The sequence below is a fragment of the Bradyrhizobium zhengyangense genome (assembly GCF_022012555.1).
Taxonomy (GTDB): domain Bacteria; phylum Pseudomonadota; class Alphaproteobacteria; order Rhizobiales; family Xanthobacteraceae; genus Bradyrhizobium; species Bradyrhizobium zhengyangense.
This window is the reverse complement of sequence record NZ_JAKLTZ010000017.1, coordinates 1-57,671: the sequence shown is the minus strand read 5'-3', so window position 1 is coordinate 57,671 and position 57,671 is coordinate 1. Positions and strand designations below refer to the sequence as shown.

Below are 57,671 nucleotides of genomic sequence, written 5' to 3'. Positions count from 1 at the left end.
GCCTCGCCTCCTCCCGCGTGGCTCCGATCGCTTGGTGGAGACTTGCGCTGTCTCGTACGATCCGCATGCCGCGACCGCCGCCGCCGCCCGCCGCCTTAATGATAAGAGGGTACCCAACCTCGGTCGCACACGCTTGGCAGAGCTGCGGATCATCGGGAAGCGCGCCATGACTTCCCGCAACGCAAGGCACGCCGAGCTCGCGCATTTTCGCCTTCGCGGCGATCTTATCCCCCATTAGCCGGACAACATCGGAGGTCGGACCAATGAAGATGAGCCCAGCGCCTTCGACCGCTTCCGCGAAGTCTCCGTTCTCCGACAAGAACCCGTATCCGGGGTGAATTGCGTCGGCACCAACGGCGGCTGCTGCGAGCATCACCGCCCCAATATCCAGATAGCTCGTATCTGCCGCCGCGCCGCCGATGCAGACCGCTCGATCGGCAAGAGCAAGGTAAGCCGCCCCTCGATCTGCCTCGGAGCAGACAGCGATTGTTCGCAGCCCCAGCGTCCGACACGCGCGAATGATCCGGAGCGCTATCTCGCCTCGATTAGCGATCAATATGGACCGCACCGACATTACGCCGCAAGCTCCGTTAGCGGAACGATACGTCCTCCGCCGTCTTCGACCACCGTCCTTACGGCTCTCGCGATTTCCACAGCGCCCGGAGTATCGCTATGGACCAGGACACATTTTGCGTCGACCTTGATCCGCTTTCCCGACACGGACGTGATAGTCCCGTCATCGAGGAACTGGCTCATTCTCCTCGCAACCTCGGTCAGATCGGTGATAAGTGCGCCCGGATGTCGCCGATTAACCAAGCGAGCCTCGTCGTCGTATGCCCGGTCAGCAAAGATCTTGCCTACCACCCGCAATCCGAGCGACTTCGCGAATGTGCCTGCGTGACTCTTGACCGAAGCCGCGATGATCAGATCCCTGTCGAACGCCGCGAACACTTCGAGAATCTTCTCGATATATTCCTTGTTTTCCTGTGCCATCTGGCCCAGGGCGCCATGGGTCCCCGCGTGGGTAACCTTGTAGCCATTGACCTTCGCGATAGCAGAAAGCGCACCCAGTTGATAAAGCGCATGCTTCTGCATGTCACGCGGATCGATCTTCATCGGGATACGCCCGAAACCGAGTATGTCCGGCAGCCCGACATGTGCGCCGAGAGCTACGCCGTTCTCTTTCGCTGCCTCGACCATGCGCGTCATGATGACCGCATCGCCCGCGTGAAAGCCGCAAGCGACGTTCGCTGATGAGACCAGCTTCATCAGCGCCTCGTCGTCTCCCATCCTCCAACGGCCAAGGCCTTCGCCAAGATCAGAATTGAGATCAATCTCCATGGGTGCTCCTTTCGGCAGGACCTTCGTTTCAGCCCGATGCCATTATGCGGTATAGCGTCGTTCCGTATTCGACGTCGCTCTCACTGCGGCAGACCTGCTCGATCACACGACCGGCGACGGGCGCGATCACCGGCCTGAAGATTGGTCCGATAGCGATCACCCCGAGCAAGTCACCTTCTTGAACGTGATCTCCTACGGTCGTCGCCTCTCCCAACGGGTGTCTATTCGAGAACCTACCCACAGCAGGAGCCCGAACGAACGTGGCTGCGTCGGTCCGCTCGACGCCAGCCAGCTCTAGCGCTCTCGTCCCCACCATTTTGCGGTTGTGCCGGCCCAGAGAGAGGCGGATCGAACTCTCTCCGCGTTGCGCCTCCAACTCTTTCACGCCTGCCCGTTTCATTTGGGCGATCAACTCCGCTAATTCCCAAGACTCGATGCTCATGGGAGCTTCGCTCGCGGGGAACACCTACAAAACTTTGCCAACCGTCGGATCTCCTCGATGTAGCTGCGCGTCACCCTCTCGACATCGCGAGCTTCGGCGAAGCTGCACCGAACGAAGTGAAGACACTGGCCTGGCCTTGCTTGCCCAATCCGCCAAAGATCGGGCTCGATGACGACACCAATCTTCGGGTAACCGCCCGCAGAGTTACCGTCCGCCAGTTGTATCACCGGATCACCGGAAGGCGGCACCTGAATGACGCCAGGTACGATCGGGTGCGACCTCATTTCCACGTCATGCGTCCGGCACAGTGTCGCGCCCGTAAGATGATAGCCCATCCGGCTGCTTTTCGTGGAAATCGTCCAAGGTGTGGTCCAAAAGGCGGTTTTGGAGGATTCGTCGAACAGGTCGTACTCCGATGCCGTAATGACGCGGAGGATGACTCCCCCCGGGCTGCTGCCCGCCCACGTCGCCGACGGCAGCTCAGACAAGGCTGGACTGGCGCCATATCCTCCTAAATCCCGCAGAGTGACCGGAGCGGCGTGCCCTACCTCCAATTGGTCTCCGGCCTTAAGCGAGCGCCCTTCAAAGCCGCCGAAGCCATCGCGCAGCTGCGTACTGCGAGATCCGAGTATTACGGGAACTTCGACGCCACCGGCGATCGCCAAATACGTCCGCAAACCGTCCACCGGCTCGGACACCACAAGCTTTTGGCCGCCGCGAGCCGGCGTCACCCACCAAGGAAGTACCGCCACGCCATCGAGCTTTGCACGAGCTGTCGCGCCTGTAAGCACAAAAAGAGTGTCAGAATGAAACTTCACCGCGAACGGATACAATTGCAGTTCGATGGCGGCCGCGTTCTCCTCGTTTCCCAAAAGCGCATTGGCCGCCGCCAAGGCCACGTGATCCATCGCCCCGGATCGTCCAATCCCAAATCCTCGAAAGCCGACACGGCCGTCATCCTGCACGGAGTTGAGCGGCGGAGTCTGAACAACCTCAATCATCTCTCTATGCGCTCCACGCGGAAGCGAATTCGATCACCGACATCGAGAAGATTTGGCGGATTGCGACTTAGATCAAACGGCACCGGCGCCTCCGGTACGTGCCCGATGACGTACCAGCCGGTCGGAAACGTCGGTGGCCCACCGGCGCCGCGAGGATTTCCAAGATTTGATTGCCCGCCCCCGATCGTCACATTTCCCCCAAACGGACGCACCACGGGCACCTTTCTTCGAGGTGTGAAGAGACGTGGGTCTAAACCGAAGAGATAGCCGAATCCCGGCGTCGTGGAGGGCGCGAACACGACATATTCCGGAGTGGAATGCAGCTTTACGACGGTCTCCGGATCGATACCGTGATGAGCAGCCAGTTCACCAAGGTCCATGCCGCGATCGCCTCCATAAACGACACCAACCTCAAGAAGCTTCCCTTGTGGACCGCCCGGTTCAACTTTCCTCCAGCTCTCCAGAAGTCTCGATGCAAGTGCTTCCGGATCGGCCTTCGAAGAGTCGAACAGGACGAGAAGATTATTCATACCGACTTGAGTATCGACAACCACGTCCCATTGACCGACCTGCTTGCTAAGAGTCCAGATACGCTCCTGTGTGGGTAGACACATCGGCCCCTCCGCATCGAACAAGAGCGCCGCACTTCCGCACAAGCTCACCTGCGGGTTTGCAAACTCTATCGGCCTGGAAGGCTTCATGTCGCTTCGCCATCGCTACTGGTATTGCTATTGCACTTCACCTTGAACAATGGCCGTTCGGCCTGCACTTCCACTCCGTTTTCCACCAATATTTGCTCGATTACACCGGCTGTCGGAGCGAGCAGTGGAGTGAAGAGCTTCATCGCTTCGATGATGCCGACCTGCTGACCTGTGGAGATCCGGCTTCCAACTACTACGAAAGGTTCGGCACCCGGCGCGGGCGCGCGATGGAAAATGCCCTGCATTGAAGCGCAGACGAACGACGTCGTTTCGTCGACGGCTTCGTTCGACACGGTCGCATCAACTGGCGGATCGGAAGGCGCCGCCCCATGCATTTCCTGCCTACCCTGTGCGGCCGCAAACATCGTGATCTTTACGCGCAAGTCTCCGTCGGATGCTTCCAGCTCCTCGACCCCTGATCCATGCATCAAGCCAATGAGCTTTGAGATCATCTTGAAGTCTTCGCTTTTCATGGCTCCTTTTCGTCTCCAAGACTCATCTTCTTGCGTCGCAAACGTCGAAGCCATTCAGCCATCGATCCTCGATGGAGCTGCGTGCCAGCCATATGCTGGGCAACACTAAAAACAGTTCGCCAAAACAACGCCAATAACAAAAGTACCTACTTTCATGCATATGATGCATATAGCCCCGGCTGACGGCAGCTTCTTTTTTCCGCCGTCAAGCACCTCCTGTCGGAAGAGACCGGACGCCTTCTACACAGCAGCCGTTGCTATCGCCGGCCTGGCCCTCCCTCGGCCTCAGCAAACGCCTCCAAGCCAACCAACCTCTGCACAGCGATCAGTACAAAGACGGTTGCTCCGATCAACATCGTCGAAATTGCCGATATAATCGGACTTGCGTCCTCCTGTATCGCGGCAAAAATCTTGACTGGCAGAGTTGTGGCGTCGGGTCCGATTAGGAAGAGCGTCACGGTCGACTCGTCGAACGAAATGATAAAACTGAAGATGAGTGCCGTGACAATGCCCGGCCGCATCAGTGGAAGAATAACCTTGAAGAACATCACGACGGGCGTCGCGCCCAGATTCATCGCCGCCTCCTCGACATCCTTCTCAAGGCTCCGCATGTTGTTCAGGATCGGTCGATAAGCGAAGGGTAACGCTAGGATTGTATGGGCCAGCACAATGCCGCTATACGTTCCATTCCAGCCGAGCGATCCGATCACGGTCAGCATCACGACACCCATTGCGGCGTGCGGCAATACCAGCGGCACCAAAATCATGAACTCGAATGATGCGCGGCCCCAAAAATGGCGGCGCGCGGTCACCAATGCGGTTGTCAGCGCTAGGGCAGTGCTCGCCACCGCGACAACAAAAGCAATGACGACGCTGTCGGCCGCCGTTAAAATCCACTCGTCGCTACTGAAGAATTGACTGTACCACTTCAGTGAAGGCTGGCTGAGCGGAACTTCGATGAATCCCGACTCGAAGAATGAGGACAGCACCACGACCACAATCGGTGCGAGCAAAAAGGCGAGCACTAGGACGGCGACTATGCGGCAAGCGACTTTCATCCTACCTCCCTAAGAGGCCGCACTTTTCTTCGCACGAGCCTCGAGTAGCTGCAGAGGCAGCACGACCGCCAGGGCAGCGACGCAAAGAATCATCGCTAGCGCCGCGGCCTTCGGAAAATTGAAGAGTTGAAAGACATCTTGATAAATTTGCGCACCAAGCATCTTGTCACGCATGCTGCCGAGCAACAGAGGAGTGACCACCGATCCCATTGACATCAGAAACACGATGATGCTGCCCGTCACGATCCCAGGAAAGCTCAACGGCAACAGTACCCTGCGGAACGTTTCAAACGGTCCCGCGCCGAGACTGGCTGCCGCCTCCTCCAGTGATTTGTCCAGCCGGATCAGAACTGTCACTATCGCAAGGATCATGAAGGGTGAGAATACATGAACCAGCCCGATCACGATGGCGGTCGGACTGAACAGGATTTCTAATGGACCCGCGATCAGGCCTGATGACATCAACGCCTGGCTAATGACCCCTTTCTTGCCCAGGATCACTATCCAGCCGTACGTTCGCACGACGACGCTTACCAACCAGGGCATCATCAGAATGATGAGAAAGATGTCGCGCCTTCCCGGATATCGCGCGATCCAGTAGGCAGTGGGATAGCTTATCAGGAGCGAAATCGAGGTCGTGAGACCGGCCAACCAAATCGTTCGATAAAGAGTCTCAATGTAATCTTTACGCGCCAAGACTGCCTGGTATTGCGCGAAGCTCAATTCGTTGTTCGACGTGAACGAGCCGACCACGAGTGAGATGACACCGATCGCCAGAAGCATCAACGGTACGCTAGTTGGAACGAGAAGAAGAAATTGGGAGTCGACTTTTACCGGCCGCGCCTTGAACAACATTCCGCTGCCGCTGTGCCGCCGGGTCGTCCTCTCAGTTCCGACATCCGTCATTGACCCGCCGCTTTCCAATTTATTGCTTACTTGACCTGAGAGTAGATTTGTTCGACCAAATTGACCCGCTTCTCCTGGTTCGCGGCAAGCACCGAACAGTCTGGCTGGTAAAGTTTCGAACGCAACGATTGCGGCGAACCAACCTCCTTGAGCTGTTCCTGGCTAAGCGCGGCAGTTTGATTGAGCGGTAGGAAGCCAGACGCATCAAGCATGGCCAATTCTGGTGCTGGCCTTAAAGCATAGTTTATCCAGGCTTTCACGGCGTCCAGATTCTTCGCGCCTTTCGGCACGATCAAGAAATATGACAGCAGCAATCCTCCTTCGGAGGGTATTGTGATATCGACGTTCTTTACACCGGAAGCCCGCATGGTCCAGACGCGGCTCGAATAGTAGGCTCCCGCCGTGACCTCTCCGCGCGACAGCAGGGCATTCATCTGAGCAGTGGAGTTCGTGACAGTCAGAGCATTACGCGCGATCGACGTAAGCAGAGGAATGCCGGGCTGAATGTTGTTTTCGTCGCCCCCTCCGACTTTCGCAAAGAGAACCAAATCATTGGGAGCAGCATAGATCGGCCGGGCGATAGCGACTTTATCCTTGAATTTCGGGTCGGCCAATGCCCGCCAGGACTCGAAGTCTGACGCTTTTGCCTGATCGCTGTTGAATGCGGCCCCGTAATACTGAAAGTAGATGCCGAAAGCGTAAACTTCGCCGTTCTGGTCTATCAGATAGGACGACTTCTCGAAATTAGCCAGTTCGGGGAAGTCTTCCTTCTTAAAGCTTTCCAGCAATCCATCCTTTTGGAGATTTGCGGCGTTGTAGCAGGTGCCCAGTGCGACGTTGAACTGAGGTTTTCTCGCTTGGGCTCTTAACGTCGGCTCCGGATCCGACCAGTCGCGGATCTTGACCACGATACCGGACGACGCGGAGAACGGCTTGCCGACTTTCTCTCGCCACATCTCGCTGTTGCCTCCTCCCCAGGTGCCCATGACAACTTCTCCGTCGGCGGCGCACGCAACCGTCGTCGAAAGGCTGAACAAGCTCAGGGCCATCAATAGACCGGCAGCGTGCTTCACTTCCGCACCTCCTTGTTCGCGAAAACGATGGCGTCCTCCAAATCCCATGCCAACTTGACCTGAGTTCCCGGAAGCAGGCCTTGCTGCTGCACATGCCGGGCCGTCGTATCCACCACCACGACCTTGTCGTCGACCACAACGCTTTGACGGACGGTCGCGCCCATATAGATGTTCGCCACGATCTGGCCGACCATAAGACAACTGTTACCCCACACTTCGCGTCCCACACGTACGTTCTCGGGACGAATCGATATCGCGACTTCTGCGCCGATTTTCATCTCTGGAGTTGCCACTATCAGAGCGTCGGCCGAGACCTCGCTCAGGTGCAGACTCGCACCGTTTTTCTCGAGAGACTGCACGTGGCCGACGAAGATGTTGATATCCCCGAGGAAGCCTCCGACGAATGCATTCTTCGGGTTCTCGTAGACCTCACGCGCGCTGCCCAATTGTTCGAGCTTTCCATGATTGAAAACGGCTATCCGATCCGACAGGATCATCGCCTCTTCCTGATCATGAGTCACGAATACGAATGTTGTGCCGACTTGGTGCTGGATACGCTTCAATTCGATCTGCATCTGGCGGCGCAGCTTGAAGTCCAGTGCACCGAAGGGCTCATCCAGCAGGAGAACGGACGGGCCAGTGACCAGCGCGCGCGCCAGGGCCACGCGTTGACGTTGACCGCCCGATATCTGTTGTATCCGACGTCGTCCGAGCTCGCTCAGATCCACCAACGCGAGCGCCTCGCGTACTCTTGCTACGATTTCGTCGCGTTTGACCTTTTTCACCGCCAGCCCGAAGGCGATGTTCTCCTCGACAGTAAGGTGCGGAAATAGCGCCAAACCTTGGAAGACCAAGCCGACGGGACGCCGATAAGGCGCAACGCCCGTCATCACATGGCCGCCGATCTTGATTGATCCCGCGTCCGGCTGCTCGAACCCCGCGATCATGCGCAAGGTCGTTGATTTACCGCAGCCTGACGGTCCCAAAAATGTCAAAAATTCGCCCTGCTTGACCGTCAATGACAAGTTGTCGACGATCGAGTTATCTCCAAATCGTTTCGACACTTCGATGATTTCGAGCGCGGCCACTCTATCCGCGTCGGAATCGATCGAGCATGCTGGCGGTTCGACGATCCTGACGGCGCGGTTAGGCATTGCTCAACTCGAATACCGGTGCTTCTTGTGGCCGCCGCTCCTTGAACAGGCGGCCTACCCCCGTTGAGGTGACATCGATCTTCATCCTTCGGAGTGCCGCCCAAAGAGAGGCTTGGTTCGAGGTGACAACCGGCAGGTTCAATTCCCTTTCCAATCGGTCGATTTGATCCATCACCAGCAAATTGGTGCAACTGACAAACACGGCGTCACACCTTGAAATGACCTCACGGCTTGAGAGCACCTTGGAGGCAACGTCCGCCGACGAGATGGTCAGGATCTGTCGTCCATCTGCGCAAAAGAAGGAATCGACGGCCTCCACGCCGAAGCCATAGTGCTGCAGAAAGAGGGCCTCTTCCTTGTTGATTAGATCCGGATAGGGAGTGAGCATGAATACTCTGGTCGCCCGAACGGCCTTCAAGGCTTCGATGACGGCTGTTGAAGTGGTGACAGCGGGAATTCCGGTCAACATCGTGATGCGGTCGGCTAGCTTGGCTTCGTTGCCTAGCCCCTCTAGGAAGCTGGCACTCGTACATCCGTAAACTATCACCTCCGGATTCGCCTGTGCGAGATCCGAGGCCGCTCGATCCAACGAGTTGGCCATAGCGAGCTGCGCTTCCTTCGCTATAGCGGTGCCGGGTTTGGTGAGCCTGTTGTGATTGAGCTTGACATTGGGAGGAACGTAGGACGGTAGCTCGGTTTCCATAGCCACATTTATCGGCGGCGCGAGGATACCTATCCGTCGAATGGCGGCCATTACTTCCTCCCTTGTCGATCGCTTTGAGGCTAGCCATTTGGTAGTATTATTTCAAGCTACCAAATACCTCGACTTTCGTGGAGGCGGTTTTGCAAGACCAGCTCAGCGGCCAGCTCGATGAGTTGATCTTGGCGGTTCGCCCGTTTGGCCGCGATACAGAACGCTGGTTAGAGAGCTCATGCGGCCCTGGAGCAATGATGACATCATGTCGCAGATCTCCATTTCGCATCACGGACCCGATGAACCGCAAAACGATATGAGCTGCTCGAATGTGGTCCGACATCGCTCCACACGTATTGTCAGGGCAGCGAGCTGCATCAACTCAGTCGACTGCATGCCCGGGCTATGCGGACACAGGCCTCCTTTAAGGTTTCGTCCGCAGTAGCATATGAGATTCTGAAGTGGGGCGATAAGCCATAGGCCGCTCCGTGCACCACCGCCACCCCTTCGGCATCGAGGAGATACTTGCAAAAGTCCTTGTCATCGGCAAGGACGGTTCCGTCCGGGGTCCGCTTTCCGATCAGGTCGCGGCAGGAGGGGAAGACGTAAAAGGCGCCGGACGGCTTGTCGCAAGCCAACCCGGGCACGGACGCGAGTCCTTCCAGAACCAGATTGCGCCGTCGTTGATATTTCTCTGCTCGCTCTCGAAGCCCCTCTTGCGGCCCGTTCAAAGCCTCGACGGCCGCAGCTTGGCTGATGGACGATGGATTGGCCGTGGCCTGAGATTGCAATTTCGCCATTTGGGATATCAACTTCGCCGGACCCGCGGCATAACCGATGCGCCAACCCGTCATACAATAGGCCTTCGAGACGCCATTGACGACCAGGGTTCGCTCCGCGACGGACTGATCGATCGCCGCCGGCGTACAATATTCGAGCCCGTCATAGACAAGATGCTCGTATATGTCGTCGCTAAGGAGCCAGACGTGCGGATTTCTTCGCAATACATCGATGATTGGCTCCAGCTCCCTGCGCGTGTATACGGCCCCCGTGGGATTAGAAGGCGAGTTCAAGAGGAGCCACCGAGTCCTCGACGTGATCGCACGTTCCAAATCGATCGGATCGAGCTTGAAGTTCCTCGCCGCCGGGCAAGCGACGATTTTGGGTACCCCACCGAAGAACGACACCATTTCCGGGTACGACACCCAGTACGGAGCCGGGATGATGACCTCGTCTCCGTGATCCAACGTCGCCGCCAACGCATTGAATAAGATTTGTTTGGCGCCGTTGGCGACCGAAATTTGACTGACCTTGTAGGAGAGGCCGTTCTCACGCGCGAATTTCTTCGCAATTGTCTCTTTCAGGACTGCCGTACCATCCGTGTTGGTATACTTCGTCTCGCCCCTCTTCATGGCGGCGAGCGCAGCCTGCACGACATTATCGGGTGTGTCGAAGTCGGGTTCACCCTGGGTCAGATTGAGAATTGTTCGCCCCTGAGCCTGCAATTCCCGCACTCGCTGGGCCGCAGCACCACTCTGCGACGGTTGAATTCGATTCACGCGTGCGGCAAACTCGGAGCGGTTGGACGCAGACGCGGCGTCGAAGACTGTCATTGGTAGTTCCTCTCGTCGTTGTCATCTGCCGGATGTGCAGCAGGCCATTCGCGAGCCGATTTCGATTTCAAACCTATCGGCGCAGGAGCGGCCCCCTCATCGATATCGTCCGGATGCACAGGTAATCGCGTCCGTAAAACGGTCCGCACACGCTGGATCAGATTTGCCGGTCTCTCGATCTCGTATGTGCAGAACACCGTTCGCAATCTCGAAATACGATCCATGCAACGTGAGCTGCTTGCGACCTACGCGATCGCACACCACGGAAAACTCATTAGATTGAGCAAGGACTGATCGATCGCAGCCAGCTCCAAGTCGGTGTGATCGTCGTCCAGGCCGCCGCAACACGGCCAGCTCTGTGCGCCACCGGGACCAGACGTTGCATCCATGGAGTCGTGAAGCTTTCTGGTGAGGCCGATACCTTGCCTTTGGCATAAGCGGGGACGCCCCACACCGGGCGTGACCGAGCACAACCAGAGCAGCCCCGGCGGCGTGGAATTCTCCCTCGACACCGAAGGGCGGTACGCGCTGCAACGTTTCTGATGACGAAGATTTCCTCGGGTCTCGCATTGAATATCAATTCGGGTGAAACGCGGCTGTCGCAACATCCGATCACCAGGGCTTCCGGTGACTGCCCCGCGCGCGGCCAATGAATCGAACCTTTGTCGTTCCTGAGGAAAGCGGTCCAACATGAAAGCGGCGTAGCCCTGCATCAATTGTGCGGGAAAGCTCGACACGTCACTGGACATTCCGGATCCTACCACCGATGAGCAATTGCTGTCGGCCTGGCCACAGCGGACAGGATTGACCGATCGCTTATGGGGCCAAATTATCAATCACGCCTCGCCACGACGCCAATTACTAAAGCGCCTGCAACCATGCATGACGAGAATAATCTCGAAATTCGCTGTCGCGGTTGCACTTCAAACCCAAACGCGGCGTCAACTTGGCACGGCTGACGCCATTCCGGTCGGCGCCTAGCTGCCGACGGTATTTCCGAGCGCCTTGATGTTAATCGGCTCTTACAATGCGCTCCGCAAATCAGCTCATCCCGTGCTTGCCTTTGTAGGGCGAGGGTTCAGGCGACTTCCAACCATTCAGCGCGCCCTTCGCGGGACGAAGGATTTCCACCTTCAGGGGATAGCACTTGGGGGTCTGCCCTGGGACCCGCGGCCCACAGTCGCCGCCGGGACAGGCGGATAGCGCACCAAGGAGATTGATCTCCGCGAAGAATTCGATGAAGTCGCCTGGACGAACCGGGCTTGCCTTTTTGATATACTCGTGACTTTCGACATCGAAGCCTGTGCACATAAAGACGTTCATGACGTCGTGCACGTAGCCCTCGGCTTCCTTCGCCGAAATCTTTCTGAAGGCAGATAGGGCTCGAACGAGATTGGAATGGCAACAGTGATCGTAATCTTCACCGGTTATCATTCTTCTCGTGTAAGGGTCGCAGCGTGTTCCGATCACATCGTGAATTCCACAACCATCGGAATCCCACCCATACCATCCCAGACTGTCGTAAGTGATAGTCGCCATCGGCCTCAGGTATGGCATGCTGCTCCACAGGCGATCACCAGTAGAAATGTGCGTCGCATGAATCGCCCGCGTCTTACCGCTGTAGAAGTGTTCAGAAAGATTGTCGCTATTCCAAAGATTAAAATCACCAACCTGCGATCCCTCCACGCTCACGATCCGAAAGAGGTGCCCGGCAGGCACTTCGAACGCGCCGCCATCCCGAGCAGGGATCGTCAACTCCGACACTTTCTCAGCACCGGACCCAACGTTCTGGTAGAATTCCATATCGAGCGCCGGAATTTGTCCGACGGCGTAGACCGTTTCTTTGCGCGCCGACCGGCGAGTCTGAGCATTCTCCGGCTCGGGCATCGAAATGGATCTGGAAGTCATTTGAGTGTCTCCTAAGAGGAATTCGACTGCTGAGACTAAGATCGTCAGGCGTCCAGGACCGACTTTAGAAACGCCTGGGTTCTCGCGCTTTTCGGTTGAGAAAAGAACTGGTACGGCTCTCCTTCCTCGACAATTCGGCCGTGATCGAAGAAGCAAACCCTGTCGGCGATCTCTCGCGCGAAGGACATCTGATGCGTTACCATGATAACCGTCAGTTCCTTTTGGTGAGTCAGCTCCCGAATGACCGCTAGCACCTCGCCAACGAGTTCAGGATCGAGCGCCGAGGTCACCTCGTCGAATAGGAGTATTTTCGGTCTCATCGCCATTGCTCTCGCGATCGCAACCCTTTGTTGCTGACCGCCTGACATCCTCGCAGGGTAGTAGTCGCACCGATCTTCCAGTCCCACCCTTCGAAGCAGCTCCTTTCCGAGGCTCACGGCTTTCTCCTTCGGCATCTTGAGGACGCGAATCGGTCCCTCGGTCACGTTTTCAAGCGCCGTAAGGTGAGGAAAAAGATTAAAGCTCTGAAAGACCATGCCGACATCGCTCCGAATCGTACGTGTTTGCCGGGCCGATGCTTGGCGTGCTGCGCCGGTCGAATCGCACGACCACAACTCACGGCCGCAGATAGAGACACTGCCTCTGTCGATTCCCTCCAATGTCATGAGAACCCTGAGGAGAGTTGATTTTCCCGATCCACTCGGACCGATGACCACAAGCTTTTCACCCTGTCCGACTTCGAGATTTAGGTCATTTAGGACCGTGGACGCCCCAAAACGTTTTGTAACGTTCCTTAGCTGTACTGAGAACGGTCCGGCCGACATTACCGCCATCCCTTCTGGGACAGTCGCTCGAGCCTGTTGATGAGAAACGCGCCGGCAATGCTGAGGACGAGAAACATTATCCCAACCATCGTTATGGGTTCAAAGTACTGAAACCGCCTGGCTCCTTCCGCCTGAGCAACGGCCATGAGTTCCCAAACGGATATGGATGCGAGCAGCGGCGTGTCCTTCAGCATGTAGACGAAGTAACTTCCGGCATTTGGAATGATGAATGGGATCATCTGTGGAACAATGATCCGCCGATATGTGTCGAACGTTGAGAGATTTATGGATGTTGATGCCTCCCATTGCCCGGCCGGAACACCGATCATTGCGGCACGGTAGACCTCGGCCATATACGCACTGTAGTGCAAGCCGAGAGCAATGACGCCGGTCACCAGCGGGCTGATCACGACGCCTGCCGAAGGCCCCACGAAGTACAGAAAATAGATCAGGACCAGGAGCGGCACCCCTCTTGCGAATTCGACGTAGCCGCGAACTAAGATTTTGGTCAGACGGTGCTTAGCGCTGTACAGCGCAAAGAGAAGGAGGCCGCCAAGCAGGGAGGCGATAAAACCGAGGACGGCGGCGAGCAATGTGGTTTGCGCCGCGACCACGAGTTGCGGAAGCAACTCCCAGGCATATTGGAAATCGACCTTCATGCCGACCAGCCCCTGGTTGCGCCGTGCGTTGGCTTACCCTGCCATAACCCGAGACGTCGCTCTGCGTACGCGATTGCCGCTCCTATCAATTGCGCCGCAGCCACATAGAAGATCATGACAACGAGATAGATCGGCACGGTCTGAAAGGTTCTGATATTGAGAGAGTAGGCTTCAAAAGTCAGTTCCGGAACGGTCGCCAAGGCGGCAACCGAGGTGGCTTTCAATACCAGGATGCTGAGGTTACCGAGAGGTGGTATCATCGACAGCATTGCTTGAGGAAGAATGATCCGGCGCATCATCATTGATGGCACCATATTGATCGCCAAGGCGGCGTCATACTGGCCCCGCGGGATAGCGCCGATCGCCGTCCTGACGACCTCAGCTCCATAAGCCCCGAAGCACATGCCTATGGCGAGTGTGGCCGCCCAAAAGGCGGAAATCGCAACCCCGAAGAACGGCAAAACAAAGTAGAGCCAGAACAGGACGACCACCAGAGATATGCCCCTGAAGATCTCGACATAGAGCAAACTGATGGTTCGGATCCACCAGCTCTTGGATGTCCTGGCGATACCGAAAACGAGCGCGCAAGCGAACATCAATACTGTCGAGAGCGCGTAAAGGGCCATCGTCGTTACCGCACCAGAAAGGAGCAGCCATCTACCCTCGTAGAGCGCCGACATCTGTCACCGTCCGCTTCGGGCACGAGTCCTACTGCTTACAAAGAGTATCGAGCTTGACGTCGGCCGCCGGCACTTCGTTCTGCGTCATGCCGTACTTTTTCAGGATCTCAACATATTCCGAAGAATGCACGATCTTGAGCATCTCGGCATTAAATGCGTCCCGAAGCTCCGAATCCTCCTTACGGAAGGCAAATGCGCCGTAGTCTTGCTTCGGCTTGCCATCTATGAGCAGGCCCGTGTATGGTTCGGCGACTTCCAGGGTCGGATCGTTCTTTGCGTTCCAGCGTGCAGTTACCGATATAAGCAATGCCCCGTCGATCCTGCCCGCTTTCAGGCTCGCGACATTGGAGGGGATGTCCGGAAAACGCGTGATTTGGCTATCCTTCACGCCGGCCTTGACTGCATTCTGTGTCGGCTGGCCACTTATGTTGCCACCAACCTTGATGTCCTCGTGTTTGACGATGTCGTCAAGACTATGGATTTGCTTGGGATTGCCTTTGCGAACGAGAAGACCTTCCTGAACGGTGAAGTTGGGCTCGGTGAAGAGAACCTGAAGGCAGCGCGCGGGAAGGATATAGAGTCCGGTCGCGATAAAATCGAAACGTTTGGCTTGAAGTCCCGGGATGAGCGATCCGAACGCAACCACCGTTCCTTCGATCCGCTCTACTCCAAGGCGGTTGAATGCGAGCTTTGCGAGATCGTAGTCTGACCCGGCCAATGATCCATCGGCCTGCTTGAACGCGAAGGGCGGCTCGTTGCTGAAGCCGAGGGTAAGGCCGCTCTTCTTTGCGTCGTCCAGCCTGGCACCGGCAAAACTCGATGACGAGAAAGTCAGGAAAGCGAGTGCTAGAAAAATATGCAAAGTTCGTAGCATGTGTTTCCTCATCTGTCTCGAATGCGTCGCCATTGACACACCGGCATCTCTTTTGGCTTCTGCTCAGTTTGGATTGAGCCAGACTCGCATCCTACATATCTGAAGGGTTATTCGGAACCGCAGCAATTCAATTAGCGTAATGGATGCATTACTTGCTGTAATATCGAGGACGCGCGACTTGCCGGATCCTCCCGATTCCTCAGGAAAACGTGGTCAAGTTGGCTGTGCGTACCGCCGCGACCCGCGCGTCTACAGCACTGCACGGAAGAAGTGCAATTTATCGAATTGTTTGCCCTTGCACGAATTCGAACCGCCCCATCAAATTCTCCAGAGTGCTCCTCACGATTTCGGAAAACCGGACCGCCTGCGCCGTCTTCTTCGAATGGCGCGGATAGACGAAAGCATAGTTGAGCCTTGCCGACGTCTTGCAAGGGCGAACCACGACATCTCGCTCTGCTAGCAGCGCTGCGCTGAATGGATCCGATATCGACACACCCATTCCGGCTCCCACCATTTGGCACGCGATGAACGCCGACGACACTTCAACCCAAATGTTCGCGGCAAGGCCAGCTTGTACGTACATTCCATCAACGATCTGCCGCAACAACGTCGTCCGGTCCAGCGCAATAAAACGGTCCTCGATCAGATCACTGGGGAGAATCGTCTTATTCGCCGCAAGTGGATGATCGGGATGAAGCACCGCAACGGGAACCAATTCGGCGAAGGAATGCGACGTCAACATTTCAAATTGAGTCGGGAGCATTACTATCCCAACGTCGAACCTAAGTCCCGAAGCCCAACGTTCGACTTCGCGTCTTTCCCTGACTTCCAAAGAAATCGAAACACTCGGAAACTCCTTCGAAAATTGGGCCAGTGCCGGCACGAGTAGACTTCGGGCGAGTTGTGGCATTGCCACGATCCGAAGGCGACCGCCTCGATTGGCGCGGATTTCTTTGCCGATGCGGGTAAGATCGTCGATATCCAGCAGGATACGCTCGCATTCCCGCGAGAAGGCTTCTCCTTGAGGAGTCGGAACCAGGCGCCCACCAAGCCGGTTGAAGAGCTTGAATCCCAGCTCCGCTTCAAGGGCAGACAGCGAACGGCTTACCGCTGGTTGGGTCAAATGAAGTCGAGTTGCGGCCCCGGTGACCGAACCGGTCACGATTACACTATGCAGCGCGCGCAACTTTTGAAGGTTCAAAGCCAACTCCCCCTTAAGATTGCTGCTCCTTGCAGGCGCGCGAAACACGCCGGCGAAGCGTGCCAATCGCCGCGACAGACGCGTTAGATCTTTTCTTCTTTCAGCTTGGATTTTTTCTCAACTCGACTCGCGGTAAGCCCTAGAAGGCTTTCCAGCGCCGCAACTTGCGGTGCGGGAAGATACTTCCTTCGAAGCTCGATAATAGCGGGGCCGAACGTCTTCTGGATCGGTTGCCCGAACATTTCGAATATTTCCGCGAAGTAGATCTCGTGCCGCAATAGGGAGTCAGCAAGATTAACTATCGGCTTATTTCGCGTGTAGGAGCCGCCTTGCGCACGAATCTCCGCCACCAGAGCTTCTTCGAAATCCACTGTAAGGGTTACAAGATGCGGTGCGATTCCCACGGGAATGCCGTTTCCCTCGTGGAGATAAGTTCGCGACTTCGCACCGAATTGAAACTTCTCGACTTGAGTCCCGAAAAGGATGATGAGAATCGCAACCCCGCGGTCTGCAGCACGTCGAAGCGCGTCGCGGTGCGGCAGCAGTATTTTCTCTTCTGTTTTTACCCAAATGTGTGATTTCGCTCCGTCGATCATAGCCTCCATCTTGGCGGCGATCGCGTCCTCGCCGTTAATGGTCCATACGTAGCCACCGTCGTTGGACTGTGAAACAGCCGGAATCGTTCGGATCAACTTTGCGCAGCGCTTGCTCGTCGCTGTCGCAATTCGCTCAAACAGAACCTTGGGCGCTACCGCCACATACCGCAGTGGAGTTTCGGAGATCGGTTGAGCCGCCTCCTTCTTTGCCAGACTCTCGAGGACAGAATATGCGTTCGCCTTGGGTAAGCCTGCAAGTTTGGCTACTTCGTAGGCAGTCGCCTGCGAAAGCTCATAGAGCGCGAGGTAGGCACGCGCTTCGTACTCGCTAAAACCCAGAGCGAGCAAGTCTGGCATCAACTCACTTAGATTAGCTTGCTTATCGCCGCTCACCCGATTTTTCCTGATTTGAGCCAAGCAGCGCCCCCACCCGTCGACAAGAAGTGCTTTGCCTCAGTTGATCAATTCGCCTTCGAAGCTTGATTGTCACGCCCTAGCTGACCATTCCGACGTAGCTCCTTGCCGCTCGACGCCGTCGGCGCTCAATTTTGATAGAAGCGCAAGTCTTTGATATCCAGCGGGCAAAGCGAAACTAACATGGGTAGCAGCCTTTATGACTATGGCTTTCGTGTCAAGTGCATGACTTGATCGCGATGGCGCGTTCGACCAGATCGCGACCAGCCGATCGCAAAGCCAGCCAAAGCGAGCGCTCGAGATGAGATGGCCACAATCATCGACCTAATCAGGCCCACCCGACTCGCCAGATTTTCCGGAGAGCGGACTGGGGGCACAGTCTCAGCCTCCAAGCAACAGAGGACCCTGCCCAAAATATCCTGTCGGGGCGCCCCCTCGGAGAACATATTCCCATTACGGCCGCTCAAAACGAGACCTCGCTACCATTGCATCCAACGGCCAACCACCAATAATTTGCGCGTCGGCACAAGAACCGCGATGGGATGTCCTGACTACGGACCCCTCGGACGTTGATCGGATTGCAGTGCAGCAGACATCTGGCGAACTGTCTCGCTATCTATGGTGGATCGGATAAGTTGCTCTCTGGATGTTGCTGACGCAAACTGGGTTTATCTCGCGCCGCTCGCCTTTTTTGATCCGCCGTCACGTCCAGCAAAGCCTTCCGAATGACGAGACGATCCCGCGACTCCATCATATTGATGTCATGGGGCGACACCTATGATTCGCTCAAAGGCAATCGCGGCAGGAATTTTGGTTCGTCCCCGTACTTCCACGTGCCAAAGCGTGCGCGATATCTGCAGATCCTTCATTTTTATCGCCTTGAGCCGGCCAAGCTTGATCTGATCGCCAATGGTTGATGTTGAGACGATCGAGACACCAAGACCGCATGCGACAACTTGCTTGATCGCTTCCGTGCTGCCGATTTCGAGGGTTTTGCGCGGCCGCACGCCATGGTTCAACAGCGCCTGCGCGACGATCTCCCGTGAGCCGGAGCCTGGTTCCCGAACGATCAGGATTTCATCTTCGAGGGCCGCCGCATACACGTGATTTTCCGATAATGCGAAGGCGTGAGTCGGACCTGCTATCAGGCTCATCATGTCCGTCCGCCAGGCCGTACTGACGAGATCATCGTCTTCGACCGGTCCTTCCACGAGGGCGATCTCTATTTCATGCGCGCGCATCATTCCGGCAATATCCCGCGTGTTGGCGCTTACCAGATGCACATCGATGCTCGGATACCTGCGCCGGAAGCTGCCTATGTACTCAGCGATCATGTAGGTCGCGATCGTGGTGCTTGCCCCGATGTGAAGCGATCCGCTCGCGAGGTTGCGCAGCGACGACAGTTCCTCTTCGGCGGCCCGCTCGGCAGCGAACAGATTTTCTGCGTGCCTGAGAAGTGCCCGCCCCTCGCGGGTCGTACGTACTCCTTTCGATGTACGATCCAGCAAGCGACAGCCCACTTGCAGTTCGAAATCGCGTACTCCTTTCGAGACCGCGGGCTGGCTAACGCGCAAGATGTCCGCTGCTCGCGAAAAGCTTCCAGCCTCAGCGACGGTGGTAAAGAAGCGGAGGAAATGCAAATTCATTGGCATAACGCCTGCTTATCGGCCTAGATCAAAATTCTACTGTTATGAGCCCTTGGTTCTCGGGCATAGCCTTGTCGGCTGGCGAGGGACTCATGGCTCCATGCAAAGATCTTCCCAAATCGAGCAAGGTAGACGCGCCTGCCGGTCGTTTGGTTGCATTGCTTCCCGGCATCCTCTTATGCGTGCTCCTGACGCTGCTGTCGATTGGAATCCAGGAGGCCGAGGAGCACATCTTCCAACATCCCTATGTTGAAGCCTTGGTCATCGCCATCCTGCTCGGGATGATGATCCGCAGCGTCTCAACTACTTCCGAGCGCTGGAAGGTCGGAATCGCCTTCAGCGCGAAACAACTTCTCGAAGTGGCCGTGATGCTGCTCGGGGCCTCGATCAGCTTTGGGGCAATCCTGCCTTCCGGATTATTTCTGATTGCCGCGATCGTCGGAACGGTTGCGGTCACGCTTGCCGTGAGTTTCGGCCTCAGCCGCATGCTCGGCCTACCCACTAAGCTTTCGCTCCTGATCGCCTCCGGAAATTCCATTTGCGGCAATTCCGCGATCGCCGCGGTCGCCCCCGTTATAGGGGCAGATGGCGATGATATCGCGTCATCGATTTCCTTCACCGCGGTCCTTGGCGTGCTGATGGTGCTCGGGCTTCCACTGCTCATTCCACTCTTGGAGCTCTCGGCTACTCAGTACGGGATTCTCGCCGGCCTCACCGTGTACGCCGTTCCCCAGGTGCTTGCCGCGACCGTTCCGGCAGGAATCGTCAGCACTCAAATTGGCACCGTGGTGAAGCTCGTTCGGGTCCTCATGCTAGGGCCGTTGGTGGTCGGCTTGTCGCTTGTCGCACCACGCCTGCGTGGCGAAGTCGCGCCCGGCAAGCGCATTAACCTCATCAAATTGGTACCTTGGTTCATCATCGGCTTCTTGGTACTGGCCGGCCTTCGTTCGTTGCAGATCATACCCAGCAGCGTTGCCGCCCCCGTTGCGAAGCTCGCCAGCGTGCTAACCGTAGTCTCCATGTCCGCACTCGGGCTGGGTGTCGATATCCGGGTGCTTTCGAAGGCCGGCGGGAAAGTCACGATTGCGGTGACCTTGTCTCTGATACTTCTGCTCGCGATGAGCCTCGGCCTGGTTCAACTCTTCAAGTGAGGGCACTCTCTGCTTAACTTCGGGTTGCCAGCTGCGGTGAACATCGGGTTCACCGAAAGGATGTTGCAGGATGTGGTCGTATCACTTAATACTACCCCATACAAGTCAGCTTGTTGAGGATCGATGGGGACCTCCGCGGGTACTGTACAGGCACTACTTCCGCCTTGCATCGTTAAGTCGGCGCAATGAAGGCCGTACCTAAGCAGTTCGAGCCAGAGGCTGCTGGCGCGCTTAACGGCGTCCGTGTCGTGGACCTTTCGCGTCTGGTCGCCGGGAATATGCTCACCCTGCAGCTCGCCGACTTCGGAGCCGAAGTCATCAAGATTGAGGACATCGTCTCGGGCGACCCTCTGCGCGCTTGGCGGGTCAACGATGTCAGCATCCATTGGAAGACCTACGCCCGGAACAAGAAGAGTGTCGCGCTAGACCTTCGCGACGAGAGAGGTCGGACGATCCTATCGGATCTGCTCGCGACGGCGGACGTGCTGGTCGAGAACTTCAGACCCGGAGGTCTGGAAAAGCTGGGTTTGTTGCCCGAGGTCCTTCGAGCACAGAATGCAGGACTGATCATCGTGAGAATCTCGGGATGGGGGCAGACCGGTCCCTATCGGGACAGGCCCGGCTTCGGCACTCTGGTCGAAGGCATGTCAGGCTTCGCTTCCCGCAACGGATTCCCTGATCGACCTCCGCTGCTGCCACCCGCCACGCTCGCCGATATGGTCGCGGGCATTTACGGATTTGGGGCAACCATGGTTGCGCTCAGGCATCGAGAAGTGAGCGGGGGTAACGGCCAGGTTATCGACTTGCCCTTGTTAGATCCGCTTTTTTCCCTCCTCGGTCCCGAAGCCGGAATCTATCAACTAACACAGCAGGTACGCCCGCGGACCGGCAGTCGATCGCTTACCGGAGCGCCGCGCAACACATTCCGTACCAGCGACTCTCGCTGGATCGCAATCTCCGCCTCGATGCAAGTTGTGGCCGAGAGGTTGTTCCGGACTATCGGTCGCCCTGACATGATCGTGGATCCCCGATTTTTGACGAACTCTGATCGCATCAAAAACGCCGATGCTTGCGAGGAGCCTATCGCGGAATTCATTGCCGCGCGGACGCTTGAAGATAACATGAGTATATTCGAGCGGGCAGACGTAACTGCTGCACCAATCTACGACATCGATCAATTCTTGGATGACCCCCATGTTCAAGCTCGCGAAATCGTCGTTGGGTTACCGGACTCCGAACTCGGAACGGTTTTAATGCACAACGTGGTCCCGAGGCTCGAAACTACGCCCGGAAGGATTCGGATGCCCGCTCCGGATCTCGGTCAACACACGTTTGCGATTCTGCGCTCCCTCGGCATCACGCAGGCCCGGTTGGAAGAACTGCGCGAGGCTGGCGTCATCGTGCAGGCTAAGCCATCATCCCAATGACCCGTAGGCGACCGGAAGACACCAGTGTACCGATCTCTGCTTTATGTCCCCGCCTCATCTGAGCGCTTCATTGCAAAGTCGGCGCTTTGTGGCGCCGATGCCATAATCCTGGATCTTGAAGACAGCGTCGCGCCCGCACAGAAGGAGGGGGCACGCAATAGGCTTGCGTCGTCGATAAAACGATGCGCTGCCGCAGGAGCTGACATTTGGGTGCGTATTAATCGACCTCTGTCGGCTGCCGTCCGAGATATCGAGGCTTCGGTGCTCGGTGGTGCCAAGGGCATTCTGATGACAAAAGTCGAGGGCGCCGAGCACGTGCGGTTGCTTCTAGAGGTTGCTGAGCGAACCGAACGGGATCATGACCGTCGCGAGCCACTCCAAGCGATCGCAGTCATCGAGTCCGTCAAGATTTTGGCCAAAGCGGACGACATCGCACGCGCCCACGAGCGGGTGATAGGCCTGATGGGCGGTAGTGAGGACTTAGCGCTATCGATGGGAGCTAATCCCACTCATGAGGCACTTAAGATACCCAAGATGCTGGTTCACATGGCCGCTGCCGGAGCCGGAAAATACTCGTTCGGATTGTTCGGCTCCGTTGCGGACTACAAGGATGTCCGACTAATGCGCGAGCTAGCGGAGGAGGCATTCGGTCACGGAGTTACGGGTGCGACCTGTGTCCATCCTTCAGTGGTACCGATCCTAAACAATGCCTTTGCACCGTCCGACGCTGATGTCGCAAGGGCGCAATTGATCATCGAGACCGCCCGTCAGCAAACCGAACGTGGCGTCGGCGCCTATTCGCTGGAAGGCAGGATGGTCGACGAGCCCGTCGTCGAACGTGCCCGGCAACTCTTGGAGCGGGCGCGGCGCCACCGGCGTGCCGACGCAAGCTGATCAGAGCGTTAGAGTGTCGGCCTGCGGTAATCTGGGCTATTGATTCACAGCGCTCTATGAGCGGCCAGCAAACGTCTGGCGTTCGCGCTTCATCGCCTTGTCGACTTCCGCCGACAGAAGAGCCGTAACCTCGTCTTCGTATCGCCGGACCTGCGGGTCCCTTAAGTCCCGAGGGTGGGGTAGCTTGATCGCCACGTCCGCAATTATTCGCGAGGGCCGTGAGCTCAGAATAAGCACTCGATCGGCAAGCTGAACGGCCTCTGATACACTATGAGTTATCATCACGATAGTTCGATTGGCCTCGACCCAGAGGTTTTGTAGATCCTGGATCATGTAGTTCTTTGTTTGCACGTCGAGTGCGCCGAACGGCTCATCGAGTAGCAGCACCTCCGGATCGTAACTAAGTGCCCGAGCGATGGCGACGCGCTGTTTCATGCCGCCCGACAGAGACGATGGATAGGCATTCTCGAACCCCGAAAGGCCTGTCAGACGAAGCCACTTCCTCGCCCGCTCCTCAGCTTCCTGCCGTGGCACACCTTTGATGTCCAGGCCCAGCGTCGCATTACGCAACACCGTAAGCCAGGGGAACAGCACGAACTCCTGAAAGACCACGCCACGGTCGGGTCCTGGCCCCACCACGAGTTCGTTGTTGATTAGCAGTTCCCCCTGGCTTGCCTTCTCGAATCCAGCGATCAGGTACAGAAACGTCGACTTGCCGCAACCGCTTGGACCGATGATAGCCACGAATTCCCGTTCGTTGATCGTGCAAGAAATGTCCTCCATCGCCAGCACGTTTCCGAAATACTTCTGGACATTCTTGGCGACAATCTTGGGCTTGGTACCGGCACCGTCGCGCAGCGGGAGTATTTTTGCCGTTTCAACGCTCATTGAGTACTCCCCATTTCTCGATGGTAGCAGCTTCGATCTTGCCAACCAGAACGTTCTCAAGAAGATAGCCGAGCGCCGCAATCATCATCACGCCACCATAGATGACGCCAATGTTCATGTATTCGGAGGCGTCATAGATCATGAAACCCAGGCCATAGCTGCTGGCGGCCAGCATCTCGGCGGCGATCAGAGCGCGCCAGGCGTAACCTGTACCGAGCCGTGTGCCGGTGATCAGGCAAGGAAAAATGCCGGGAATAATGACGCGCCAAAATACCTGCCGTCGGCTCGCGCCCATCGACCAAGCCACCCAAAGCATTTTGACGTTCAGCATTTCGATGCCGCTCGCGACGATGTATATCATTTCGAAAACCGCTGCGAGAAATACGACTAGGATGGTCGTGCGGTTATCGATACCCATGACCAACAGCAGGACGGGGGTCCATGCTAGCGTCGGCACAGGCATCAAGATGCTAATGATTGGCTGAAACACCAGCCGCGCCCGCTGACTCATGCCAAGTCCAACCCCGAGCAGGGTACCTATGATTACCGCAAGTGATAATCCCGAGAGCAAGCGCAGCATGCTGTCTGCCACGTGCCACAGAATTGCATATGGCGGGTTTCCGTTTGGGCCGGATTGCACCCAAAGCTTGTTGAGGATCGCGGACGGCGCCGGAAACAAGAAGCCGTTTATCAACCCTAACCGCGAGCACACCTCCCAAGCCACCAGCGGCACCAGGATCAGCGCGATACGAGCCATCGGTATCGCGAGACCGGACGAGGCTGGGGACCGAGTATATCGCTGCAGACGGATGCCGGATGTGTCCACGCTCATCGATGGCTACCCACTTTTCCGTTACCGTGCCAGCGGTGAATGGTAAGTGCTTCGAGCGAGCCAAACACGCCACGTTCGATAAGGAGACCGATCAGGGCCAGGCATACGATGCCGACGAACATCGTGGATACGTCCATATAGGAACGCGCCGCGAATATCATGAATCCGAGGCCATGGGTCAACGCAGCTAGCATTTCGGCCGCGACCAGCGTGCGCCACGAATGCGCCATTCCAAGCTTCAGCCCCGAGATCAGCGCCGGCAGCGCACCGGGTAACAGCACACGCCGAAAGATATCAAACCGGCTTGCGCCCATGCTGCGCACGACCCACAAGGAGTGTCGGCCGATTGCGCGCACGCCCTGGATAGTACTGTACAGAATCGGAAAGAAGGCACCGAGGAAACAGACAGCAATGATCGTGATATCGCCTTGACCGAAAATGACCAGGAAGATCGGAGCCCAGGCAACTGCCGGTAGCGGCAGTAACAGGCTCAGGAGTGGGGAAGCAATCAGATAGGCCGTCCTGTTGAGGCCCAGGAAGAGGCCCATTGGGATGGCCAGCACGCATGCCAGAGCGAACGAACTCAGCGCACGCCACAAACTAACGACAATATGCGTCAGCAATATGCTCTTGGCGGGATCGGCTGGATCAAGCAGCACCCACGCGCGCCGCGCGATATTTGATGGCGAAGGCAGGATCGTCGCATTGATCCAGCCGAGACGTACCGTTGTCTCCCATATTAACAGGAAGACGATGATTGGCAGCGCGAACAAGAATGCCGATGCCGCCCCGCGGTACAAGATGCTACGCAGCCTCTGCTCGTCGGCAACACCCGCGAACGGCGCCGACGGCGTCGCGTTAGACATGATGGAGCCCTTAGTTGGTAGATGACGCGAGTTTCGCCGCTTCCTCATAGAATTGATTGCGCACGAGGCTCTTGAAGTCCGGAATGTTGGGAATCTTTCCGGCCGCCTTCATAGACTCGGCAACCGGCATGAGCTCGTCGGTCATCGCGTCGGTCAGCTTTGGATCGACGTTGATCCGCGTCAAGGCAAGCTCCAGCGCCTTTGGATCGATGTCCACGCCCTGCTTGCTGATATCGGCTGCAACCTTGCTGGCGGCATCGTCCGGTTGCGTCTTCATGTACGTGCCGGCATCGATCAACGTGGCAAGATATCGCGCCACGGCCTCGGGATGCTCATCAGCAAACTTGCGGCGCACCAGCACAAGGTTCGGCGATTCACTTACGCCCTTCATCGACTGAATACGCTTTACCACGCCCATCGTCTCGCCAATCGCAACATGCGGCTCCCATGCCACTGCAGCGTCGACAACACCTTGCTGCACGGCGGCTCGCAGGTCCTCAACCTTCATATTGACGATCTGGAAGTCGCCTTCCTTCATCCCGTTCTTGTCTAAAAAGACACGGAAAGTGCTGAAAGAGCCGGATCCGGCAACCGCGCCGATCTTCCTTCCTTTGAGTTCAGCCACCGCTTTGACAGATGAATGGTTCGCGACAATTACGCCGTAGCGATCGCCCCCATACTGATCGGCGGCAATAATGTAGAACAGATTGGGCTGCATCGCAGCCATAGTGATTAGTCGACCTGAGCCTCCGTTGCCGATATCGATTTGCCCGGCGACAAACGCCTTGAGTATTTCGCTTCCAGAGCTATAGCTCCCGATGTCAACCTTAAGGTTGTACTTTGCGCCCCAATCCTTGGTGCGATAAACGTCGTCGGTTGGAACGGCTTGCAGACCTATCTTTATTGTCAGCGCATCTTTGGACGTGGCGTGCGCTGGAATCAGCATCACGCAGGATGCCACAACAAATGCTACACGACGCAACTTGTTTTGGATTGAGCGAGCCATTTTTGTGCCTCCCTGTCGGCAGTTTATGATGCAGTTTGTTCTGCAACTTATTGATCAGGCCGCTGAACGGCTCTTGCTTGCAGCGACTGCCGCAGCAGCGCTCTCACCTGCGATCTTCCCGAATACAGCGCCTGAAGTGAGCCCCGTGCCACCTGGATAGTTATGATAGAACAGCCCCCCGACCAGCTCTCCAGCTGCGAACAAGCCGGGAATCGGAAGGCCGGCTGTATCCTGCACCTGACCGCTCTGGTCAATCTTGAGTCCACCGAATGTGAAGGTGACACCGCACGTGACGGCATAAGCCTCGAATGGTCCTGTATCAATCGTGTTGGCCCAATGGGACTTGCGCGGCGAACTCTCCGCGGAGCGGCCATCTTTCGCATTCGGGTTGAAGGGAACGTCCTGCCGCACCGATGCGTTAAATTCAGCGACGGTCTTGAGAAAGGCGTTGCGATCAACGCCTTCGAGTTGGTCGGCGAGACCCTCCAGGGTATCCGACGTAATCTTGGTGATTTGCCGGATCCTGTATTCGTCGCGCAAAAGGTGATGCACCTTAGCATCGAATACCTGCCAAGCGAACTGGCCGGGTTGCGCTAGGATTTCGCGACCATACTTGGCATAGGTATAATTGCGAAAATCGGCTCCCTCATCAAGGAAGCGTTGGCCTCGGGAATTGACCATGATGCCGAATGGGTAGCTGTGCTTCTGGTAGGCATCCCCTACTGCGAGATCGCCGAACGCCGGAGCATTTTGGTCCCAGCCGACGGCATGTGCTCCGGACCAATGTCCACATGGCATTGCACCAATCGCAAGCGCCATTTGGATTCCAGCGCCGGTATTGAAGCGTGTGCCACGAACTTTCGCCAGGTCCCAGTTTGGTCCGAGATACCGCGCGCGCATTTCCGTATTAGACTCGAAGCCTCCGCACGCCAGGATGACAGCATTTGAATGCAGATCGCGCTCCTTGCCTTGATGCCGGACGCGAACTCCAACGACCCCGCTATTGTCATTGATCAAACTGACCGCGGCAGTTTCGTAAAGAAACTGGATACCCTTCCCTTCCGCGGACTCTAGCAGCATGTCCACGAGACCGGGACCACCACCCCACACTTCCACACTGAGCCCACCCCAGAATTGGAACCGTCCGTTCACTTTGTAGGCTTGCCGCCCATGACTAGTTTGAAACCTAACGCCTTGCTCTCGCATCCACCGAAGCGTCGGCAAGCTGCGCTTGACTAAAATCTCGCATAAGTCAGGATCGGTCCTGAATTGCGTCACGCGAAACATGTCATCGAAAAATTGGTCCTCGGTGTAAGTGCCGAAATCAGTATTGGCTAACGTATCGGGATTGATGTCCGGCACTACGCTTAGCACGTCCTCCACACCATTGAAGACGTATCGCATGGCGCCCGCCGTATAGGTCGAGTTCCCTCCCCGCTCGTCCCGAGGCGCCGCCTCAAGCATGAGGACAGTCGCGCCATTATTGCTGGCGGATATGGCCGCACAAGCGGCAGCATTTCCTGCCCCTACCACGATGACGTCAGCGTCGAATTCACGAGGCATAATACGAGTTCTTTCCTGGCGGGGTCTTGGGCTCGCAGATTCCGCCTTCCCTGCTTCCTGGAATATGGTAGTAGCATGAGATACTATCCTTCAACAGATGTCAACTGCTGCAATTGTTGAGGAAACCCTGATGAAGGTCTTAGTGCCGGTAAAGCGGGTGGTCGATTACAATGTCAAGGTCCGCGTCAAGGGCGATGGATCGGGCGTTGAACTCGCCAACGTCAAGATGTCGATGAACCCCTTCGACGAAATCGCGGTTGAGGAAGCGCTGCGCCTGAAGGAAGCCGGCAAGGCGGCCGAAGTCGTGGTGGTCTCCATTGGACCGGCGCAGGCGTCGGAGACGATCCGCACCGGTCTTGCCATGGGCGCCGATCGCGGCATCCTGGTGAAGGCCGAAGGCACCGTCGAGCCGCTCGCCGTCGCCAAGATCCTCAAGAAGGTTGCAGAAGAAGAGCAGCCCGGCCTGATCATTCTCGGCAAGCAGGCGATCGACGACGACAGCAATCAGACCGGCCAGATGCTGGCTGCGCTGCTGGGCTGGTCGCAGGCGACGTTTGCCTCGAAGCTCGAGGTCGAAGGCTCCGACTTCAAGGTCACCCGTGAAGTCGACGGCGGCCTGCAGACCGTCAAGCTCAAGGGACCGGCGATCGTCACCACCGATCTGCGTCTCAACGAGCCGCGCTATGCCTCGCTGCCCAACATCATGAAGGCCAAGAAGAAGCCGATCGCGGAGAAGACCGTTGCCGATTACGGTGTCGACGTCACTGCGCGCCTCGAAGTTTTGAAGACGGCTGAGCCCGCGGGCCGCAAGGCCGGCGTCAAGGTGAAGGACGTCGCCGAGCTGGTGTCGAAGCTCAAGAACGAAGCCGGGGTGCTCTGATGACTGCGTTGTTGATTGCTGAACACGAACAGGAGGTCCTCAAGGACTCCACCAACAAGGCGCTGACCGCGGCGTCCCAGCTCGGCGGCGACGTCCACGTGCTGGTCGCTGGCGGCGGGCAGGGCACCAAGGCTGCGGCCGAGGTCGCCGCGAAGCTCGCTGGTGTTGCCAAGGTGCTGGTCGCCGAAGGCGAGGCCTACGCGCACGATCTGGCCGAGCCGCTGGCCGCGCTGATCGTTTCGCTGGCCCCGTCCTACGATGCGATCGTCGCGCCCGCGACCTCGCGCTTCAAGAACGTGATGCCGCGCGTCGCGGCGCTGCTCGACGTCATGCAGGTCTCGGAGATCACCAAGGTGGTCGCGCCCGACACCTATGAGCGTCCGATCTATGCCGGCAACGCCATCCAGACGGTGAAGTCGAAGGACGCCAAGAAGGTCATCACGGTCCGCACCTCGACCTTTGCGGCGGCAGCTGCCGGTGGCAACGCGCCGGTCGAAAGCGTCGCTGCCGCGGCCGATCCCGGCCTGTCGACCTTTGTCGGTGAGGAAGTTGCCAAGAGCGACCGTCCCGAGCTGACCTCGGCCAAGATCATCGTCTCTGGTGGCCGGGCCATGCAGAGCCGCGAGAACTTCGCCAAATACATCGAGCCGCTCGCCGACAAGCTGGGCGCCGGCGTCGGTGCCTCGCGTGCGGCGGTGGACGCCGGCTATGCGCCGAACGACTGGCAGGTCGGCCAGACCGGCAAGGTCGTGGCCCCCGAGCTCTATGTCGCCGTCGGCATTTCCGGTGCGATCCAGCATCTGGCCGGCATGAAGGACTCCAAGGTGATCGTCGCGATCAACAAGGACGAGGACGCGCCGATCTTCCAGGTGGCCGATTACGGCCTGGTCGCCGACCTCTACCAGGCGGTTCCGGAGCTGACCGACGCGCTCTCATAACCCCGCTCCACAAGCTTGGTGAGGCGACCGAGAAACGCCTGCAAGTTAAAGTCTGCTGGTGTCTCAGAACAGCCAAACGCCATCCGCGACCACCTCAAAGGCCTCTCGCTCCTGCGCAGGCCACTGTTATATCGACGGCGCCTAGCACTACTTTGGCAGATTGTTGATTTTGCCGCGTTTTATAGGATTGAACGAAGCCGCTGGCGCGGCATGTAGGGAGGCATAGCAAGGATTGCCTCCTGTCTGAGAGGATTGCGGGTTTTCGAAGCCCAACCCTTCAGACAGGAGGTTTTCCGATGGCTGAGATCAGCCCACTTCGCCGCCGCATGATCGAGGACATGACGGTCCGCAATCTGTCACCGGCGACGCAGCAATCCTACCTCAACGCCGTAGCGAAGTTGAGCCGGTATTTCGGTCGCTCTCCCGACCGCCTTGACCTGGAGGATATCCGTGCCTTCCAGGTTCATCTGGTGGCGACGGGGATGTCCTGGCCGGCGCTGAACCAGATCGTGTGCGCGCTGCGGTTCTTCTACGGTGTGACGCTTGGTCATGACACCGTTCCGGAGCGCATCGCCTATGCGCGCCAACCGCGCAAACTTCCGGTCGTGCTGAGCGCCGACGAGGTCGTGCGCTTCCTGGAAGCAGTCCCGAGCCTGAAGAGCCGTACCGCGCTGACCACGGTCTATGCCGCCGGACTACGCGTATCGGAACTGGTCCTCTTGAAGGTTGTCGACATCGACAGCCAACGGATGCTGATCCGGGTCGAGCACGGGAAGGGCGGCAAGGACCGTTACGTTATGCTCTCGCCGCAGCTTTTGAGGATTCTGCGGACGTATTGGCGGCTCACTCGGCCAAAGCGATGGTTGTTTCCCGGCCGCGACGACGAGCGTCCGCTCGTCCCGAACGTGCTGCACGCCGCCTGCCGTTCAGCTTGTGCGGCGGCCGGCTTGAGCAAGTCGGTGACGGTGCACACGTTGCGGCACACATTCGCGACCCATCTCCTGGAGAGCGGGGCCGACGTGCGCATCATCCAGGTGCTGCTCGGCCATGCCAGCCTGGCCAGCACGGCGCGCTATACCCAGGTCGCCACCAAGACCATCAGCAATACGCCAAGTCCGCTGGACCGGCTCCACCTGGAGGTCGTGCCGCCCGGCTGAGCGGGCGCCATGGCTCCGGTTCTGGAAGTGGCGGATATCTTCCGCCGCCACGGCGAAGTGTTTCGACAAGCCCGTGCCGAGCATCTGGGCCGCGTCGAGCGGCGCGTCATGGGCGCGATCACGGCATGCCGGACGGCTGTGCTCGGCGGCCACGTCGAGCAGTGCGATGACTGCGGCGCCACACGCATTGCCTACAACTCCTGCCGCAATCGGCATTGCCCGAAGTGCCAGGGCGCGGCGCGCGCGCAATGGCTCGCCGAACGGCAAGCTGAACTCCTTCCCGTACCGTATTTCCACGTCGTCTTCACCATGCCGGCCCTCGCCGGAGGGATCGCCTTCCAGAACAAGGCCGTCGTCTATGCCATCCTGTTCCGCTGCGCAGCCGAAACGCTCACCACCATCGCAGCCGACCCCAAGCATCTCGGCGCTCAGCTCGGCGTGACTGCCGTCCTCCATACCTGGGGCCAGACCCTGCAACACCATCCGCATATCCACTGCGTCGTGCCGGGCGGTGGACCCTCGCTCGACGGCACACGCTGGGTCGCTTGCCGGCCCGGCTTCTTCCTGCCAGTGCGCGTCCTCTCCCGGCTGTTCCGCCGCCTGTTTCTGCAAGAGCTGCAAGCTGCCTACGCGGCTGGCCAGCTGAGCTTCTTTGGCGCTCTCGCCCATCTCACCGATCCCGCTGCATTCGCCGCGCGCCTTAATCAACTTCGACGGACCGACTGGGTCGTCTATGCCAAGCCACCATTTGGCGGGCCCGAACAGGTGCTGGCTTATCTCGGCCGCTATACGCACCGCGTCGCCATCGCCAACAGTCGGCTGATCTCGCTTGCCGACGGCAAGGTGAGCTTTCCCTGGAAGGACTATCGGCAGAATCGTAAAGCCAAAGTGATGACGCTTGATGCCGATGAGTTCATTCGGCGCTTTCTGCTACACACCCTGCCGGACGGCTTCCATCGCATCCGCCACTATGGCTTCCTCGCCAATGGCGGACGCAACGATAAAATCGCTCTCTGCCGTCAACTCCTTGCTGTCCGCAACGCGCCGACTGATCAAGAAGCCGGCGACGATCCCCTCACCACATGTCAGATCCCCGTCTGCCCGCATTGCGGCGGCACCATGCGCCGCGTCGATGTCGTCCCGCGAGCCCGTGCCCACGACCATCCGTTTCGTTGTGATACGTCATGACCAGCGCCTGCACCATCCACCTCTTCTGTGATCACCTTCGCGGTGGCAACGTCCGAAGTCGCCGTGGCCGCACTCGTCTCCGAACACCCGGCCAATCGTTCGGCCACGCATCCCAGCGCAGCAAATCGCTCGCTGGATCGCGCCCTTGGCCCGATCAATCCGGCCGCTCACATCCGATGAACGTCTCGCCGACGCCCGGCGACCACAGGCGCGCCTTCCCCGCAGCCGCACCCGCTGCACTATTCCCATAGCGCCCACAACTCCGCAGCTTCGTTCAATCCGGCTTCTATGAGGTCGCACCCACGACCGAGCGCGCGGCTCGCGCCTGCCACGCGACCTCACAGAACCCTCAAGATTCCCGAATCAATTTTTCAATGATTCATGGGTGGTCGGCTCTTGGAGGGCTGACCATGCCAGGATGGGAAGACGAACTCGAACGCTGGTTGATGCCGTTCTTGGACCGGCTGGGTCATAAGACCCGGCAGCGGATGTGTCCTCTGTATGTTGCGGGATTGATCGGTCCCGGCGATCGTAAGAGCGTTCAGCCGATGGCGGAACGCCTTGCCACCAGCACCTACGACCAGTTGCACCATTTCATTGCGGACGGTGTCTGGGACGCGACGCCGCTGGGGACAGAGTTGCTCAACCAGGCGGATCGACTTGTCGGCGGCAGGGCTGCGGTGCTGGTTATTGATGACACCTCACTTCCCAAGAAGGGTGAGCGCTCGGTCGGTGTTGGGGCTCAATACGCCTCGGCACTCGGTAAAACGGCAAATTGCCAGACACTGGTGTCTTTGACGCTTGCGAGCGGCGAAGTGCCCGTGATGGTCGCGTTACGTCTCTTTCTGCCTGACAGTTGGACAAGCGACGTATCTCGTTTGAAGCGCGCTCGCGTGCCAGTCGAACATCGAACGCCACGGTCCAAGCCGGAGATTGCTTTGGCCGAGATTGACCGCGCGATAGCAGCCAACGTGCGCTTTGGATATGTGCTGGCGGTGCAGGATACGGTCTCAGCGTACCGTTTCGACTAGGGCTAACAGAGCGCGGGCTGGTCTGGGCTGTCGGAATCCCTCGGCACCTGAAAGTGTACCCGGTCGATGTGAAGCTCATTTGGCCGATTACCAAAGCCCGCGGGAAACCACGAAAGCACCACGTGCCTGATATCTTGTCGATTGGCGCAGAACAAATGCTGGCCAGCGCCAAATGGAAAGCCGTGAGCTGGCGCAGCGGGACCAAAGGTCGGCTGACAGCCCGCTTTGCTGCTCTCCGTGTCCGCACCGCCGACGGCCCTCCTCAGCGGATTTGGGATAAGGGTCAGCAGCATCTCCCGGGCGACGAAGCTTGGCTCATTGGCGAGCAACGTGCCTCAGGGGATCGGAGGAGGTTCACATTCCCGGGACTTGAGGACGTCGCAAAAGCTCGACGTCGCGCTAGTCCTTATCCTCGTCGCGTTTCCTGCGACGGATCTGGGATCAGCTTGAGGCGTATCGCCTTGATGATACCCTGGACGCGGGTCCTCGTAGCAAGCTTTCGCAGGGCGTTCTTATGATAATTGACCGTATTCTCGCTGATCTTCAGTTCCCTCCCAATTGCCCAAGACGATCTCCCTTCTGCCGCGAACTGCAGGCATTGTTTTTCGCGCTCGGATAGCTTTATTGACGTATCGTGGCTCATGTTTGAGGCGCTCCGTATCAAGATCAGATCGCAATGCCGAGACAGCAAGCCCCATGCCAATGGGGGGTTGAGAAAATCAGGCGGGAGGAAATGATTGAGAAAGGGCGGACGATCGATTTGCGTCCCCTTAGCGGTCGAAGCATTACGACATAGGTCGGAAGCTCAACGTCCCCTTTGCAGCATCGGCTACAATGATCGATATCGATCAAGAAGAGCGCGGCCTAGAACGGGACCGTTTTGCTCTCTTCTTCTGCGGCGACAGCGCGGTGTGTAACTGAACAGTGTCCGCTGCGTTCACGAGGATATGAAAGCTCCCTACCACGATACGTGCTGGAAGATGCGTCGCACCATCATGAGCAAGTCGCGAACTCGGATCGTCTCGAGGCTGACCAGAGCTAAGACTGCTGAGTCGATTAGGATTACCGGTTGCCGAATGGATGCGCCTTTTTGACTTTCTGCCACCCAGATCCACCATCCTGTCATCCGCCGCGATCGGCTCGCGGCGGAAATACGCCATGCTTGGGTCATAGGGCATATGGTGCAGCTGCATAAGGCCGGATGCTTATAGTAGGGGTAGACGTTCGCGCCCGTGGTCCACAGCACGATCCTGGCGTCGACCCGGTCCGCAAGCTCACAAACCTGCCAAAGCGCGATTGCGCCGCCTCCTGGTCCGGCTTAAGTTGCGGAAGCCGTGGAAATACCAGGAAGATTTGCTCTATTGGCTTGGCCCTGGACTTGCAATTCAGAGAAGTAGCAGGATTCTCCACCGTCTTGAGCTCGAGGTTGATGAAGGTGTCGGTTCGACGTTCGGCGAGCTCCCGTCGTGAAGTTCGACCTCGACAGCAGCGCCGCTTAGTTGGTGTAGGAAGGTCAGTGGGTTTCCTTCATCGCGTTGGCATAGACGCCGCTGAATGTCCTCCGGCGTTATGGCATGAAAGGCGCGACGTTCTCCTCACGAACTCCGAATCCGAGTAGTCGTGGATTGCCTAAAATCGCTGGTGCAGCTTTGAGTCCGGCTCGGACAGGTTGGTGCGGTCCTCGGCAAGCGCAGGTCCTTCCTTTCCGTGTAACCGGACAGGCAGACGTCGGCGATCAGTGCGGTCAGGATCTGTAAGGGTGCTTGCGCAGCCAGCGAAGCGACAGGAGCGTTGAGCAAGCGGGCGATCCTGCTTCTGGCTCTGCTCGCATCATTATCAATGCGGAAGGGGGTTGCCGAAACCTCGAAGGTGTCTAGTGCATGCGCCCTATTGCATTGTCGTATATCCTGGCAAAGAAACCGAACCGCTTCGGCCATGGGAGGGCCGCGGGCTATCGGCCAAAGTGCGGTACCGCTGACCTCGCCCTGTCCCTTGACGGCAGCGTGAGTAAGCGCCAGCACAATGCATATGCTCCCATCGGCATTCCCATTGTTAAAACGGAAAGCAACTTCGGTTGGTCATGTGAAGCGTACGATACAATTTTTGCTGAGCTAACTCAGAGCGCAGCTGGCTTCTAAGAGCGTCTTGCGCCATTCGTCGCAGATCAAAGCATGATCGAGATCTCACATGATATCAAACGCTGGTTGCTGGTCCTGGTTTCCAAATTGCTTTACATCTCCCGCCATGTCGACGAGTTCAGAATGTTGCGCTTCAAATCTCGCAGATCAAGCGCGTCTCATTGCGACGAGAAGCCAAAAAGCCGGAAGGTCTAGTGGCTCTGCACAGTGATTTTGACGTGTTGCGCGTCCGGCGGTCAGATTAGCTCCGGCAGGCTCTTGGGATCAACGAGGACCTCGATGCCGCGGGGTATCCTTGGCTGCCGTCTGATTAGGCCAGCTCGTTCCAGAGTCAGCACCATCTGGTGAACCGAAGGCGGGCTGACGCGAAAATACTCTTGCATGTCGGTTTCCGCCGGGGCCCTGCGGTGCAGCCGCGTATAGAGGTGGATGAAGGCAAGGTATTGCCCCTGTTTGGGCGTGAAGGTTTTTGCCGAAGGACTCACGCCGGCCATCCGATTCAGTTGTACGTGCGTGCCTCGATCAAGGAAACTCAGCCAAGTCGAGCGCACCGAACTCAAGACCCTGCTCAGCGGCGGCAAGCATGCGTCCCGCAAGCTCAAGCGAGCGCAGATTTTGCTGGCTGCCGATGCCGGGGTCGGCGACGAGGAGATCGCCAGAAGTGTCGGCGTGGGCGGCTCGACCGTGTACCGGACTAAGCGACGCTTCGTGGAACGCAATCTGGAGCGGGCGCTGAGCGAAGAGCCGCGTCCCGGGGCGGAGCGCAAACTCACGGGCAAGGAAGAAGCCTTGCTGGTGGCCACCGCCTGTGCCGGTCCGCCGGAGGGCCGTGCCCGCTGGACGCTCAAGCTGCTGGCAGGTGCGCTGGTCAAGCTCACCGAGCACAAGAGCCTGTCGCACGAGACGGTTCGGCGGCGCCTGGTCGAAAATGACCTCAAACCCTGGCGCAAGGACATGTGGTGCATTCCGCAGATCGATGGCGAATACGTCGCCCGCATGGAGGACGTGCTGGATCTTTACGCCAAGCCGTCCAATCCCGAGCGGCCGGTGGTGTGCTTCGATGAAAGCCCGGTGCAGCTCATCGGCGAGGCGCGCTAGCCAATCCCGGCCGAGCCCGGGCGGCTCAAACGTTACGATTACGAGTATCGTCGCAACGGTACGGTCAGTCTCTTCGTCCTGCTTGACGTGCATCGTCCCTGGCGCAAGGTCAAAGTCACCGAGCGGCGCGCGGCAGAAGACTACGCCCAATGCATGCGCGAGCTCGTCGACATCCATTATCCGACGCCGAGACCATCCGGGTCGTCCAGGACAATCTATCGACTCATTCTGCCGGCGCCCTCTATCAGGCGTTCCCGCCTGCCGAAGCCCGACGGATCTTGCGGCGGCTCGAGTTCCACTACACCCCCAAACGCGCAAGCTGGCTCAACATGGTCGAGATCGAGATCGGCGTCTTGCGGGGACAGTGCCTCGATCGCAGGATCGATGACCCCAAGCGGCTGCGCCGCGAAATCGCCATTTGGGAACGCCAGAGGAATGCCGCACGCTCCCGCATCAAATGGATGTTCACGACAGACAGGGCCCGCGCCAAAATGGGCCGCGCCTATCCCGACACTTCCAAAGAGTCATAATAATTGTGCAGAGACACTAGTACGGCCAGCACACTATCTGGCAAACGGGGACGAACTCGCAAAAGTTCCGCAGCTGACCGCCACCCATTGCGCGCGCAGTCAAACCGGCTGGCCGCCGCAGATTCCGAGTGCGTACGTCAGATCGTGGACGGCATGCTGCGAGAGGCCAAACCCGACAATAACACGATCTACAGCCTGGCTGGCAAGGAGATAACCACAGCGCGATCTGCCGAGCTGGCGACTAAGCCTAACGCATTCAAGCGTGGAGCACGGAATGGCGGCGACGATAGAGCACGTCGCCACCTTCATGCGCCGAGGACTCGGCCCTACGTTGCAAACAACGTCAATTTCCTGCGCGCCGCATTTGCCGTCGCTGAACTTTGTTCGCAGTGATGCTGTGACTTAAGCGTATCACTCGGCGAGAATGGAATAATTGACAGCGCGACCTATCCCGCGACGCAAACCCTCCAGTCTCAGGGCCTGCCCGGGCGCGATATTGGCAAGATTGACATCCGGGCCGAAATCCTGCAGCAGGCCGACATGTTGTTTTGGGTAGCGGTACGGATCAGCCTCAATCAAAATTCGTTCGAACCAAGGCGCGGCCGCCAGCGCCTTGAGCAGATCGGGCGCGCTTTTTGCAGCCATGTCTATCTCGGACTGCTCCACGATAATATGGTCGACGCCTCGATTGGTTAACGAAGTGACGAGACCTTCAAGTTCTTCCATCCGCATCGGCTGCTCGGGGTTCTTACGCCCAAATTCGTAGATAACCGAAAGCCCAAGGCGCTGAAAGCGCTCGATGAACGAAAGACGCTCGTTGTCGTTCAGCGTGATGTAATTTTCCGAAATCTCCAGAGAAGTGAAGCCGATCGAACACAGATGACTACTGAAGCGATCGATTTCGTTGCGCTGATAAGCATATTCGAACAGAATGCCGCCTGAATAGCAGTTCACTCCCGAGTCGCGGTACAGTTTGACGATCCGCTGCACGACCGGTTTTGGCAAAAGCAGTGCGTTCATCGCATAGATCTTGGCGAAGTCGATATACTCGGCCGCGCAATCAAGCAGATCGGCCACGCCTCGCTCTCCCGTCCAACCGAAGCCGTCCGGACCGTAGTCGATAACCGCTGTCATCCCTCGCTTGCGGGGTTTCCCCTGGCGCGCGGGGGGAACAAAGCCATCGTCGTGCGATTGCATCTCACTCATCAAGCTATCTTTCTGGCCAGAGCAGCGGCCAGCTCCTCAAACTTCCGTCGGCGAATATACACGGCCCCATCCATAATGATCCGTGCCGTACGCTCGATTTGCGCGCTCTCGATGATCGGGCCACTTGCTCCCTGAGCGATACTCGAGGCTACTCGCAGCACGCCGCTCGGATGGCCAAGTCGGACGTTCTGCAACGGCTTGCCGATGGCTGCCGCAACTACCGAGTTCGGGACCGAGCAGGCCACTGCGGTACACACCGCACCGGTGACGGCGAGCGCCTTGTGGGGGCGCTGCATGGCGAGCTGCCGAACGCAGATATCGATGTCCGATGCCGCGACCTCATGGCCACCAATAGCCGAATAGGACCTCGGCGGCGAGACCATTATTACACGCGGAATGTTTGGGCTTTTGGTGCGGGCCTCGGCTTGATCTGTCACCAGACCGAGTTTAACAGCCGCCCATCCCCTAACCTGCTCCAAGCGGGACATTAGCATTTCGTTGATGCGTAGCGCGTCCGGCGACTCGGTGCCGACTGCCCCGACATCGACCGCGTTGACAAAAACGAATGGTGTGGCCGCGTCGATCAGTGACACTTCAATGGTCTTGCCATCGATCGATATAGCTTCGCGAGCGCGCCCCGTGGGCAATAGCTTGCCTGATACGGCGCCGGCACAATTGCCGAAATCTAAACGGATCGGCGCCCCCGTATCGGGCACACCGGCGATTGCGCAGTCGCCGTCTGACAGCGGCTCACCATCGCGAACCGGAATGCGGGATACCACGACCTGCCGAGTATTGGTGTTATATATCCGCACAATCGTTTCTGGCTCGACCGCATCGATCAAACCGCGACGGATAGCGAACGGCCCGACCGCGGCAAGCATGTTACCGCAGTTGCCACCTGTCGAAACCGAAGGATTATCAATGCCGACTTGGTAGAATGTATACTCGATCTCGGCATCCGGGCGCGACGACAACTTCACGACGGCGGCCTTGCTGGTCAGTGGATCTGCGCCACCGATACCATCGATCTGGCGGTCGTCCGGCGATCCATACGCCGCGAGCAGGACGGCAGCCCGTTGGACTTCATCCTGCGGCAGATCGTCGTCCAGGAACACGCCCCCCCGACTGGATCCCCCGCGCATAAATGTGCAGCGGATCGGGATTTGATCTCCGCCGCCCGCATTCATTGCGGACGGCATGACCGGATCGACGTTTGCGTTATGCTGCTCGAAGCGACGGCCCATTATCCACCACGGCAGCTTGAGGAACGACATCGGCCTTGGGTTGCTTTTCGAGCGACATCATGAGGTCGCTGATTCGACGTGCTTGCTTCTCTTCGATCACCATAGTCGTCATCGCCAAGAACTTCGCTTCCAGCTCGTCGGAGGTGAGAGGATTGGACGGTTCACCCTTCGGCTCGAGGGAGCTGCGAGTCACGACTTTGCCGTTCTTCAGCGCGATGTCGATCTGAGCCTGACGTCCGCCCAGTCCATAGGCCGCCTCCTTCTGCAACTCGATCTTCCCCATGCCCTCGTGGACAGCCGCCTGCTTGTAGCCGTCCCAATATTCCTTCAGGCCATTCTTTCCGGAGGCCAACGCCAGCGCGATGCTAAATTGCGTGCTGCCCATCGCCGCATTGAGGTTGGTAACTTTTGGCTTTGACGCCTGACGAATCGCAAGCTCGCTCATATGAACGGTAACACGATCGACATTGTCGAGACGCACGCCGTCGAGCGCGAACGCATCCTGCGCGAGGTCGATCGGGCCGTGGGCATATCGGCACGCCGCATGTGGCTTGAATCCGACTTCCATGATCGCGAAATGCTTGCCGAGGTTGTCTTGCAAGTCGTCGAGGCGGACACTGTCCGTGAAGGCATTCAAGAAGCCCTCGCGCGACTCTAGCACTTTCTTAGGACCGCTGAAGCCGCGGCTCGCCATGATCGCCGCGAGAACGCCGTTAAAGGCGGACTTACCGGGGCTAAAGGGTTTTGCCATGCAAGGATCGTCGAGATATGACTGAATGCCCGCCGACTGCATGCAAGCCAATCCGATGGCCCAGGCGATCTGTTCAGCATTGCAGCCCAGAAGCTTCGCGCACATAGCAGCAGCACCGATGGCTGAAACGGTTCCAGTCGTGTGATAACCGCGCTGGCGGTGACCGGGATTGATCGCTTTCGCGATTCGGATTGCCACGTCATAGCCTGCAACAACCGCCGTGAGGACGTCTTTACCTGAAGCGCCCGACAGTTCCGAAATTGCAAAGGCTGCCGGAACGAGAACGGAACCGGCCTTTATCAATCCAGAGCCATGCGCGTCGTCCAGCTCGATTCCGTGCCCCATCATCGCATTAACGAGCGCAGCATTGGGCGTCGGCACTTTCATGCCATGGCCAATGATGGTGCTCTGCGGCGTGCCGGCCCACTCTTTGACAAGCTCGATGACTTTATTTGCTGGCTCGCTGATAGCGGATGCAGCAATTTCATTACCAACGCCATCGCGCAGGATCAGCTTCGCCTTGTTGCTGACGTCAGCGGGAATTTCCTCGAACTTGAGCAAAGCAACGTGCTCAGCGAAACGCATCGTTAGGCCGATGAGGGCCTCAGATTGCTGGGGGGTCGACACAGAGGTCATCGAAAGGCTCCACAAAGATGATGGTAGTAGTGCATAATACTATCATTTGGCGATGTGTCAACGCTATCGGGTCTGAGCTCATGATGCGATCTCGCCCGCGGATTTCAGACGTGGCTCTGCTACAACTACTCATCTTGGCCTTTTAAGCTATCGGAACTGAACTTCCCGATGACGAAGCCATTGAAGGAGACGTCGCAAATCTAAGAAAAAGAGCGTGCGAGCGCCTTCAGGCAAGCATCGGCGGATATCGAAAGCTCCGCTGGGGCCGCTCTTTGATGCGTCGTTGCTGTGATTTTTCTGTGCGCATCCAGAAGACCCCAGATAGCGCAGGTAACGCTCGTCAGGGAGCGACGATGGCTTGCTGAGAGGCCTTCAATTCCACAGCAGCTGGTCGGCGACTCTGTTGGCTGGACGCACAAGTAGCCGCGCAGGACGTCCGAGAGCCACGCTTTGGGATCATCATCGGTCATCTTGCAGGTTCGATGATCGTGTAGACGCCCTCTAGCACGGTGATTACCGGCGTCTGAGCCGGCGAAGGTCGAGTTTCATCTGCCGGCCGACACCCTCGCGCTGTTCAGCAGCGTTGTTGGTGAGGGAAGCGGGTGAACGCGGCCCACCGGTTCAGCAGCAAGTTGATCGCTTTCGCGATGTCGGCGCGGTGCGCCGTTCGCCGGCGAATCCCTCGATCACCCCCGCGGTCGCCAGCGCAGTCGACGAACAGCTTGTCGCCGGCCGCACGCGACTGGCGCATCGCAAACCTCTCCGTCAGCATCCCGGAATTGTAGCGAGATCGTGTCGGCATCTGAGCGACCGGCGAAGAAGCTGCGCTATCGCCGCTCCTACCAACAGCGCGGAGGTCGGCATGCGCGCGAGGACTGTGCGTAATCTCGATACTTCGCTCAGCCTCTTCATCCTGGAAATGGATTCCGAGATTCTATTCTCGGGCGACGTCGGCATACCAGGGCGGGCACGGGACGACGTTTTTAGAGTTTGACGATCTCGTGCAATCTGTGCTCCACTACGTACAAATGTACGCTGAACGTACGAGCGGAGACAGCATGATTACGCGACGGTTATTCCACGTCGGCGTTATTGGGACGGCCGTCATGGCCAATGCGCCTTTTGCCCGGTCTGCCAGTTATCCGACCAGAACGATAAGGTTGGTCTGCCCATTCCCTGCCGGCGGCGTTGTCGACGTGCTGTCTCGGTCGCTAGGACAAACCCTTTCGACCGAGCTTGGCCAGACGGTGATCGTGGATAACCGCGCGGGAGCTGGGGGCATGATTGGCTCTTTAGAGGTCGCGCGCGCTAACCCTGATGGCCACACCTTGCTCTTCAATTCGTCGAGCCTTGTACAGGCGCCGGCCGTTGCCGCCCAGAAACTCTATGATGCGGTGGACGATTTCACGACGATCGGCTCGCTCGGCCGGACCGTGATGCCACTCGTGGTCCCCGCCCTGTCTCCCGCCAACACGATGGAAGAATTTGTCGCCTACGCTCGCGGCAAAAGACTTGCATACGGCACTTTTGGCGCCGGCACCACGAGCCATGCTTTTCAGCAGCTATTTTCCGACTATAACAAGCTCGAGATGGTTCATGTGCCCTACAAGGGCGAAGCGCCGATGCTCAACGATCTGTTGAGTAACCAAGTGGCCTGCGCAATGGGCACGATGAGCACGATAGCGCCTCAAATCGAGGCCCGTACGGTCAAAGCTTTGGCGATGCTATCGCCCGATGAAGTCGACGGCTTTGCAAACATTCCGACATTTAAGAACCTGGGCTATCCTGCCGAATTCGATTGGCGAGGCGGCTTCATTGGCCTGTTTGGTCCGGCAAAGCTTCCCGCGGAGATAACGGATATCCTCGAGAAGACTTTTACCAAGATCGTTTCAACCAGCGCGATGCAAAATATCATGAAGCAGAATTTCGTCGTCGGCAAGCCAAGCGTTGGTCGTGATGCCGCCTCCGAGGTCGCCGCGACGCAAGAAGCATGGACAAGTCTTGTCTCGCGGCTTGGCCTGGTTATTAACTGAAACTCAACAACCCGCCAGGAGTGAACTCCGTAATCTCGTAGAACGCCACGAGCGCAAAATGGACTTTGGCTGGTTGTCAGACGTCAGCTTCGACCCATGCAGGCACCTGCCGAATCACTGCACGCCGCAGATCGTCGTAGCCGACGCGGCAGAGACCCGGGGCTTCCGTCCAGCCGCGGAGAATGCAATATGACGAAGTTGCGAGCCGAAGACACCGAAAGACGTCAGGCAGCGGGCCGCGGGCCCGATTTCCTCGAAGTGCTATCGCGCAGCCTGAGCGTCATCGAGACACTTGGCAATCATCGCGAGCCTCCGACTATCAGCGATCTGGCAAGGGCGACGGATCTTCCCAAGCCGAGCGTCCGCAGGATCCTGCACACCCTGACCACGCTTGGCTATGCAGAGACTTCGGGTCGTACTTTCAGGCTGACGCCAAAGGTCGTCCGTTTTGCGACGTCCTACCTTGCGAGCGGCGGTCACGCCCAGGTGCTGCAGCCTGCCTGTGAAGAGCTCTCGCGGATCACAGGACAATCCTGTCTGGTCGGCGTCCTCGACGGCGCAGAGGTGCTCGTCGTCGCCTACACGATGCCCGAACAACTGATGTCGCGATCGCTAGGGGTGGGCACGCGGTTTCCCGCCTACTGCACCGCGGCCGGTCGCGTGCTGCTGGGCCAGAAGACCGAAAACGAGCTCACCTCCTACTTGGCGAAACTGAAGCCGGTCGCACAGACAGAGGCGACGCAGACCGATAAAGCAGTCATCAAGTCCGAGATCATGGCCGCGCGCAAACGCGGCTACAGCGTGATGGAAGACGAGTTCGTCATGGGATGGCGCACAGTTGCGTTCCCTTTGTATCGGCACGACGGCTCGATCTTCGGAACGCTTAATCTCAACTGCAAAAAATCGCCTACGCTGACCAATGACGAATTCGACCGCTTCGTCGGATTGTGCGGACGGAAAGCGGAATCATTGAAGTCGCTTCTCATATGAGCACCGGATCTGTCGGAGACATTCCTTGACCAAGAAGATCGAAACCCGCCTTGCCATTGACATCGGCGGCACGTTCACCGACGTGGTGCTCGATGGCCCCTTCGGCAGGGTCACCCGCAAGGTCCTCACTACGGTTGCGCAGCCCGAGGTCGGGTTGATGAACGGCGCGAAGCAGCTTCTCGCGACGGTCAACCTCGACTTCTCGAAAGTCGACGTCTTCATCCATGGCACGACGCTTGCGACGAACGCGGTGCTCGAACGTAAAGGCGCGAAGACGGCACTAATCGCGACCGCTGGCTTCCGCGACGTGTTGGAAGTCGGCAGTGAGGGGCGTTACGACCAGTACGATCTGCAACTAACCAAGCCTCTGCCGCTGATACCCAGAGAGCGCCGCTACACCGTGGCCGAGCGCATCGACGCAAAGGGCGACGTCAAGCTCGAACTGGATCTCGCGGAGCTCGCCGAAATCGTCAACAAACTCAGGAAAAGCCTTGTCGAGAGCGTGGCGATCGCTTTCCTGCATTCATATGCGAATTCGGAGCATGAACGGAAGGCCGCGCGCTTCCTCGCCGGGCAGATGCCCGACCTGTCGATCACAATGTCGTCCGACGTCTGCCCGGAAATCCGGGAGTACGAACGCACGTCAACAGCGGCCGCCAACGCCTACGTGAAGCCGCTCATCAACGGCTATCTTGAAAGGATGGAGGCGGCGCTCACGGCAGCGGGCTTCACCGGTCGGCTTTTCCTAGTGACGTCCGGAGGCGGTCTGACTTCCATCGAGACCGCCAAACGCTATCCGATCCGGCTGGTCGAGTCCGGCCCCGCGGGCGGAGCGATCTACGCCGCACAGCGCGCCCGCAGGCTTGGGGACAAGCGGGTCGTCTCTTTCGATATGGGCGGTACGACCGCAAAGGTCTGCCTAATTCAGGACGGCGAGCCGGTCACCGCCAACTCGTTCGAGGTCGACCGGACGCACCGCTTTATGAAGGGCAGCGGGCTGCCGCTGCGGATCCCAGCCGTCGAGCTCGTCGAGATCGGAGCGGGCGGCGGATCCATCGCAGGCGTCGACCGGCTCCGCAGGGTCACCGTCGGTCCGCAGAGCGCGGGCTCGCAGCCGGGGCCGGCCTGTTACCCGGGTGGTGGGTCCGGGGCGACAGTGACCGACGCCGACCTCGCGCTAGGGCTCTTGGATCCCGGCGCGTTCGCGGGCGGACGAGTTCAACTCGATCCGCAGGCAGCCTCCCGTGCGCTCGACGCCGCCGTTGGCAAGAAGCTCGGCCTTTCGAGCAAAACGGCGGCCTTCGCCATCACCGAGACCGTGTGCGAAAGCATGGCGAGCGCGGTCCGCGTGCACGCAGCCGAACGCGGCGAGCCCATCGCCGACTATACGATGATCGCATTCGGCGGTGCGGCCCCACTGCACGCCGCTTGGGTTGCCGAGAAGGTCGGCATCCGCAAGGTGGTCGTGCCGCGCAACGCGGGCGTCGGCTCGGCGGTCGGATTCCTAGAGGCGCCGATCTCCTTTGAACTGATCCGGAGCAAGCACGTCAATCTCGCTTCCGTCGATCCAGCCGAGATCGGCGCTTTTCTCGACGCCTTGGCGGCCGACACCATCGCCCTGGTGAAGACCGAGGGCGCAGAGCTCGTCGAGCGTTGCGTGGCGCACATGCGCTACGTGGGCCAGGGTCATGAAATCTCGGTTGTCCTGCCGGACCGGTCCAAGCCTCTGACGGGCACCGTGCTGCGCGAATGGTTTGAGGATCTCTACGGACGCCTCTTCACCCGGTTCATTCCGGGCGCTGCCATCGAGGTCCTGAGCTGGTCGGTGACTGTCTCGACGACGCGCAAATCCGTCGAACCGACAGCTCTCATTTGGAACATCGGCGAGCCATCGGATGCAGGCGTGCGCGAGGTCTTTGATGGCACGGCCTCGAAGTCCATCGTTGTCCCCGCCTACAATCGTTCGCAGATGGCAAATGGATTGACCATCCGCGGCCCGGCACTCATCGTGGAGGACGAGACCACGACCTTCATCACATCACGCTTCTCCGCCTCCATCGACGGGGACGGCAGCATCGTCATGCAGCGGATCGCCGCCTCGGAACAGGCGGTCGAAACCCGAAATCTAAATTCCGCGATCCACCATCAAGTCCTCTGGAATCGTCTGCTGGCCCTCGTTGAGGAGCAGGCGCAGATTCTGATCCGCACCGCCTTCAGTCCACTAGTCCGCGCCTGCGGCGACGTCTCGGTCGGCGTATTCGACCTTTACGGCCGGATGTTGGCGCAGGCCGTGACCGGCACGCCGGGCCACGTGAACACGATGGCAGAGTCCGTGAAACACTTTCTGGGTCGCTTTCCGACCACAACGATGAAGCCGGGCGACGCCTATATCACCAACGACCCGTGGCTCGGAACCGGCCACCTCAACGACTTCGTCGTTGTCACGCCTTGCTTCCACAAAGACAAGTGTGTCGCTCTGTTCGCCTGCACCAGCCATCTCATGGACATTGGCGGGCTGGGCGCGGGGACTGAAGCTCCGGACGTATTTGCGGAAGGTCTCTACATTCCGTTGATCAAGCTAATCGACGCCGGCACGGTCAACGAGACGCTCATGGCGGTGATCGAAGCTAACACGCGGCTTCCGGTCGACACCATCGGGGATACCTACTCGCTCGCGGCGTGCAACGATGTCGGCGTCAGGCGGCTTCAAGAGACAATGACAGAGTTTCGCCTCGATGATCTTTCGGAGCTCGCCGACTTCATTCTCGAGCGCTCCCGCCAAGCGGTGCTTAAGGAGATCGTGTCGCTTCCGAAGGGAACTTGGAGAAACGAGATGATCGTCGACGGCTACAACGAGCCGCTGACGCTCCGGGCCGCACTGACGATTAACGAGGACGGCATCGTTGTCGACTTTGCCGGCAGCGCCCCCGCGGTGATTAAGGGCATCAACGTTCCCTTGACTTACGCGACCGCCTACACGTCCTTCGCCATCAGTTGCGCCATCGCTGACGACATTCCCAACAATGCCGGATCTCTGTCCCTGTTGAAGGTCCTCGCGCCGGAGGGTTGCATCGTCAACGCCAGGAAGCCCTCGCCCGTCGGAGCGCGGCACGTGATCGGCCAGATGCTGCCGGATCTGGTGTTTGGCTGCCTCTTGCAAATCCTGCCGGAGCGCATCCCCGCCGAGGGCAGTTCGTGCATGTGGAATATCGCACTGCGCGGGACCTTCACAGTCGGAGAGCGCAAGGGGCGCAACTACTCGTTGACGGTTACCACCAGCGGCGGTATGGGAGCCCGCTTCACAAAGGACGGCTTGTCGGCGACAGCGTTCCCAACGGGCATCCAGTGCATGCCAATCGAGATCGCGGAAACGCAGATCCCCTTCGTGTTCTGGCGCAAGGAGCTCCGCATAGACAGCGGCGGTCCGGGGCGCACGCGCGGTGGTCTCGGCCAAATCATCGAGGTCGAGAACGCCGACGGCACCGCGTTCCGGCTCAGCGCCGCCTTCGAGCGCGTCAAGAATCCGGCGCGAGGACGCCTGGGCGGCGAGAACGGCGGGGCGGGCTATGTCGGCCTCGCGTCCGGACGGCCGATCGCCGGCAAGGGGCTTCAGACGATCGAGGCGGGCGACCGGCTGGTGATCCATACGCCCGGCGGTGGTGGTCTCGGCAACCCGAAGGAACGACCGGCGGCGTTGATCGAGAGGGACGTCTTCGAAGGACGTCTGTCGCAGGAAGCGGCCGCTCGTCTTTACGGCCACCGCGACCGCGAAGCTTCATGATCGAAAGAGAGCGGCGATGACGAATATTTCGACTGAGGCCCTGCTAACCCTCGAAAAGACGGCCGTCGCGACCGTCTCGACTGTCCTTCGGCAGAAGGGCTTCGCCCGTGTCTCGCTGCGCGGACCGCGGGCGCTGGTGGAAGGGCAGAAGCGCATCGCGGGGCCGGCCTACACGATGCGTTTTGTGCCGGCGCGCGAAGATATCACGACGACCATGGCCGTAGCCGGCCCCACGTCGCCGCGCACGGTCATGGAGAAGATTCCCGCCGGCGCCGTGGTGGTCGTGGATGCGATGGGGCTGCGGTCGGCCGGCGTGTTCGGCGACATCATCTGCGCTCGGATGCAGACGCGAGGCATCGCAGGTCTTGTCACCGACGGAGCGATACGCGACCTCGTCGGCATGAAGAAACTCAATTGGCCGATCTGGGCGGACGGCACCACCGCGCCGCCCTCGCCGTCCGAGTTCTTCTGTGCCGACACGCAGGTCGCGGTGGCGTGCGGCGGCGTTACGATATTTCCCGGCGACATCGTGGTTGCGGACGACGACGGTGCCGTCGTCGTGCCGGCCGCGATCGCAGAAGCCGTTGCGGTCGAAGCCTTCGAGAAAGATCGCTTCGAGGAGTGGGTCTACGATCAGGTGAAGGCGGGAGCATTGCTCGACGGTCTATATCCACCGAACGATGCGACCAAGGAACGCTACGCGAAAGAGAGGCGCTGATTCTATCGTCAGCGCCCTAATCAAAGGATTTTTCCAGGAAAGCAAGATGTCATTCGTGTCCGACGCGCTCGAGCGCATTCAACCCTCCGCCACTATCTTCGTCACGCGCAAGGCGCGCGAACTGAAGAAATCCGGCTGTGATGTCGTCTTCCTCTCCGTCGGGGAGCCCGACTTCGATACGCCGGACAACATCAAGGAGGCCGCCAAGGCGGCGATCGATAGGGGCGAGACCAAGTACCCAGGTACGCCCGGCGTGCCGGCGCTGCGGGAGGCAGTTGCCGCGAAGTTCAAACGGGAGAACGGGATCGACTACAAGCCGAGCGAAACCATCGTCGGGACGGGTGGCAAAAACGTGATCTTCAACGCGCTCCTTGCGACGCTCAACAAGGGCGACGAGGTCATCATTCCCGCGCCGTATTGGGTCAGCTATCCGGATCTCGTCCTGTTTGCTGGCGGCAGGCCAGTTTTGTGCCAACTTGTCTGTCTGACGGTTTCAAGGTGACCGCGGCGGCGCTCGAGGCGGCCATTACACCGCGCACGAAATGGCTGATTCTGAACTCGCCGTCGAACCCGACCGGTGCCGCCTACAGCGGCGATGAATTGAAGGCTCTTTCCGAGGTGCTGGTCCGGCATCCGCACGTATGGACGCTGTCGGACGACATCTATGAACATCTCACCTACGGCAATTTTGTCTTTACCACCATGGCGCAGGTCGAGCCGGCTCTCCGCGACCGAGTCCTCACGGTCAATGGCGTCTCGAAATCCTACGCGATGACCGGTTGGCGCATCGGTTACGCGGGTGGGCCCGAGAGGCTGATCAAGGAGCTCGAAAAGCTGCAGAGCCAGCAGACGTCGGGTGCCTGCTCGATCGCGCAATGGGCGGCTGTCGAAGCGCTAAACGGCCCGCAGGATTACATTGCCAAGAGTCGTTCTGTCTTCAAGGAGAGGCGCGATCTCGTCGTGTCGTTGTTGAACGAGGCGGATCATCTCAAATGCCCGGTTCCCGACGGGGCCTTCTACGTCTACCCGTCCTGTGCAGACGCGATCGGAAGGAGCACCCGCTCCGGTAAGTTCCTCCGGAACGACGAGGATTTTGCCGCGGCACTCCTCGAGGAGGAAGGCGCCGCGGTCGTGCATGGCGCCGCGTTCGGCCAGGGGCCGAATTTCCGATTGTCTTATGCGACCTCGACCGAGGTTCTCCTTGATGCCTGTGCACGCATTCAGCGGTTCTGCTCAGGGCTCAAGTAGGTCGGTTGTTGCGGGCGCCCAGGGTACGCACCTCAAGCCGCTACTCGCGCAGTTCGTCGCAAAAGTTAGTCGTCCGTGAAGAGCGGCTAAACGACTGAGCTGGGATCGCATTATTCGTTGTTGCCTGTTTTGGGATTGCAGGGTTTTGATGCTTCGGGCATCGGAACCCTGCAATTTCGTTTTGAGGATTCCATCGAATCGCCAGTCATGATTCCGTCCTCGCATCGGAGGTGGCGATGCGACCGAAGAAGCCCAAAGCGACGGGATCGGGCGATCTGTTCCGGGCCAGGCTGGACCAGATCATCAACATGAAGCACGAGCTGGTTCAGCTCGCCGGCAAGGTCGACTGGGACTGGATCGACGGCGAGATCGCGCCGCTCTACAGCGAGAACGGTCGGCCGGGCATCGCGACCCGCTTCATGATCGGGCTCTTGCTGCTCAAGCACATTTACGGCCTGTCCGATGAGGGGGTGTGCGAGCGCTGGGTCCACGACCCGTATTTCCAGTACTTCACCGGCGAAGAGTTCTTCCAGCACGCCTTCCCGCACGAGCGCTCGGACCTGAGCCACTGGCGCAAGCGGCTCGGCGACAAGCTGGAGCTGCTGTTGGCCGAGAGCCTGCGGGTGGCGCACGAGGCCGGCGCGTTACGCAGCCAGGACCTCAAGCGGGTCACAGTCGACACCACGGTGCAGCCAAAGGCCATCACCTTCCCGACCGATGCCAAGCTGCTGCACGCGGCAATCAAGGGGCTCAACCGCCTGGCGAGGAAGCACGGGGTCAAGCTGCGGCAGTCCTATCTTCGCATTGCCAAGACCGCGGCGATGATGGCGGGACGCTACGCCCACGCCAAGCAATTCAAGCGGCATCAGCGGCAGTTGCGCATCCTGCGCAGCCGGTTGGGCCGGATCATCCGCGATATCCGCCGCAAGATCGAAGGTCAGGCCGTGCTCGAGAACGCCTTCGCCCTGCCGCTCGGCAGGGCCTCGCAGATCCGCTCGCAGCAGCAGCGCCAGCGCGGCTGGAAGCTGTATTCCTTCCATGCTCCAGAGGTCGAGTGCATCGGCAAGGGCAAGGCCGCCGCACCCTACGAGTTCGGTGTCAAAGCCTCCATCGTCACCAACAACCGCCGTGCTCCAGGCGGCCTGTTCGTGCTGCACGCCAGGGCGCTACCCGATAACCCGTACGACGGTCACACCTTGCGGGACGTCATCGACCGCACCGAGACACTCACCGGCTGTGCGATCGAGCGGGCCTATGTCGACAAGGGATACCGCGGCCATGACGCGCAAAATCCTCGTCGCGTCTTCATTTCCGGCCAGAAGCGCGGCGTCTTCGGTGTCATCAAGCGCGAGTTGCGCCGCCGCTCCGCCATCGAGCCCATCATCGGACACCTGAAGACCGATGGTCACCTCGGCCGATGCTACCTCAAAGGCCGCCCCGGCGATGCGGCTAACGTCATCCTCTCCGCCGTCGGTCACAACTTCCGCCGGGTCCTCGCCTGGCTGAGGGCTCTTTGGTGCCTGATCCTGACCACCTTCATCGCGGCCGCCAGCGACCGCTCATCGCTACAATCGGCTTCTTAACGGACGACAAGTTAAGGACAATGTGATTGCGACCGCGCCGCCGGCCGCCATTGCGGCAATCGTCGCCTTGTTTTTGGTCATATCTTCGGCTAACGGCCCGCCTTCTTCAGTCAGGCCGTGACATCGTGAATTCGAAAACACGATTTTACGCGCAGACTCAATACTTCGACCGCCTCACTCCGCGGCTTCGGCAGGCGCGCTCTTAAGCTCCGCAAATTTCGCAGCCATTGTCGGATTGCCCCGAGTTAGCTTCTTAATCGTCACGTCCTGTGCCTTGTCATTGGCAAGACGCAGGTTGCGATCCGCACCGATCAAGGCATCCTTCGTCTTCTGCAGATGATCGATCGACTTGTCGATCTCCGTAAGAGCCGTCTGAAAGTGCCGGGAAGCAAGATCATAGTTCTTTGAGAATGCGGTTTTGAACGATTCGAGCTGGTTCTCAAACTGGGTTATATCGACATTCTGCGCTTTCACGAGCGCAAGCTCGGTTTTGTACTTCAGCGAATTGACTGCCGCGTTCCTTAGGAGCGTAATCATAGGCAGGAAGAACTGCGGCCGGATGACATACATTTTTGGGTAGCGGTGGAAGACGTCGACGATGCCGGCATTGTAAAGCTCGTTGTCCGGTTCAAGCAATGAGACCAAGATAGCGTACTCGCAGCCCTTCTCGATGCGATCCCGGTCAAGTTCTTTGAGAAAGTCTTCGTTTTTGCTTTTCGTCGCGGTCTTATCGCTCTCGTTCTTCATCTCGAACATGATCGAAATGATTTCAGTGCCTGCCTCGTCCGAGTCGCGGAAAATGTAATCGCCCTTGCTGCCGGTCCGCGCGTCGTTGTCCTTCTCGAAATAAGCGCGCGGAAAAGCCATCGACCGGACCCGGTTAAACTCAGTCTCGCAGTGTTGCTCGAGGGTCTCGCCCACCATCTTGGTCGAGAGGCGGGCCTTCATATCCTTGAGACGCTCGATGGCGTCGTCGCGATCTTTGATCTGGGTTTCGTACTTATCCTTCAACGATTGCTCGGAGAGCTGCTTTTCGAGCTGTACTCGACTGATGCCGCTTTTCAGCTCATCACGCTCTTTTTCGAGGGCACCTACCGCTTCAGTCACGGCGAGCTTCTTCTCAAGCTCAACTGCCTGAACCTTCGCCTTCAGATCCTGGATCTCCCTTTCCTTGGCAGTAGCAATCTTGTGCTGCTCGCTCGCCAGGAGCGCGTCAGCAAGCTCCGAGGCCGCCTTCTTTTCGCGCTCGGACTCAGCTAGCGCGTTCGCGAGTCTATCCCGCTCCTTTTCGACGGCGCTGAGCGCTTCAGCAACCGCGAGCTTCTGGGCAACGCCGCTCCCCTCAAGCTTGGACTTTAATTCCTGGATTTCAGCGTCCTTAGCAGCCGTGGTCTTCTGCAGATCGCTGCTTACCTGGGCCTTGGCCAATTCAACGGCGCTCTGCTTGTCACGCTCGGCCAGCTCCAACCGTTCGTGGAGCTGCTGAGCGAAATCCGCGTCACGGACTTGCTTCAGGATGTCCGCGTAACCGGCTTCATCAACCTTGAAGGCCTTGTCACAGTGGGGACAGATGATCTCGTGCATGGTTCCTGGCCGGATCGTGGCGCTGCTGTTGTCATTGAAAAGGGACGGACCGGCAGAATCGGACCCCAGGAGAACAAAATTAGAACGAGCGAACTTGGAACGTCAAGTCAAGCCCAGCAAGTTCTGGGCGCTTTGCTTGGACTATCCCCCGCTTTCATGAACGCCATAGGTCGGCCCAGATCACGACATTCGCTTTGATGACCACCAGTGCTCATGTCAATCAGAGTGTCCATTCCGAATCGTCCTTGCGGCAGGGCGGTATTGATCCCGACTGTGTTCGCGTCGCTGCTTTGCGCCGCGCTAAAACACGACACGGCCACGCTCCCCTCCGGCCAGCGCATCCAGATCGACCTTCGCCTGGCGGCACGAGCATCGACAATAAGTACGCCTCGATCGCGCGGATCGTCGCGCAGCGCCGCGATGCTCATGCGCTATTTCGAGCATATCGCGGCCGCGCCTGCTACGTTCAAAGTAGCTTTCGAGTCATTCTGCCGCAGTTGTCCCGCCGCCTGCGGGCGCCGTGCTTCTTCCGGACGGACTAACCTCCAATCCAGCCCCTCGAAAAAGGCCGCGAACATCGCCCGCGACATCCGCATCACGCCGTCCGCAATCGTTGGCCTCGGTTCGATCGGAACACGAAGGCCGCGCCGAGGAACGGGTCGAGACGAAGCATCTCCTGCACCTCCGTCGCAAGCCCATCATGGCCGCCGCGGAAGTCGATCGGCCGCGTTGCAAATCCGCACCAGCCGCGATCATCGTGACGCTCGCACCGCACGGATTACCCGGGACAGCTGCTCGGCATCAATGGCCATATCCGTCCGCAGCACGACATCGCCGATCGCGATCTCAAGCTTGATCGCCGGAACCTGACGCTCCTCCAACGCACCTTCCACGACCAGCGGCGCGAATGTCGGCTGCGACGCTTCGCACGGCGGCAACATGTCTCGCTGTCGCAACCCCCTCGCCAATCGTAGATCTGCCAGCGCGTCGCTCCGTGCTTGCGCGCCACCTCGGACACCTGAGCACCGGGCAACAGACTCTCGGCGACGATCCGAGCTCTCTCTGTCGCGCGGCGATCAGGGTGGATGGCGCCACCACCGTGCATTCGTGGCCGAGCGATTGGATCAGACGATAAAGGCCATGGCCCGTCGGGCCGGCCTCGTAACAGAAGTGGATGCGATTAAACCGGCTGGCGAATCCACACTATAATACAATACGGCGCACGTTAACGTCCGAAGCATCGACTTCACCGAAGAAGCGAACCCCTCCCTCCCAGCCTGCCTCCGCAATCGCGACGGCATTTCTCAGTTTGGCGACACGATTCCAACAAATGCTTCCCTATAATCCGCCACGGCGCCTCGGCTCGGACCTAAGCAACCTCGGACACGCAGTGTAGGGCGAACGACCCCACCGGCAGAGACGGACATGCGGTCTTACAATCAATTCCTGCCATGACGATGAGATCAATCTATTCCTTTACCGCTTGGAGCGATGAGGCCGGCTTCGACCAGCAGTTTTCCCCGAGAGAGTTCCATCACCCATGTCGTGAGCCTGACTACCATCTCGGGATATATACTCCTGCGAACGTTTAGCATGGCGCCTTGCGCCGCCTAGTGCAAGGCGCACTGGCCCGGCACTCGCGACGTTCTGACCACAACGTTCTGCGTAAGCGGCCCCCCTAGTGTCGGCACGCCCCCGGGTAACTGTTGCAAACATACTGGCCAAATGGATATGGAGCAAGATCTTCACATCCATTAGGGTCGCCGACGCAAGGACTTGATGGTCCGGCTCCGAGTGCATCGGCGTTGAGATGCTGTCTTGCGACGTAGACGAAAGACGTCGCCGCCAGCGCGAGGGCGAGGACGATCGCCGATATAATCCAAACGTTCTTCATTCCAGCCGTAACTTCCTTAGGTTGACTCGGTGACGCTTAGCCAAATGGTAACAACGCGGAGCTCAACTCGAGCGCAATTGAGCTTTCATTTCTTGGCTGCTCCACACCTCGGCCTTTGTGATGGCGAGGCTCTTCGCGTCTCCGGCTTGCGACCAGTCAGCGGCAGTCGACTCCGAACGGGTAAGTCGAGCTGCAAACCACGTTCTCATCTGCTCCGGTCAGCAAATCTCTTGAGATCGCGCCGATCACGATCTCTGTTGCGCTTCTTTGCTGACGCCCCGGGTGGCCGATGCCGAACGGCAGCTCGGCCCCTCGACGGCGGCTATTGCCCTTACCAAAGGAACTTCGCGCCGTCTGGCAGCTCGCAGACAAATTCACCCTGGATCACGGCTTCGGCCGCGCCAGCAACCAACTTTGAGGCCTTTACCTTGAGCTTGCCTTCGCGGTTAAGGCTGTGGCGGATGTATTCGGTAACAGGGTGTCCTGAGTCGTCCAAGGTTTGATGCACATTGGCGAAGCTGATTCCGTTCTGCGCGCTAACCCTGAAGGCGCTGATAATCAGACCACCTTGCATGGCTGGTCCGGGCTGACCGCCATCAACGGTTGTGCAACGATCGAGATCTAGTATTAGCGTTACTACCTTGCCGGCCCGCAGGGCACTTAGCACGTCTACATATTTTGCAGAAGGCTCGCCGGCCTTCGCTGTCGTGCTTACGCTTGCCACTAAAAGCAAGGAAGACAGTCTCGTTAGACATGTGATATTGAGCCGCATATGCTCTTCTCCAATACAAGACTCACATACGTAGCAGTACCCGTCTCGTCTCGTGCTCGGAGACTTTGGCGGGCACCGAACGTCAGGCGAACGTCGCCGTTGCGATAAACAGCATGCGCTACTACCGTACGCAAGTGGTTGCGAACGCAAACCTAACGTCACAATCTCGTATGTAAGGTACGCATACGACGAAGCTTTCAATTACCCACATTTCCAGCCGCTGCAATTTCGGCACCGAGTTTGATATCTGTGAGTCTCGAGAGACAGCGCCAGATGACAACATTTCCCGGTGGCGGATCGGCTGCCCGGGCCAAGTAGCCCCCTAATCGTGCAAGTTTGGTAAGATAAAATGCAAGGGTTCCAGGCCGACATCGTCGATGGCTGGCGCCGCTGATGAGTTGATCGAGCAATGCGATCTCGGTGTCTGTCAGTGCGAGCTTCGGTGACGCGTTTGGGGCGAGGCGATTGAGCATGGTGAGCCAGAGGACGCGCCAGCTGAGAATGCAGAAGACTGCCATTAGATTGGCAAGTCGCTCCGCGGTCCGGAGTTTTGAGTCTTCCGCCTTACAACCCGATTTCAGGATCTTGTGGAACGCCTCGATTTTCCACCGCATGGCGTACCAGTTGATCTTCTCGATTGCCTCCGAGCGCCTGCGGACGGCTAGGTCCGTGATGAGCTTCCACTCAATCGGTTTACGGCCCTTTGGCGTACCGCGCTCAGTGGCATGGATTATAGTAAGGTCGAGGGCTGGATAATGTTTCTGCTTCCCGATGGGAGGCAAGACCGCGATCCGCTTGAACTTGATTTCCAGCGCGGCCTTCGTCGTCTCGCCCTTGTCGTTGCGCACGTCGATGTAATGCAAGCCTTTGACGCTGGTCTCTTCCATCTCGGTTGCAATCGTATGACCGCCATCGCCTGCCAGCCGATCGACGCAGGCGCGGACAAGGAAGTGAGCGCCAAGCTCTTGCGTCAGGCAATACAATTCGTCGATGTCGCTTTCACGGTCACCGATATGAATGCAACGCTCCGGCTGTCGGAGCCGCTCGATCGATTGCCTGAGATTGTCGAGCCAGCGAACGCTCTCCTTCTTCTCGATCGGAACGCGGGTCGGGTTGATCTTCTTCTTGAGCTGCGCCCTGCCTTTGAACTTTTTTCGTGTCCAGAACTTCACCGCCGCCAATCCCAGCGGCAAGCCTCGACAGTCACAGCGAGACTGGAATGCATCAGCATTCCGCAGACCGTGTGATGGCGCCAACGACCGTCCTTGTTCCGACCGCTGTTGACGCTCTTGGTTAGGCCAATGGCGCTCGTGTTCGCGCGTTGATAGGAGAATTCCGTCGTGTCCTGAATGAGGAGAATTGGGCCTGTACAATCATCGTAACGTGCGCGTGTGGCGGCGAAGTGGCCGCTGAGGATGTCGGCTTCCTCCACGCGCTCGTTGGCGAAGAAGCGGTAGGCCGCCTTCGTGTTCGCCCAGTCCTGACGCGCGAACGGTATGCTCCCGCCCATACCGTCACCAATTTGCTTCAACAGCTCGCCAAATCGTTGACCAAGACGAGCATCCTTGAAAGCTGTCTTGTCGATCTCGCGCTCCGTCCAGTGTTCGACGGCGCTTTCATCACCATCATCCTGGCGACCATCCGGGCCGGCCGACCAACGAGATGTCGTTCCACTTGAACACATCAAGGCACCTCGCCGTCGCGATTCAGGTGCTCGACAATGAATCACAAGCGATTCATCCGATTCAAGATTTTTCGATCAGGGCTACCGCAATCGAATAAAGCATTCGTGGGTAATTGAAAGACGACGAAGGTCGCCTGATTGACGCATGCGCGCGGGGGCCGGGTAGCGCTATGATAGCGCTGCGTGAAGGTTAGGCAGCTTGCTGATCGGTAGGTTCGTCGGCTTGGCGCGGGAGCTTCCATTCCCAGGGCAGCAGTTCGTGCAGACGCGAAGCGGGAAGATCGACGATCCGGGCGAGGACGTCGGCAAGCCCGGCTTTGGGATCGACATCGTTAAGACGACAGGTAGTGATCATCGTCAGCATGATGGCGGCGCGTTCGGCGCCGCGCAGGCTGCCGGCGAAGGTTCAATTGCGCCTTCCCAAGGCGATGCCGCAGCGCTCTTTCGGCGGCATTGTTGCTGAGGCAGATCCTGCCATCGTCGAGGAAGCGCGCAAAGTCGGCCCAGCGCCTGAGCATGTAATTCATAGGCTTCAGGACCTCGGAAGAGCGCGAGAGGGTTTCTCGCTCGCGCAGCAGCCAGGCGTGCATGTCGTCGAGCAGCAGCTTGCTTCGCGGTGTGCGCCGCTTGAACTTCTCCCTTGGCATCACAACGACTGGTTCCTGCAGTTCTCTACAAGAGCCTGTATCCAGATCGCGT

At 58.6% G+C, this 57,671-nt stretch carries 49 protein-coding genes and 6 pseudogenes (1 of these 55 running past the window's edge); 15 read left to right on the top strand and 40 right to left on the bottom strand.

Annotated features, from left to right (window positions below; genetic code table 11):
• The 21 genes from L6639_RS36095 to L6639_RS35995 all read right to left on the bottom strand — a co-directional run.
• A protein-coding gene (locus L6639_RS36095; protein ID WP_128929667.1) for an acetyl-CoA carboxylase biotin carboxylase subunit crosses the window boundary here: on the bottom strand, positions 1-574 show its start. 791 nt of this gene lie to the left of the window's left edge; only the first 574 of its 1,365 coding nucleotides appear in the window; the start codon lies at positions 572-574; its stop codon lies off the left edge, out of view.
• Positions 574-1,341, bottom strand: a complete 768-nt coding sequence (locus tag L6639_RS36090; protein WP_128929668.1) for a LamB/YcsF family protein — start codon at positions 1,339-1,341, stop codon at positions 574-576. Before L6639_RS36090 ends, L6639_RS36095 begins: the two co-directional genes overlap by 1 nt.
• Positions 1,342-1,369: 28 nt before the next feature.
• Positions 1,370-1,783: an acetyl-CoA carboxylase biotin carboxyl carrier protein gene (locus tag L6639_RS36085; protein ID WP_128929669.1), complete on the bottom strand. Its 414-nt coding sequence runs from the start codon at positions 1,781-1,783 to the stop codon at positions 1,370-1,372.
• Positions 1,780-2,784: a 5-oxoprolinase subunit C family protein gene (locus L6639_RS36080; RefSeq protein WP_128929670.1), complete on the bottom strand. Its 1,005-nt coding sequence runs from the start codon at positions 2,782-2,784 to the stop codon at positions 1,780-1,782. Before L6639_RS36080 ends, L6639_RS36085 begins: the two co-directional genes overlap by 4 nt.
• Positions 2,781-3,485, bottom strand: coding sequence for a 5-oxoprolinase subunit B family protein (locus tag L6639_RS36075; RefSeq protein ID WP_128929671.1), 705 nt, complete (start codon positions 3,483-3,485; stop codon positions 2,781-2,783). The genes L6639_RS36080 and L6639_RS36075 overlap by 4 nt, the downstream gene beginning before the upstream one ends.
• Positions 3,482-3,958 carry an acetyl-CoA carboxylase biotin carboxyl carrier protein gene (locus L6639_RS36070; RefSeq protein WP_164933834.1) on the bottom strand — a complete coding sequence of 159 codons (477 nt, stop codon included), beginning with the start codon at positions 3,956-3,958 and terminating at the stop codon, positions 3,482-3,484. Before L6639_RS36070 ends, L6639_RS36075 begins: the two co-directional genes overlap by 4 nt.
• Positions 3,959-4,215: 257 nt before the next feature.
• Positions 4,216-5,016, bottom strand: a complete 801-nt coding sequence (locus tag L6639_RS36065) for an ABC transporter permease (protein ID WP_128929673.1) — start codon at positions 5,014-5,016, stop codon at positions 4,216-4,218.
• A 9-nt stretch (positions 5,017-5,025) separates the two neighbouring features.
• Positions 5,026-5,922: an ABC transporter permease gene (locus tag L6639_RS36060; RefSeq protein WP_206733165.1), complete on the bottom strand. Its 897-nt coding sequence runs from the start codon at positions 5,920-5,922 to the stop codon at positions 5,026-5,028.
• 26 nt (positions 5,923-5,948) lie between these two features.
• Positions 5,949-6,995, bottom strand: a complete 1,047-nt coding sequence (locus L6639_RS36055; RefSeq protein ID WP_164933833.1) for an extracellular solute-binding protein — start codon at positions 6,993-6,995, stop codon at positions 5,949-5,951.
• Positions 6,992-8,149 (bottom strand): ABC transporter ATP-binding protein, encoded by a 1,158-nt coding sequence (locus tag L6639_RS36050; RefSeq protein ID WP_128929675.1) that lies wholly within the window; start codon positions 8,147-8,149, stop codon positions 6,992-6,994. The genes L6639_RS36055 and L6639_RS36050 overlap by 4 nt, the downstream gene beginning before the upstream one ends.
• Positions 8,142-8,903: a maleate cis-trans isomerase family protein gene (locus L6639_RS36045; RefSeq protein WP_128929676.1), complete on the bottom strand. Its 762-nt coding sequence runs from the start codon at positions 8,901-8,903 to the stop codon at positions 8,142-8,144. The genes L6639_RS36050 and L6639_RS36045 overlap by 8 nt, the downstream gene beginning before the upstream one ends.
• 317 nt (positions 8,904-9,220) lie before the next feature.
• A complete protein-coding gene (locus L6639_RS36040; RefSeq protein WP_128929677.1) occupies positions 9,221-10,456 on the bottom strand; it encodes a pyridoxal phosphate-dependent aminotransferase in 1,236 nt (411 codons plus the stop codon).
• 245 nt (positions 10,457-10,701) lie between these two features.
• Positions 10,702-11,205, bottom strand: a complete 504-nt coding sequence (locus L6639_RS43130; RefSeq protein ID WP_283814997.1) for a hypothetical protein — start codon at positions 11,203-11,205, stop codon at positions 10,702-10,704.
• 292 nt (positions 11,206-11,497) lie between these two features.
• On the bottom strand, positions 11,498-12,364 hold the full coding sequence (locus tag L6639_RS36030; RefSeq protein ID WP_128929678.1) for an urea carboxylase-associated family protein: 867 nt from the start codon (positions 12,362-12,364) through the stop codon (positions 11,498-11,500).
• A gap of 44 nt (positions 12,365-12,408) precedes the next feature.
• Positions 12,409-13,188 (bottom strand): ectoine/hydroxyectoine ABC transporter ATP-binding protein EhuA, encoded by a 780-nt coding sequence (gene ehuA, locus L6639_RS36025; RefSeq protein ID WP_188637407.1) that lies wholly within the window; start codon positions 13,186-13,188, stop codon positions 12,409-12,411.
• The gene (gene ehuD, locus L6639_RS36020; RefSeq protein ID WP_128955088.1) at positions 13,188-13,847 is read right to left on the bottom strand and encodes an ectoine/hydroxyectoine ABC transporter permease subunit EhuD; all 660 of its coding nucleotides are present in this window, start codon (positions 13,845-13,847) and stop codon (positions 13,188-13,190) included. The genes ehuA and ehuD overlap by 1 nt, the downstream gene beginning before the upstream one ends.
• A complete protein-coding gene (locus L6639_RS36015; protein ID WP_128929681.1) occupies positions 13,844-14,527 on the bottom strand; it encodes an amino acid ABC transporter permease in 684 nt (227 codons plus the stop codon). Before L6639_RS36015 ends, ehuD begins: the two co-directional genes overlap by 4 nt.
• A 28-nt stretch (positions 14,528-14,555) precedes the next feature.
• Entirely contained in the window at positions 14,556-15,401 is an 846-nt protein-coding gene (gene ehuB, locus L6639_RS36010) for an ectoine/hydroxyectoine ABC transporter substrate-binding protein EhuB (RefSeq protein ID WP_164933832.1), read from the bottom strand.
• 277 nt (positions 15,402-15,678) lie between these two features.
• Positions 15,679-16,602, bottom strand: coding sequence for a LysR family transcriptional regulator (locus L6639_RS36005; protein ID WP_128929683.1), 924 nt, complete (start codon positions 16,600-16,602; stop codon positions 15,679-15,681).
• 83 nt (positions 16,603-16,685) lie between these two features.
• Positions 16,686-17,591: a TrmB family transcriptional regulator gene (locus L6639_RS36000; RefSeq protein ID WP_206733164.1), complete on the bottom strand. Its 906-nt coding sequence runs from the start codon at positions 17,589-17,591 to the stop codon at positions 16,686-16,688.
• Between the two features lie 782 nt (positions 17,592-18,373).
• A complete protein-coding gene (locus L6639_RS35995; protein WP_232995588.1) occupies positions 18,374-19,258 on the bottom strand; it encodes a LysR family transcriptional regulator in 885 nt (294 codons plus the stop codon).
• Between the two features lie 92 nt (positions 19,259-19,350).
• Here L6639_RS35995 and L6639_RS35990 point away from each other — a divergent pair, with 92 nt between their 5' ends.
• From L6639_RS35990 to L6639_RS35980, 3 genes are all read left to right on the top strand, one after another.
• Complete coding sequence (locus tag L6639_RS35990) at positions 19,351-20,409, top strand: YeiH family protein (protein WP_128929685.1); 1,059 nt, start codon at positions 19,351-19,353, stop codon at positions 20,407-20,409.
• Positions 20,410-20,594: 185 nt separating this feature from the next.
• Positions 20,595-21,836 (top strand): CaiB/BaiF CoA transferase family protein, encoded by a 1,242-nt coding sequence (locus tag L6639_RS35985; protein WP_128929686.1) that lies wholly within the window; start codon positions 20,595-20,597, stop codon positions 21,834-21,836.
• 24 nt (positions 21,837-21,860) lie between these two features.
• Entirely contained in the window at positions 21,861-22,730 is an 870-nt protein-coding gene (locus L6639_RS35980) for an HpcH/HpaI aldolase/citrate lyase family protein (protein ID WP_237866327.1), read from the top strand.
• A 54-nt stretch (positions 22,731-22,784) separates the two neighbouring features.
• Here L6639_RS35980 and L6639_RS35975 read toward each other — a convergent pair whose 3' ends face one another.
• The 5 genes from L6639_RS35975 to tcuA form a co-directional block, all read right to left on the bottom strand.
• Entirely contained in the window at positions 22,785-23,618 is an 834-nt protein-coding gene (locus L6639_RS35975) for an ABC transporter ATP-binding protein (protein ID WP_128929688.1), read from the bottom strand.
• Positions 23,608-24,375, bottom strand: coding sequence for an ABC transporter permease (locus L6639_RS35970; RefSeq protein ID WP_128929689.1), 768 nt, complete (start codon positions 24,373-24,375; stop codon positions 23,608-23,610). Before L6639_RS35970 ends, L6639_RS35975 begins: the two co-directional genes overlap by 11 nt.
• A gap of 71 nt (positions 24,376-24,446) precedes the next feature.
• Entirely contained in the window at positions 24,447-25,316 is an 870-nt protein-coding gene (locus tag L6639_RS35965) for an ABC transporter permease (protein ID WP_128955089.1), read from the bottom strand.
• A 10-nt stretch (positions 25,317-25,326) separates the two neighbouring features.
• The gene (locus L6639_RS35960) at positions 25,327-26,322 is read right to left on the bottom strand and encodes an ABC transporter substrate-binding protein (protein WP_206733163.1); all 996 of its coding nucleotides are present in this window, start codon (positions 26,320-26,322) and stop codon (positions 25,327-25,329) included.
• Between the two features lie 54 nt (positions 26,323-26,376).
• Entirely contained in the window at positions 26,377-27,885 is a 1,509-nt protein-coding gene (gene tcuA / locus L6639_RS35955) for an FAD-dependent tricarballylate dehydrogenase TcuA (RefSeq protein WP_128929691.1), read from the bottom strand.
• Between the two features lie 130 nt (positions 27,886-28,015).
• On the opposite strand from tcuA, the gene L6639_RS35950 reads away from it, so the two are divergent.
• The 5 genes and pseudogenes from L6639_RS35950 to L6639_RS35930 all read left to right on the top strand — a co-directional run.
• A complete protein-coding gene (locus L6639_RS35950; RefSeq protein WP_128929692.1) occupies positions 28,016-28,765 on the top strand; it encodes an electron transfer flavoprotein subunit beta/FixA family protein in 750 nt (249 codons plus the stop codon).
• Positions 28,765-29,703 (top strand): electron transfer flavoprotein subunit alpha/FixB family protein, encoded by a 939-nt coding sequence (locus tag L6639_RS35945; RefSeq protein ID WP_128955090.1) that lies wholly within the window; start codon positions 28,765-28,767, stop codon positions 29,701-29,703. Before L6639_RS35950 ends, L6639_RS35945 begins: the two co-directional genes overlap by 1 nt.
• 296 nt (positions 29,704-29,999) lie before the next feature.
• Complete coding sequence (locus L6639_RS35940) at positions 30,000-30,860, top strand: tyrosine-type recombinase/integrase (RefSeq protein WP_128929693.1); 861 nt, start codon at positions 30,000-30,002, stop codon at positions 30,858-30,860.
• Positions 30,861-30,869: 9 nt separating this feature from the next.
• Complete coding sequence (locus tag L6639_RS35935) at positions 30,870-32,048, top strand: IS91 family transposase (protein ID WP_128955091.1); 1,179 nt, start codon at positions 30,870-30,872, stop codon at positions 32,046-32,048.
• Positions 32,049-32,422: 374 nt separating this feature from the next.
• Positions 32,423-33,435 (top strand): annotated as a pseudogene (locus L6639_RS35930) (IS701 family transposase); the annotation flags it as partial.
• Positions 33,436-33,485: 50 nt separating this feature from the next.
• Here L6639_RS35930 and L6639_RS35925 read toward each other — a convergent pair.
• Positions 33,486-33,722: a response regulator transcription factor gene (locus tag L6639_RS35925; RefSeq protein ID WP_128929695.1), complete on the bottom strand. Its 237-nt coding sequence runs from the start codon at positions 33,720-33,722 to the stop codon at positions 33,486-33,488.
• A gap of 2,008 nt (positions 33,723-35,730) precedes the next feature.
• Here L6639_RS35925 and L6639_RS35915 point away from each other — a divergent pair.
• Positions 35,731-36,845, top strand: a pseudogene (locus L6639_RS35915) (IS630 family transposase).
• A gap of 411 nt (positions 36,846-37,256) precedes the next feature.
• Here L6639_RS35915 and L6639_RS35910 read toward each other — a convergent pair.
• The 4 genes from L6639_RS35910 to L6639_RS35895 form a co-directional block, all read right to left on the bottom strand.
• On the bottom strand, positions 37,257-38,051 hold the full coding sequence (locus tag L6639_RS35910) for a phosphosulfolactate synthase (protein WP_206733162.1): 795 nt from the start codon (positions 38,049-38,051) through the stop codon (positions 37,257-37,259).
• Positions 38,051-39,328 carry a 2-methylaconitate cis-trans isomerase PrpF family protein gene (locus L6639_RS35905; protein WP_206733161.1) on the bottom strand — a complete coding sequence of 426 codons (1,278 nt, stop codon included), beginning with the start codon at positions 39,326-39,328 and terminating at the stop codon, positions 38,051-38,053. Before L6639_RS35905 ends, L6639_RS35910 begins: the two co-directional genes overlap by 1 nt.
• Positions 39,273-40,685: an MmgE/PrpD family protein gene (locus tag L6639_RS35900; RefSeq protein WP_128929697.1), complete on the bottom strand. Its 1,413-nt coding sequence runs from the start codon at positions 40,683-40,685 to the stop codon at positions 39,273-39,275. The genes L6639_RS35905 and L6639_RS35900 overlap by 56 nt, the downstream gene beginning before the upstream one ends.
• 574 nt (positions 40,686-41,259) lie before the next feature.
• Positions 41,260-41,436 carry a hypothetical protein gene (locus L6639_RS35895; RefSeq protein WP_164933831.1) on the bottom strand — a complete coding sequence of 59 codons (177 nt, stop codon included), beginning with the start codon at positions 41,434-41,436 and terminating at the stop codon, positions 41,260-41,262.
• Between the two features lie 355 nt (positions 41,437-41,791).
• Between L6639_RS35895 and L6639_RS35890 the strand changes: the two genes are divergently transcribed.
• From L6639_RS35890 to L6639_RS35865, 6 genes and pseudogenes are all read left to right on the top strand, one after another.
• On the top strand, positions 41,792-42,718 hold the full coding sequence (locus L6639_RS35890) for a Bug family tripartite tricarboxylate transporter substrate binding protein (protein WP_164933830.1): 927 nt from the start codon (positions 41,792-41,794) through the stop codon (positions 42,716-42,718).
• Positions 42,719-42,814: 96 nt separating this feature from the next.
• On the top strand, positions 42,815-43,708 hold the full coding sequence (locus tag L6639_RS35885; protein ID WP_128929699.1) for an IclR family transcriptional regulator domain-containing protein: 894 nt from the start codon (positions 42,815-42,817) through the stop codon (positions 43,706-43,708).
• A gap of 25 nt (positions 43,709-43,733) precedes the next feature.
• Positions 43,734-47,489, top strand: a complete 3,756-nt coding sequence (locus L6639_RS35880; protein WP_128958244.1) for a hydantoinase B/oxoprolinase family protein — start codon at positions 43,734-43,736, stop codon at positions 47,487-47,489.
• A gap of 16 nt (positions 47,490-47,505) precedes the next feature.
• On the top strand, positions 47,506-48,207 hold the full coding sequence (locus L6639_RS35875; RefSeq protein ID WP_128929700.1) for an RraA family protein: 702 nt from the start codon (positions 47,506-47,508) through the stop codon (positions 48,205-48,207).
• Between the two features lie 46 nt (positions 48,208-48,253).
• Positions 48,254-49,455, top strand: a pseudogene (locus L6639_RS35870) (pyridoxal phosphate-dependent aminotransferase).
• A 236-nt stretch (positions 49,456-49,691) separates the two neighbouring features.
• Positions 49,692-51,038, top strand: a complete 1,347-nt coding sequence (locus tag L6639_RS35865) for an IS5 family transposase (protein ID WP_128929701.1) — start codon at positions 49,692-49,694, stop codon at positions 51,036-51,038.
• Between the two features lie 174 nt (positions 51,039-51,212).
• On the opposite strand, the gene L6639_RS35860 is transcribed toward L6639_RS35865, so the two are convergent.
• The 9 genes and pseudogenes from L6639_RS35860 to L6639_RS35830 all read right to left on the bottom strand — a co-directional run.
• Positions 51,213-52,622 carry a DUF2130 domain-containing protein gene (locus L6639_RS35860; protein WP_128929702.1) on the bottom strand — a complete coding sequence of 470 codons (1,410 nt, stop codon included), beginning with the start codon at positions 52,620-52,622 and terminating at the stop codon, positions 51,213-51,215.
• Between the two features lie 595 nt (positions 52,623-53,217).
• Positions 53,218-53,397: an IS66 family insertion sequence element accessory protein TnpB gene (gene tnpB / locus L6639_RS43560; RefSeq protein WP_128929704.1), complete on the bottom strand. Its 180-nt coding sequence runs from the start codon at positions 53,395-53,397 to the stop codon at positions 53,218-53,220.
• A complete protein-coding gene (locus L6639_RS35855; RefSeq protein WP_232995589.1) occupies positions 53,375-53,563 on the bottom strand; it encodes a hypothetical protein in 189 nt (62 codons plus the stop codon). Before L6639_RS35855 ends, tnpB begins: the two co-directional genes overlap by 23 nt.
• A 65-nt stretch (positions 53,564-53,628) precedes the next feature.
• Positions 53,629-53,727 (bottom strand): annotated as a pseudogene (locus tag L6639_RS35850) (hypothetical protein); the annotation flags it as partial.
• A pseudogene (locus L6639_RS43740) lies at positions 53,706-53,974 on the bottom strand (IS110 family transposase); the annotation flags it as partial. The pseudogenes L6639_RS43740 and L6639_RS35850, both read right to left, overlap by 22 nt.
• Before the next feature lie 873 nt (positions 53,975-54,847).
• Positions 54,848-55,288, bottom strand: a complete 441-nt coding sequence (locus L6639_RS35845) for a VirK family protein (protein WP_128929705.1) — start codon at positions 55,286-55,288, stop codon at positions 54,848-54,850.
• A 197-nt stretch (positions 55,289-55,485) separates the two neighbouring features.
• Entirely contained in the window at positions 55,486-56,481 is a 996-nt protein-coding gene (locus tag L6639_RS35840; protein WP_237866325.1) for an IS4 family transposase, read from the bottom strand.
• Positions 56,457-56,972 (bottom strand): IS4/Tn5 family transposase DNA-binding protein, encoded by a 516-nt coding sequence (locus L6639_RS35835; RefSeq protein WP_232995591.1) that lies wholly within the window; start codon positions 56,970-56,972, stop codon positions 56,457-56,459. Before L6639_RS35835 ends, L6639_RS35840 begins: the two co-directional genes overlap by 25 nt.
• Before the next feature lie 190 nt (positions 56,973-57,162).
• Positions 57,163-57,589: pseudogene (locus tag L6639_RS35830) on the bottom strand (IS66 family transposase); the annotation flags it as partial.
• Positions 57,590-57,671 lie beyond the last annotated feature (82 nt).

What these genes read in the sequence shown, in the direction of transcription:
- L6639_RS36090 (WP_128929668.1), bottom strand. Translation starts at nt 1,341, where the DNA reads ATGGAGATTGATCTCAATTCTGATCTTGGCGAAGGCCTTGGCCGTTGG.
- L6639_RS36085 (WP_128929669.1), bottom strand. Translation starts at nt 1,783, where the DNA reads ATGAGCATCGAGTCTTGGGAATTAGCGGAGTTGATCGCCCAAATGAAA.
- L6639_RS36080 (WP_128929670.1), bottom strand. Translation starts at nt 2,784, where the DNA reads ATGATTGAGGTTGTTCAGACTCCGCCGCTCAACTCCGTGCAGGATGAC.
- L6639_RS36075 (WP_128929671.1), bottom strand. Translation starts at nt 3,485, where the DNA reads ATGAAGCCTTCCAGGCCGATAGAGTTTGCAAACCCGCAGGTGAGCTTG.
- L6639_RS36070 (WP_164933834.1), bottom strand. Translation starts at nt 3,958, where the DNA reads ATGAAAAGCGAAGACTTCAAGATGATCTCAAAGCTCATTGGCTTGATG.
- L6639_RS36065 (WP_128929673.1), bottom strand. Translation starts at nt 5,016, where the DNA reads ATGAAAGTCGCTTGCCGCATAGTCGCCGTCCTAGTGCTCGCCTTTTTG.
- L6639_RS36060 (WP_206733165.1), bottom strand. Translation starts at nt 5,922, where the DNA reads ATGACGGATGTCGGAACTGAGAGGACGACCCGGCGGCACAGCGGCAGC.
- L6639_RS36050 (WP_128929675.1), bottom strand. Translation starts at nt 8,149, where the DNA reads ATGCCTAACCGCGCCGTCAGGATCGTCGAACCGCCAGCATGCTCGATC.
- L6639_RS36045 (WP_128929676.1), bottom strand. Translation starts at nt 8,903, where the DNA reads ATGGCCGCCATTCGACGGATAGGTATCCTCGCGCCGCCGATAAATGTG.
- L6639_RS36040 (WP_128929677.1), bottom strand. Translation starts at nt 10,456, where the DNA reads ATGACAGTCTTCGACGCCGCGTCTGCGTCCAACCGCTCCGAGTTTGCC.
- L6639_RS43130 (WP_283814997.1), bottom strand. Translation starts at nt 11,205, where the DNA reads ATGTCCAGTGACGTGTCGAGCTTTCCCGCACAATTGATGCAGGGCTAC.
- L6639_RS36030 (WP_128929678.1), bottom strand. Translation starts at nt 12,364, where the DNA reads ATGACTTCCAGATCCATTTCGATGCCCGAGCCGGAGAATGCTCAGACT.
- ehuA (WP_188637407.1), bottom strand. Translation starts at nt 13,188, where the DNA reads ATGTCGGCCGGACCGTTCTCAGTACAGCTAAGGAACGTTACAAAACGT.
- ehuD (WP_128955088.1), bottom strand. Translation starts at nt 13,847, where the DNA reads ATGAAGGTCGATTTCCAATATGCCTGGGAGTTGCTTCCGCAACTCGTG.
- L6639_RS36015 (WP_128929681.1), bottom strand. Translation starts at nt 14,527, where the DNA reads ATGTCGGCGCTCTACGAGGGTAGATGGCTGCTCCTTTCTGGTGCGGTA.
- ehuB (WP_164933832.1), bottom strand. Translation starts at nt 15,401, where the DNA reads ATGCTACGAACTTTGCATATTTTTCTAGCACTCGCTTTCCTGACTTTC.
- L6639_RS35995 (WP_232995588.1), bottom strand. Translation starts at nt 19,258, where the DNA reads ATGAATTTGCATTTCCTCCGCTTCTTTACCACCGTCGCTGAGGCTGGA.
- L6639_RS35990 (WP_128929685.1), top strand. Translation starts at nt 19,351, where the DNA reads ATGGCTCCATGCAAAGATCTTCCCAAATCGAGCAAGGTAGACGCGCCT.
- L6639_RS35985 (WP_128929686.1), top strand. Translation starts at nt 20,595, where the DNA reads ATGAAGGCCGTACCTAAGCAGTTCGAGCCAGAGGCTGCTGGCGCGCTT.
- L6639_RS35975 (WP_128929688.1), bottom strand. Translation starts at nt 23,618, where the DNA reads ATGAGCGTTGAAACGGCAAAAATACTCCCGCTGCGCGACGGTGCCGGT.
- L6639_RS35970 (WP_128929689.1), bottom strand. Translation starts at nt 24,375, where the DNA reads ATGGCTCGTATCGCGCTGATCCTGGTGCCGCTGGTGGCTTGGGAGGTG.
- L6639_RS35965 (WP_128955089.1), bottom strand. Translation starts at nt 25,316, where the DNA reads ATGTCTAACGCGACGCCGTCGGCGCCGTTCGCGGGTGTTGCCGACGAG.
- L6639_RS35960 (WP_206733163.1), bottom strand. Translation starts at nt 26,322, where the DNA reads ATGGCTCGCTCAATCCAAAACAAGTTGCGTCGTGTAGCATTTGTTGTG.
- tcuA (WP_128929691.1), bottom strand. Translation starts at nt 27,885, where the DNA reads ATGCCTCGTGAATTCGACGCTGACGTCATCGTGGTAGGGGCAGGAAAT.
- L6639_RS35950 (WP_128929692.1), top strand. Translation starts at nt 28,016, where the DNA reads ATGAAGGTCTTAGTGCCGGTAAAGCGGGTGGTCGATTACAATGTCAAG.
- L6639_RS35945 (WP_128955090.1), top strand. Translation starts at nt 28,765, where the DNA reads ATGACTGCGTTGTTGATTGCTGAACACGAACAGGAGGTCCTCAAGGAC.
- L6639_RS35940 (WP_128929693.1), top strand. Translation starts at nt 30,000, where the DNA reads ATGGCTGAGATCAGCCCACTTCGCCGCCGCATGATCGAGGACATGACG.
- L6639_RS35935 (WP_128955091.1), top strand. Translation starts at nt 30,870, where the DNA reads ATGGCTCCGGTTCTGGAAGTGGCGGATATCTTCCGCCGCCACGGCGAA.
- L6639_RS35925 (WP_128929695.1), bottom strand. Translation starts at nt 33,722, where the DNA reads ATGAGCCACGATACGTCAATAAAGCTATCCGAGCGCGAAAAACAATGC.
- L6639_RS35910 (WP_206733162.1), bottom strand. Translation starts at nt 38,051, where the DNA reads ATGAGTGAGATGCAATCGCACGACGATGGCTTTGTTCCCCCCGCGCGC.
- L6639_RS35905 (WP_206733161.1), bottom strand. Translation starts at nt 39,328, where the DNA reads ATGTCGTTCCTCAAGCTGCCGTGGTGGATAATGGGCCGTCGCTTCGAG.
- L6639_RS35900 (WP_128929697.1), bottom strand. Translation starts at nt 40,685, where the DNA reads ATGACCTCTGTGTCGACCCCCCAGCAATCTGAGGCCCTCATCGGCCTA.
- L6639_RS35895 (WP_164933831.1), bottom strand. Translation starts at nt 41,436, where the DNA reads ATGCGCCAGTCGCGTGCGGCCGGCGACAAGCTGTTCGTCGACTGCGCT.
- L6639_RS35890 (WP_164933830.1), top strand. Translation starts at nt 41,792, where the DNA reads ATGGCCAATGCGCCTTTTGCCCGGTCTGCCAGTTATCCGACCAGAACG.
- L6639_RS35885 (WP_128929699.1), top strand. Translation starts at nt 42,815, where the DNA reads ATGCAGGCACCTGCCGAATCACTGCACGCCGCAGATCGTCGTAGCCGA.
- L6639_RS35875 (WP_128929700.1), top strand. Translation starts at nt 47,506, where the DNA reads ATGACGAATATTTCGACTGAGGCCCTGCTAACCCTCGAAAAGACGGCC.
- L6639_RS35865 (WP_128929701.1), top strand. Translation starts at nt 49,692, where the DNA reads ATGCGACCGAAGAAGCCCAAAGCGACGGGATCGGGCGATCTGTTCCGG.
- L6639_RS35860 (WP_128929702.1), bottom strand. Translation starts at nt 52,622, where the DNA reads ATGCACGAGATCATCTGTCCCCACTGTGACAAGGCCTTCAAGGTTGAT.
- L6639_RS35855 (WP_232995589.1), bottom strand. Translation starts at nt 53,563, where the DNA reads ATGTTGCCGCCGTGCGAAGCGTCGCAGCCGACATTCGCGCCGCTGGTC.
- L6639_RS35845 (WP_128929705.1), bottom strand. Translation starts at nt 55,288, where the DNA reads ATGCGGCTCAATATCACATGTCTAACGAGACTGTCTTCCTTGCTTTTA.
- L6639_RS35835 (WP_232995591.1), bottom strand. Translation starts at nt 56,972, where the DNA reads ATGTGTTCAAGTGGAACGACATCTCGTTGGTCGGCCGGCCCGGATGGT.